At 56.5% G+C, this 56,658-nt stretch carries 55 protein-coding genes (1 of these 55 only partly in view); 20 read left to right on the top strand and 35 right to left on the bottom strand.

Translation table 11 applies throughout. The features are described from left to right. The 3 genes in view from ABLU87_RS12750 to tamA are tightly spaced (at most 2 nt apart) and all read right to left on the bottom strand, a layout consistent with a single transcriptional unit that may run on beyond the window. On the bottom strand, positions 1–299 hold the 5' portion of the coding sequence (locus tag ABLU87_RS12750; RefSeq protein WP_004098039.1) for a gamma-glutamylcyclotransferase. The gene continues 46 nt to the left of window position 1, outside the view; 299 of the gene's 345 nt are visible here — the first part of the coding sequence; the start codon lies at positions 297–299; its stop codon lies off the left edge, out of view. A gap of 2 nt (positions 300–301) precedes the next feature. After that, positions 302–4,078 carry an autotransporter assembly complex protein TamB gene (gene tamB, locus ABLU87_RS12745; protein ID WP_109240525.1) on the bottom strand — a complete coding sequence of 1,259 codons (3,777 nt, stop codon included), beginning with the start codon at positions 4,076–4,078 and terminating at the stop codon, positions 302–304. Continuing rightward, positions 4,075–5,808: an autotransporter assembly complex protein TamA gene (gene tamA / locus ABLU87_RS12740; protein ID WP_014227642.1), complete on the bottom strand. Its 1,734-nt coding sequence runs from the start codon at positions 5,806–5,808 to the stop codon at positions 4,075–4,077. Before tamA ends, tamB begins: the two co-directional genes overlap by 4 nt. A 209-nt stretch (positions 5,809–6,017) precedes the next feature. Here tamA and msrA point away from each other — a divergent pair, with 209 nt between their 5' ends. The 5 genes from msrA (at position 6,018) to araC (ending at position 12,544) form a co-directional block, all read left to right on the top strand. Then, positions 6,018–6,656, top strand: a complete 639-nt coding sequence (gene msrA / locus ABLU87_RS12735; RefSeq protein ID WP_014227641.1) for a peptide-methionine (S)-S-oxide reductase MsrA — start codon at positions 6,018–6,020, stop codon at positions 6,654–6,656. 184 nt (positions 6,657–6,840) lie between these two features. Beyond that, a complete protein-coding gene (locus tag ABLU87_RS12730; RefSeq protein ID WP_025107621.1) occupies positions 6,841–8,184 on the top strand; it encodes a hemolysin family protein in 1,344 nt (447 codons plus the stop codon). A 196-nt stretch (positions 8,185–8,380) separates the two neighbouring features. Continuing rightward, positions 8,381–9,613: an oligosaccharide MFS transporter gene (locus ABLU87_RS12725; RefSeq protein ID WP_014227639.1), complete on the top strand. Its 1,233-nt coding sequence runs from the start codon at positions 8,381–8,383 to the stop codon at positions 9,611–9,613. Between the two features lie 18 nt (positions 9,614–9,631). Next, a complete protein-coding gene (locus ABLU87_RS12720) occupies positions 9,632–11,641 on the top strand; it encodes a beta-galactosidase (protein ID WP_046876863.1) in 2,010 nt (669 codons plus the stop codon). 30 nt (positions 11,642–11,671) lie between these two features. Beyond that, positions 11,672–12,544: an arabinose operon transcriptional regulator AraC gene (gene araC, locus ABLU87_RS12715; RefSeq protein ID WP_004098024.1), complete on the top strand. Its 873-nt coding sequence runs from the start codon at positions 11,672–11,674 to the stop codon at positions 12,542–12,544. Positions 12,545–12,611: 67 nt separating this feature from the next. Here the strand turns inward: araC and ABLU87_RS12710 are convergent, their stop codons facing one another. Next, a complete protein-coding gene (locus ABLU87_RS12710; RefSeq protein WP_004098023.1) occupies positions 12,612–12,818 on the bottom strand; it encodes a DUF1107 domain-containing protein in 207 nt (68 codons plus the stop codon). 322 nt (positions 12,819–13,140) lie between these two features. Here ABLU87_RS12710 and ABLU87_RS12705 point away from each other — a divergent pair, with 322 nt between their 5' ends. Beyond that, positions 13,141–13,698, top strand: a complete 558-nt coding sequence (locus ABLU87_RS12705; protein WP_032747643.1) for a YtfJ family protein — start codon at positions 13,141–13,143, stop codon at positions 13,696–13,698. On the opposite strand, the gene cysQ is transcribed toward ABLU87_RS12705, so the two are convergent. Next, on the bottom strand, positions 13,688–14,431 hold the full coding sequence (cysQ, locus tag ABLU87_RS12700) for a 3'(2'),5'-bisphosphate nucleotidase CysQ (RefSeq protein WP_004098019.1): 744 nt from the start codon (positions 14,429–14,431) through the stop codon (positions 13,688–13,690). The two genes, ABLU87_RS12705 and cysQ, sit on opposite strands and share 11 nt — an antisense overlap. A 191-nt stretch (positions 14,432–14,622) precedes the next feature. Here cysQ and ABLU87_RS12695 point away from each other — a divergent pair, with 191 nt between their 5' ends. Then, complete coding sequence (locus ABLU87_RS12695) at positions 14,623–16,566, top strand: bifunctional 2',3'-cyclic-nucleotide 2'-phosphodiesterase/3'-nucleotidase (protein WP_064377789.1); 1,944 nt, start codon at positions 14,623–14,625, stop codon at positions 16,564–16,566. A 52-nt stretch (positions 16,567–16,618) separates the two neighbouring features. Here ABLU87_RS12695 and ABLU87_RS12690 read toward each other — a convergent pair whose 3' ends face one another. Beyond that, on the bottom strand, positions 16,619–16,996 hold the full coding sequence (locus ABLU87_RS12690) for a helix-turn-helix domain-containing protein (protein ID WP_004098015.1): 378 nt from the start codon (positions 16,994–16,996) through the stop codon (positions 16,619–16,621). Positions 16,997–17,086: 90 nt separating this feature from the next. Between ABLU87_RS12690 and ABLU87_RS12685 the strand changes: the two genes are divergently transcribed. The 4 genes from ABLU87_RS12685 to ytfE all read left to right on the top strand — a co-directional run bounded on the left by ABLU87_RS12685 (position 17,087) and on the right by ytfE (position 20,632). Then, positions 17,087–17,935 (top strand): SDR family oxidoreductase, encoded by an 849-nt coding sequence (locus tag ABLU87_RS12685; RefSeq protein WP_014227633.1) that lies wholly within the window; start codon positions 17,087–17,089, stop codon positions 17,933–17,935. Between the two features lie 80 nt (positions 17,936–18,015). Continuing rightward, on the top strand, positions 18,016–18,840 hold the full coding sequence (locus tag ABLU87_RS12680) for an AraC family transcriptional regulator (RefSeq protein WP_004098011.1): 825 nt from the start codon (positions 18,016–18,018) through the stop codon (positions 18,838–18,840). 75 nt (positions 18,841–18,915) lie between these two features. Beyond that, positions 18,916–19,887 (top strand): DMT family transporter, encoded by a 972-nt coding sequence (locus ABLU87_RS12675; protein ID WP_004098010.1) that lies wholly within the window; start codon positions 18,916–18,918, stop codon positions 19,885–19,887. 82 nt (positions 19,888–19,969) lie between these two features. Next, positions 19,970–20,632: an iron-sulfur cluster repair protein YtfE gene (ytfE, locus tag ABLU87_RS12670; RefSeq protein WP_014227630.1), complete on the top strand. Its 663-nt coding sequence runs from the start codon at positions 19,970–19,972 to the stop codon at positions 20,630–20,632. 114 nt (positions 20,633–20,746) lie between these two features. On the opposite strand, the gene cycA is transcribed toward ytfE, so the two are convergent. Beyond that, a complete protein-coding gene (cycA, locus tag ABLU87_RS12665; RefSeq protein WP_004128150.1) occupies positions 20,747–22,150 on the bottom strand; it encodes a D-serine/D-alanine/glycine transporter in 1,404 nt (467 codons plus the stop codon). 306 nt (positions 22,151–22,456) lie between these two features. After that, on the bottom strand, positions 22,457–23,077 hold the full coding sequence (fklB, locus tag ABLU87_RS12660) for an FKBP-type peptidyl-prolyl cis-trans isomerase (RefSeq protein WP_004871077.1): 621 nt from the start codon (positions 23,075–23,077) through the stop codon (positions 22,457–22,459). A 451-nt stretch (positions 23,078–23,528) separates the two neighbouring features. On the opposite strand from fklB, the gene ABLU87_RS12655 reads away from it, so the two are divergent. Then, complete coding sequence (locus ABLU87_RS12655; protein WP_196942038.1) at positions 23,529–24,194, top strand: LysM-like peptidoglycan-binding domain-containing protein; 666 nt, start codon at positions 23,529–23,531, stop codon at positions 24,192–24,194. A gap of 19 nt (positions 24,195–24,213) precedes the next feature. Here ABLU87_RS12655 and ABLU87_RS12650 read toward each other — a convergent pair whose 3' ends face one another. From ABLU87_RS12650 to rpsF, 5 genes are all read right to left on the bottom strand, one after another. Further along, the gene (locus ABLU87_RS12650) at positions 24,214–25,164 is read right to left on the bottom strand and encodes a DMT family transporter (protein WP_122116894.1); all 951 of its coding nucleotides are present in this window, start codon (positions 25,162–25,164) and stop codon (positions 24,214–24,216) included. A 146-nt stretch (positions 25,165–25,310) separates the two neighbouring features. Beyond that, complete coding sequence (gene rplI, locus ABLU87_RS12645) at positions 25,311–25,760, bottom strand: 50S ribosomal protein L9 (protein WP_004098003.1); 450 nt, start codon at positions 25,758–25,760, stop codon at positions 25,311–25,313. 41 nt (positions 25,761–25,801) lie between these two features. Further along, positions 25,802–26,029, bottom strand: coding sequence for a 30S ribosomal protein S18 (rpsR, locus tag ABLU87_RS12640; RefSeq protein WP_000135199.1), 228 nt, complete (start codon positions 26,027–26,029; stop codon positions 25,802–25,804). A gap of 4 nt (positions 26,030–26,033) precedes the next feature. Beyond that, on the bottom strand, positions 26,034–26,348 hold the full coding sequence (priB, locus tag ABLU87_RS12635; protein WP_122116893.1) for a primosomal replication protein N: 315 nt from the start codon (positions 26,346–26,348) through the stop codon (positions 26,034–26,036). 5 nt (positions 26,349–26,353) lie between these two features. Further along, complete coding sequence (gene rpsF, locus ABLU87_RS12630) at positions 26,354–26,749, bottom strand: 30S ribosomal protein S6 (RefSeq protein ID WP_004098001.1); 396 nt, start codon at positions 26,747–26,749, stop codon at positions 26,354–26,356. A 336-nt stretch (positions 26,750–27,085) separates the two neighbouring features. Here rpsF and ABLU87_RS12625 point away from each other — a divergent pair, with 336 nt between their 5' ends. After that, complete coding sequence (locus tag ABLU87_RS12625; protein ID WP_004098000.1) at positions 27,086–27,361, top strand: DUF1471 domain-containing protein; 276 nt, start codon at positions 27,086–27,088, stop codon at positions 27,359–27,361. Positions 27,362–27,541: 180 nt separating this feature from the next. Beyond that, positions 27,542–28,735 (top strand): MFS transporter, encoded by a 1,194-nt coding sequence (locus ABLU87_RS12620; protein WP_025107629.1) that lies wholly within the window; start codon positions 27,542–27,544, stop codon positions 28,733–28,735. A 62-nt stretch (positions 28,736–28,797) separates the two neighbouring features. On the opposite strand, the gene ABLU87_RS12615 is transcribed toward ABLU87_RS12620, so the two are convergent. From ABLU87_RS12615 to ulaA, 6 genes are read right to left on the bottom strand one after another with little or no spacing between them, the layout of a single operon-like run. Then, positions 28,798–29,484, bottom strand: coding sequence for an L-ribulose-5-phosphate 4-epimerase (locus tag ABLU87_RS12615; protein WP_122116892.1), 687 nt, complete (start codon positions 29,482–29,484; stop codon positions 28,798–28,800). Beyond that, positions 29,484–30,338: an L-ribulose-5-phosphate 3-epimerase gene (locus ABLU87_RS12610; protein ID WP_014227628.1), complete on the bottom strand. Its 855-nt coding sequence runs from the start codon at positions 30,336–30,338 to the stop codon at positions 29,484–29,486. The genes ABLU87_RS12615 and ABLU87_RS12610 overlap by 1 nt, the downstream gene beginning before the upstream one ends. 9 nt (positions 30,339–30,347) lie before the next feature. Further along, a complete protein-coding gene (locus tag ABLU87_RS12605; RefSeq protein WP_122116891.1) occupies positions 30,348–30,998 on the bottom strand; it encodes a 3-keto-L-gulonate-6-phosphate decarboxylase UlaD in 651 nt (216 codons plus the stop codon). Between the two features lie 13 nt (positions 30,999–31,011). Further along, the gene (gene ulaC / locus ABLU87_RS12600; RefSeq protein WP_004097995.1) at positions 31,012–31,479 is read right to left on the bottom strand and encodes a PTS ascorbate transporter subunit IIA; all 468 of its coding nucleotides are present in this window, start codon (positions 31,477–31,479) and stop codon (positions 31,012–31,014) included. 9 nt (positions 31,480–31,488) lie between these two features. Next, on the bottom strand, positions 31,489–31,794 hold the full coding sequence (gene ulaB, locus ABLU87_RS12595; protein WP_004109091.1) for a PTS ascorbate transporter subunit IIB: 306 nt from the start codon (positions 31,792–31,794) through the stop codon (positions 31,489–31,491). 12 nt (positions 31,795–31,806) lie between these two features. After that, positions 31,807–33,207, bottom strand: coding sequence for a PTS ascorbate transporter subunit IIC (gene ulaA / locus ABLU87_RS12590; protein ID WP_004097992.1), 1,401 nt, complete (start codon positions 33,205–33,207; stop codon positions 31,807–31,809). Between the two features lie 364 nt (positions 33,208–33,571). On the opposite strand from ulaA, the gene ulaG reads away from it, so the two are divergent. Together ulaG and ulaR are read left to right on the top strand one after the other, a co-directional pair. Then, positions 33,572–34,636, top strand: a complete 1,065-nt coding sequence (gene ulaG / locus ABLU87_RS12585; RefSeq protein WP_122116890.1) for an L-ascorbate 6-phosphate lactonase — start codon at positions 33,572–33,574, stop codon at positions 34,634–34,636. Positions 34,637–34,742: 106 nt separating this feature from the next. Then, the gene (ulaR, locus tag ABLU87_RS12580) at positions 34,743–35,498 is read left to right on the top strand and encodes an HTH-type transcriptional regulator UlaR (protein ID WP_004097990.1); all 756 of its coding nucleotides are present in this window, start codon (positions 34,743–34,745) and stop codon (positions 35,496–35,498) included. Here the strand turns inward: ulaR and yjfP are convergent. Next, positions 35,495–36,211, bottom strand: coding sequence for an esterase (gene yjfP, locus ABLU87_RS12575; RefSeq protein WP_122116889.1), 717 nt, complete (start codon positions 36,209–36,211; stop codon positions 35,495–35,497). The genes ulaR and yjfP overlap by 4 nt on opposite strands. Before the next feature lie 197 nt (positions 36,212–36,408). On the opposite strand from yjfP, the gene bsmA reads away from it, so the two are divergent. After that, positions 36,409–36,717, top strand: coding sequence for a biofilm peroxide resistance protein BsmA (gene bsmA / locus ABLU87_RS12570; RefSeq protein ID WP_004097988.1), 309 nt, complete (start codon positions 36,409–36,411; stop codon positions 36,715–36,717). 137 nt (positions 36,718–36,854) lie between these two features. Beyond that, positions 36,855–37,130, top strand: coding sequence for a DUF1471 family protease activator YjfN (gene yjfN, locus ABLU87_RS12565; RefSeq protein WP_014227626.1), 276 nt, complete (start codon positions 36,855–36,857; stop codon positions 37,128–37,130). Here the strand turns inward: yjfN and ABLU87_RS12560 are convergent. After that, positions 37,121–38,758, bottom strand: coding sequence for an isovaleryl-CoA dehydrogenase (locus tag ABLU87_RS12560; protein ID WP_049069023.1), 1,638 nt, complete (start codon positions 38,756–38,758; stop codon positions 37,121–37,123). The genes yjfN and ABLU87_RS12560 overlap by 10 nt on opposite strands. 105 nt (positions 38,759–38,863) lie before the next feature. Here ABLU87_RS12560 and ABLU87_RS12555 point away from each other — a divergent pair, with 105 nt between their 5' ends. Next, positions 38,864–39,217 (top strand): hypothetical protein, encoded by a 354-nt coding sequence (locus ABLU87_RS12555; RefSeq protein ID WP_122116888.1) that lies wholly within the window; start codon positions 38,864–38,866, stop codon positions 39,215–39,217. 45 nt (positions 39,218–39,262) lie between these two features. Here the strand turns inward: ABLU87_RS12555 and rlmB are convergent, their stop codons facing one another. The 14 genes from rlmB to nnr all read right to left on the bottom strand — a co-directional run bounded on the left by rlmB (position 39,263) and on the right by nnr (position 55,183). Further along, complete coding sequence (gene rlmB, locus ABLU87_RS12550; protein WP_004109129.1) at positions 39,263–39,994, bottom strand: 23S rRNA (guanosine(2251)-2'-O)-methyltransferase RlmB; 732 nt, start codon at positions 39,992–39,994, stop codon at positions 39,263–39,265. Positions 39,995–40,081: 87 nt separating this feature from the next. Then, positions 40,082–42,532: a ribonuclease R gene (rnr, locus tag ABLU87_RS12545; RefSeq protein ID WP_004097981.1), complete on the bottom strand. Its 2,451-nt coding sequence runs from the start codon at positions 42,530–42,532 to the stop codon at positions 40,082–40,084. A 37-nt stretch (positions 42,533–42,569) separates the two neighbouring features. Continuing rightward, the gene (gene nsrR / locus ABLU87_RS12540; RefSeq protein ID WP_004097980.1) at positions 42,570–42,995 is read right to left on the bottom strand and encodes a nitric oxide-sensing transcriptional repressor NsrR; all 426 of its coding nucleotides are present in this window, start codon (positions 42,993–42,995) and stop codon (positions 42,570–42,572) included. Positions 42,996–43,144: 149 nt separating this feature from the next. Beyond that, positions 43,145–44,443, bottom strand: a complete 1,299-nt coding sequence (locus ABLU87_RS12535) for an adenylosuccinate synthase (protein ID WP_004097979.1) — start codon at positions 44,441–44,443, stop codon at positions 43,145–43,147. A gap of 102 nt (positions 44,444–44,545) precedes the next feature. After that, entirely contained in the window at positions 44,546–44,743 is a 198-nt protein-coding gene (locus tag ABLU87_RS12530) for a DUF2065 domain-containing protein (protein WP_004097978.1), read from the bottom strand. A 197-nt stretch (positions 44,744–44,940) separates the two neighbouring features. Continuing rightward, on the bottom strand, positions 44,941–45,945 hold the full coding sequence (hflC, locus tag ABLU87_RS12525; RefSeq protein ID WP_004097977.1) for a protease modulator HflC: 1,005 nt from the start codon (positions 45,943–45,945) through the stop codon (positions 44,941–44,943). Between the two features lie 2 nt (positions 45,946–45,947). Further along, the gene (gene hflK, locus ABLU87_RS12520) at positions 45,948–47,204 is read right to left on the bottom strand and encodes an FtsH protease activity modulator HflK (protein ID WP_014227623.1); all 1,257 of its coding nucleotides are present in this window, start codon (positions 47,202–47,204) and stop codon (positions 45,948–45,950) included. 65 nt (positions 47,205–47,269) lie between these two features. Further along, positions 47,270–48,550 (bottom strand): ribosome rescue GTPase HflX, encoded by a 1,281-nt coding sequence (gene hflX / locus ABLU87_RS12515; protein ID WP_004097973.1) that lies wholly within the window; start codon positions 48,548–48,550, stop codon positions 47,270–47,272. Between the two features lie 75 nt (positions 48,551–48,625). Further along, entirely contained in the window at positions 48,626–48,934 is a 309-nt protein-coding gene (hfq, locus tag ABLU87_RS12510; RefSeq protein WP_004097968.1) for an RNA chaperone Hfq, read from the bottom strand. Between the two features lie 92 nt (positions 48,935–49,026). Further along, positions 49,027–49,977, bottom strand: a complete 951-nt coding sequence (gene miaA, locus ABLU87_RS12505; RefSeq protein ID WP_048262015.1) for a tRNA (adenosine(37)-N6)-dimethylallyltransferase MiaA — start codon at positions 49,975–49,977, stop codon at positions 49,027–49,029. Further along, the gene (mutL, locus tag ABLU87_RS12500) at positions 49,970–51,859 is read right to left on the bottom strand and encodes a DNA mismatch repair endonuclease MutL (protein ID WP_049103790.1); all 1,890 of its coding nucleotides are present in this window, start codon (positions 51,857–51,859) and stop codon (positions 49,970–49,972) included. The genes miaA and mutL overlap by 8 nt, the downstream gene beginning before the upstream one ends. 10 nt (positions 51,860–51,869) lie before the next feature. Continuing rightward, entirely contained in the window at positions 51,870–53,201 is a 1,332-nt protein-coding gene (amiB, locus tag ABLU87_RS12495; RefSeq protein ID WP_048262017.1) for an N-acetylmuramoyl-L-alanine amidase AmiB, read from the bottom strand. 16 nt (positions 53,202–53,217) lie between these two features. Then, entirely contained in the window at positions 53,218–53,679 is a 462-nt protein-coding gene (gene tsaE / locus ABLU87_RS12490; protein WP_014227619.1) for a tRNA (adenosine(37)-N6)-threonylcarbamoyltransferase complex ATPase subunit type 1 TsaE, read from the bottom strand. Next, positions 53,672–55,183, bottom strand: a complete 1,512-nt coding sequence (nnr, locus tag ABLU87_RS12485; RefSeq protein WP_025107635.1) for a bifunctional ADP-dependent NAD(P)H-hydrate dehydratase/NAD(P)H-hydrate epimerase — start codon at positions 55,181–55,183, stop codon at positions 53,672–53,674. The genes tsaE and nnr overlap by 8 nt, the downstream gene beginning before the upstream one ends. A gap of 13 nt (positions 55,184–55,196) precedes the next feature. On the opposite strand from nnr, the gene queG reads away from it, so the two are divergent. Beyond that, the gene (gene queG, locus ABLU87_RS12480; RefSeq protein ID WP_122116887.1) at positions 55,197–56,336 is read left to right on the top strand and encodes a tRNA epoxyqueuosine(34) reductase QueG; all 1,140 of its coding nucleotides are present in this window, start codon (positions 55,197–55,199) and stop codon (positions 56,334–56,336) included. Positions 56,337–56,658: the final 322 nt, after the last annotated feature.

Genomic DNA, 56,658 nt, shown 5'->3' with positions numbered 1-56,658 from the left:
AAGCCCTCAACGGGGCGCTGATAGACATACATCCAGGCGCTACCGTAGGGCGTCTGGATCAGGTGACGAGCGTACTCGCCGCCTTTGGTACGCAGCGCATCCAATTCAGCCAGCGTCGATGCGTCAATACGATAGACCTCACCATGTACCGTGCCATCGCCGGGCACCGCGCCTGGATAGTGGCCCAGGCTGTACAGTTGATAATCATTGACACTATGATCGCCCAGCCACTGAGCGTTGGTCATCCAGTGGCTGTTGCCTTGTTTGCGTCGTAAACTGCCGTAAACAAATATTCGCATTGCTAAAACTCAAACTGATAGAGCAAATCGAGAGCCTGGTCTACGCCAGACACAGCTTCCATATATAGCTTAGGCATCAGGCGATAGCGTAACGTCAACGTCGCCAGGGAGTCAAAGATCCCTACCCCATATTTTACCTGCAGACCCGGCAGTACATAGCCGCTGACCACCACCTGGGAGGAGTCGCCCACTCCCTCGGTATCCAGCGCCAGATTGCTTACGCCAAACGTCTCGCCGATTTTACCCACAACCTGACCACTTTGTGCAACCCCCATACCAATAAGCATTGAAGTCATGGCTGCGCTATCGCTCTGTCCGCTGCCTAAACCCTGCCCGCGTAGCAGGTAAGAGAGCGCTTCCTGCTGCGACATCGCCGGATCGGAGAAAATCTCCGCTTTCGGCTGATCGGCCGAGCCGGTCACGCGAACGCCGGCGATAACGTCGTCCTCGGTGGCGTCCGGATTACGAATGGCTTCGATATTCAGCAGCGGCTGATCCGGCGGACCAGAGAACAGCAGCTCGCCTTTACGCACGATCAGATCCTGGCCGTAGGCATGGAAACGCCCTTCCGGGATGTTGATCTGCCCGTTGAGCCCCAGCCCCTGTTTGTCCTGCGCCACTTTCAAATCGCCGGTCAGACGCGCTTTCAGACCAAAGGCGTCGAGACGAACGTTGTTGCCCACGTGAATCGTCAGATTGCTGTTGATAGGGATACCGGCGCTCTGCTGCTTAATCGGCTGCAGATTTTTATCCAGCATCACTTCGTCAGATGAGACCCCAACGGCGCTTTCCGGCACTTCGTTGACGACGATACGCGCCCAGGGTACGTCAACGCTGCCATCCAGGTTAAACAGGCTTGGCGTGGCGGTAAAGACCACGTCCGGCGACACATCCAGGCGCACCATCGGCGGCACGGTTATCCGCACCCGGCTGCCCTTCGCCGCAATCTGCGCGCGCCAGTTGTCAATCTGCGTCCAGTCGGCGTTGCCGCTGAGCGCAATCTGTCCCTGGCGAGTGTTCACCGTCCCCTGCAGGGTCGAACGGGTACCGGTAAAATTCATCGCCAGCTGGCTCGGCTGCATATCAAACGGCATAAAGTTACCGTCAATATCCACGCCGTTCAGCTGCATCTGACCGAAAAGCTGCGGGCTCTGGACGTTACCGCCCAGCGTCAGACGCGCGTTCAGTCTCCCTTCCGCCTTTTCACCGCGCGAGAAGATAGGGTTGATCATCGCCAGCGAGAAGTTGCTGATATTGACGTTACCGCCCAGATTGCGTCGGCCCTGGGGATCGGTGACCTGCACCTGTCCGTCCAGCTGGCCATTGTTGGTCAGGCGAATCAGCCAGCCCAGCTGGGCGCGGTTATTGTGCAGATCGGCCGTGAGGTTCAGGGTATCGAAAGCCACCGGCAGCGGCGCGTCGTTGACCGTCTGCGTCACCTTCACGTTACGCCCGCTCAGGGTGACCTTACCCTGCGGCAGCCCCTCTTTGGTGGTGTCCCAGCTCACATCGGCATTACCGCTAAACACGCCGCTGGCCTGGGTCGCTTCCGGCATAAAGGGCTTGAGCATCGCGAGATCGAAACGGTTGAGGTTCACCACCGCGCGCCCGCTCGCGCCGGCGTCGATGGTCTGCGGTACGCACAGCTCGGCGTTCGGGTTAGTCCAGCAGTGCGGGCCGATGCTGATTTTCTGCTCAAGGTTGCGGTAATCCAGCGCGATATCACGCGTCAGCGCCACCGGCCCCACCGGGGTCTGGAAACGGGTATTGCTCAGCGTGCCTTTCCAGCGCTCCGCTTTGCGGTCAAAGCTCCCCGCCAGCGAGAGCTGCCCGGAGACCGGATCGCCCTGCACCCGCAGCTGCAGGTCGTGCTGCTTCTCATTGCCCTTCGCATTGAGCTGCACCAGGCTGATATTCACGCCCGGCTGGCTAATACGGTCAACGCGTACGTCAAGGTTACCGCCAATCTGGTCGGTGGATTTCACATCGCCCTTCACGTTCACCTGAGCCACCGACAGATCCTGCCAGCGCAGCGCCCGGGCGGTGATATCCGCCAGCAGCTGCGGCGCGTCGACGGTGCCGCGAACCTTCACCAGCCCTTTCGCCGTCCCGCCCAGGCCCGGCAGGGCGTTATCGAGATGCGGCGCGTCAATGGTGGCGTCGAGGTTAAGGTCTTTGACCCCCAGCTCGCCTTTCACGTCGGCGCTGTTAGGGCCTAAAGCCAGATGCAGGCCGGGGATTTTCCACTGCATATAGCTGTTGCCCTGCAGCGATCCGCTTACATCGACTTTGTTTTGCTTCACGTTACCGGTAATTTTCAGCTCCGGCACCGACATCTGCCAGCTGCCGCCGTACAGGCTACCCTGGGTCTTAATCAAACCGTTGAGCTTCGACGGCCAGTCCGGGACCTCTTTAGCGGTGTTGATACCGTCAAGCGTCAGTTCGCCGCGCCAGCTGATCGCCTGCTGCCAGTCGAGCAGCGCCTTCAGTTCGGTTTTCCCTTCGAGGGCGGCGACGGTGAGCTTATCGAGATTCACCTGCTGCTCGTTGCCCTTCGCGTTCAGGTTAATCTTCGCTGGCGGCAGCGACTGCCCTTTCACCGCGGTGCTAAAGGCCAGGGTGTAGTCGGTCATCTTGCCGTTAAATTTCAGCAGAAGATCGTCAGCCTGATACGCTTTCTCGCCGGTAAACGGCCAGTAGAGCTGCTTGCTTTTTATCTCCATATCCAGCGGCAGGCCGGCCTCCGCCAACTGCGTTTCGGCGCGCAGCGTCATCGCGACTGGCCCATTCAGATCCACGCCGACCGTGAGCTTTTTACGCACTTCGCCGCCCACTTTTAGCTGCACTTTCTCGCCCTTCAGGGGATCAATATTCAGCGTACCGTTGAGGGTGATATCGACCGGCCAGTTATCCTGCAACTGCGCGTTACCGGAAGCCGTGACTTTCCCCTGGTCGGAGTCCACGTCCAGCGCGTCCAGCTTCATCTGCCCATCGATGCTGCTGACTTTAAGCAGCAGATTGTAGATGGTTATATCGGTATCGCCGGTGAGACGCAGCTGCTCGCCGCGGAACGCCTGAATATTAAGATTCAACGGCAGATGGACGTCAGTCATTTCCGGCAGCACCGGTTTCGAGAACAGCTCTTTCATCGTCTCGCCGAGCGGCTTTTCTTCCGGCCGCGGGTTGTCAATTTTCGGCTCGACAACCTGCTCCTGAGCCACCTTCGCCACCTTTGGCAGCGCGATGAGCAACCCCTGCAGCGAGGTCGGCGTCAGGGTGAGGTTTTTCTCCTGCCAGTTAAGCCCCGTGGAAAAGTCGCGCACCGAGACGGCGGTATCGTCAATTTTTACGTTGACGTTATGCAGCGCCACCCGGCTCAGGGTAACGGGATAAGGCGTGGAGAGATTCAGCGGCCCGCTCTCTTCTTCTTCAACCGGCGCCGCTGGCGGCATCTTGCTGGTATCGATCGCCACATAGATATCGCGCAGAGAGATATCGTTGACGCACAGGCTGCTGTCCCACAGGCAGCGTAGCTTAACGCCCAGATGGAACTGGCCGGCGGTGACCGCCACGCCCGGCTGCTCAAAGCGCACGTTCTCCAGCGTCAGATCGCGCCAGCCGCCGGTGGCTTTACCGATTTCCAGCCCCGGGACCCAGCGATCGGCGGCTTTGATAACCAGATGCAGACCGGTCGTCGTCCCCACCAGGAATCCTACCGTCCCCAGCAGCAGCAGCAGAAAAATCAGTACGCCGAGGCTTATCTTCTTCCATAAACTCATAATTCAGGCCCCAGACCGATGTAAAACTGTAAACCGTGCTCTTCTTTGTCGCCGATCGGTCTGGCGATATCCAGCTTGATTGGCCCGACCGGAGACTGCCAGCGCACGCCGAGGCCGGCGCCGGTTTTAAAGTTGCTTTCGCGGATATCGCTTACCGCTTCGCCGCTATCGACGAACACCGCGCCCCACCACTTGCCGCTCACGTTGTACTGATACTCCAGCGAGCCGGTAGCCAGCTTCGAGGCCCCCATCAGTTTGCCGTCGTCATCTTTTGGCGAGATAGATTTGTATTTATAACCGCGAATGCTGCGGTCGCCGCCGGCGAAGAAACGCAGATCCGGCGGGACTTTGCTGAAGTTATCCGCCTCAATCCAGCCGAGGTTGCCGCGCACCACGAAGCGGTGGCGGTCATAAAGAGTGCGGATCCAGACGTCCTGCGCCTGCATCACAATAAAGTTAATATCCGAGCCCCACATGGTGTTGGAGTAGTCCACCGAATAGCGCTGCGAATCGCCCCAGGTCGGCATCAGGCCGCCGCGCGAACGGGTACGGTTCACCGACACGCCGGGATAGATCAGCATGGTGGTGTTGGTGACGTTGGCCTGGGTAAAGTGGTCAAGACTCCAGCGCAGGTTCAGCGCGCGCTGCCAGCCGCTCGACATCTCCCAGTAGCGCGAAACGGCCAGGGTGGTGGAGTCAGATTTGGTATCGTTGAGATCCGTACGTTTAAAGCCGCCCTGCATCAGGTAGTACTGCTCCAGGGGGCTTTTTAACAGCGGTACCTTGTAGCTGAAATCAAGCTGCTGTTCAGGGGCGGAAAGGCTGAGGCTGGAAGTGAGGCTGTGGCCGTAGGAGTTCATCCACGGCTTTCTCCAGGTGCCTTTGACGCGCGGCCCGACGTCGGTTGAGTAGCCAACCCCGGTTTCCACGGTGTTCTCTTTACGCGGAGAGACCACGCCCTGCAAAGGCAGCACTTTCGTCTGACGGGACTTGTCAAACTGCGGCGCCACCACGACGGAGCTAAACCAGCCGGTTGCCGCCAGGCGGCGGTTAAGTTCGGCTAAATCCTGCGAGGTGTAGTAGTCGCCCTGCTTAAACGGCACCAGGTTTTGCAGATATTCGTCGCGAATTTGCGAGCCTTCAAAAGTGACCGGGCCAAAGCGGTAGCGCTCGCCGCTGTTGTAGTCGATATCCCAGAAGGCCTGATGCCGGTCGAGGGAAACGCCAAGCTGGCTTTTATTAAACTCGCTGTCAAAGTAGCCCTTACGCAGCGCAACCCGGGTCAGAGAGCTTTTAAAACTGTCATAATCACCGTGATTGAGGACCGTGCCGATCGCCGGGCGCGTGTTTAGCAAATCCAGATAGTCGCGATCGGTTCGGGCGCCGCCGCGTAAAATCACGTCAGTGCCGCCAATGCGCACCGGTTCGCCGGGCGTGACTTTGGCGATCAGCACCTGACGCCCCCTCGCCGGCGGCGGACGTAAATCAAAATCAATCGTGGGCTCGTAGTAGCCCAGCGCTTTCAGTCCTTCGCGGATAGCATCATCAACGCGCGCGCGAAAGCGCCGGTCCGGCGTGACTTCATCGCTCTGGATCGTAGATAGTTGGGCGCGGACGTTTTTTTCCAGTTCCCCGGATAGTCCCTCAACCTGCAAACGCACGCTCGCTGCGCTGGCGACCCCGCTGACCAGCAAAACGCTGGCGATACATAACTGGCGGATTTGTAGCACTTTTTCTCCTGAATATCCTTGTTTCCCCCCGAAGGAAACGAAAGTGCCGCTCCACGGCTTAACAAAACCCTAACAACTAAGGGTTGAAAAATAGACGTTATCCCAAATAATTCTTATGTTTAAATCTAGACGTATTAAGCGCGTTTATTGTGTTCAAAGACACGCTTGGTTACAACCTTAACCACATTTTCTGTTTTGAGAGGCCCACCGTGAGTCTATTTGATAAAACGCATCTTGTCGCCCAAGCGGACGCGCTGCCGGGACGCAACACGCCGATGCCGGTGGCTACGCTCCACGCCGTCAATGGTCACTCGATGACCAACGTTCCCGCAGGAATGGAAGTCGCCCTGTTCGCCATGGGCTGCTTCTGGGGCGTTGAACGCCTGTTCTGGCAGCTGCCCGGCGTTTATAGCACCGCCGCTGGCTATACCGGCGGCTATACGCCCAACCCGACCTACCGCGAAGTCTGCAGCGGCGAGACTGGCCATGCTGAAGCCGTGCGCGTGGTCTACGATCCGCAGGTTATCAGCTATGAGCAGCTGCTCCAGGTATTCTGGGAAAATCACGACCCGGCGCAGGGCATGCAGCAGGGTAACGACCGCGGAACGCAGTATCGCTCCGCGATTTATCCGCTAACGCCTGAGCAGAGCGAGGCGGCGAAGGCCAGCCTGGCGCGTTTCCAGGCGGCAATGAATGAAGCCAACGACCCGCGCACTATCACCACCGAGATCGCGACGGCGAAGCCGTTCTACTATGCGGAAGACGATCATCAGCAGTATCTGCATAAAAATCCGTACGGATACTGCGGCATTGGCGGAATTGGGGTTTGTTTGCCGCCGCAGGCCTGATGCGGCTGCACCGTAGGGCAGGCCGCCGGATTGAATAATTTACGCTCTGGCGGCTTTACAGTACCTTACGCTATACTACGCCGTGCTATCGCCGGTCCAGAGCCTTCGGACCGGCTTTTTGTGAATTCCACTTAGCGTTATCCACTTCCCTTCCGAGGATCTGATCTCAACGGTCAGATAAGATATGTTAAACAGTATTTTAGTAATACTTTGTCTGATAGCCGTCAGTGCGTTCTTTTCGATATCGGAAATCTCGCTGGCCGCATCACGTAAAATCAAACTCAAGCTGCTGGCCGATGACGGCAACATCAACGCTCAACGCGTGCTGAAGATGCAGGAAAACCCCGGGATGTTCTTTACCGTGGTGCAAATCGGCCTCAACGCGGTAGCGATTCTCGGCGGTATCGTCGGCGATGCGGCATTTTCGCCGGCGTTTAATAGCCTCTTTAGCCGCTATATGTCCCCGGAGCTCTCCGAGCAGCTGAGCTTTATTATCTCCTTTACCCTGGTCACCAGCCTGTTCATTCTGTTTGCTGACCTGACTCCGAAACGCATCGGTATGATCGCGCCTGAAGCCGTCGCTTTACGCATCATCAACCCGATGCGCTTCTGCCTGTTTCTCTTCCGCCCGCTGGTGTGGTTGTTTAACGGCATGGCCAACAATATCTTCCGCCTGTTCAAAATTCCGATGGTGCGTAAAGACGACATTACCTCCGATGATATTTACGCCGTGGTGGAAGCCGGCGCGCTGGCAGGGGTGCTGCGTAAGCAGGAGCATGAGCTGATTGAGAACGTGTTCGAACTGGAATCGCGCACCGTGCCTTCATCGATGACCTCGCGTGAAAACGTCATCTGGTTCGATCTTCACGAAGATGAACAGAGCCTGAAGAATAAGGTCGCGGAGCATCCGCACTCCAAGTTCCTGGTCTGTAATGAAGACATCGACCACATCATCGGCTACGTTGACTCCAAAGACCTGCTGAACCGCGTGCTGGCAAACCAGAGTCTGGTGCTGACCGGCGGCGTGCAGATTCGCAATACGCTGATTGTCCCGGATACCCTGACGCTGTCTGAAGCGCTGGAAAGCTTTAAAACCGCCGGTGAAGACTTCGCCGTGATCATGAACGAATATGCGCTGGTGGTCGGGATTATCACCCTGAACGACGTGATGACCACCCTGATGGGCGACCTCGTCGGCCAGGGGCTGGAAGAGCAGATCGTCGCGCGCGATGAAAACTCCTGGCTCATTGACGGCGGAACGCCGATCGACGACGTGATGCGGGTGCTGGATATAGATGATTTCCCGCAGTCCGGCAATTACGAGACCATCGGCGGCTTTATGATGTTTATGCTGCGTAAAATTCCCAAGCGCACCGACGCGGTGAAATTCTCCGGCTATAAGTTTGAAGTGGTGGATATCGACAACTACCGCATCGATCAGCTGCTGGTGACCCGTATCGACAATAAGCCGACGGTGCTGGTGCCCAAGCTGCCGGATGCGGCCAACAGCGATAAAGAGTCAGCGTAAAACCGTTGACGAACCGACAAGGCGGATGAAAATCCGCCTTTTTTATTGTCCGAATGTGAGGCTGCTCACGCCCCTCGGGCAATAGCAGATTTTTACTGCTCCACAGCGAAACGTTCATGACTCCCCTCTGCGCAAAAAGGTAACTTTGCTCGCGTCTACACGATCATATTCCTGAATAAAGGAAGCGAGGGTTACCATGATAGAATCAAATAAAAACTACTATATAAGCTGTCTGTTCTTCCTGTTCTTCTTTATTGGCTGGGGATGCTGCTATCCTTATTTATCATTGTGGTTAACGGAAACCATCGGCATTAATTACACTGACGTCGGTCTGGTTTATTCCTTTACCGCGATTATTGCCGTTTGCGTTCAACCACTATTCGGTTTTATATCCGACAGGCTGGTCTATCGTAAAAACCTGATGTGGCTGCTGGCCATCATTATTACCCTCTTTGCCCCCTACTGGATCTACGTCTTTGCGCCATTATTAAAAGTTAACGTTTTTCTCGGGGCGCTGGCGGGCGGCATCTATATTGGCATGGCCTACGGCGCAGGCTGCGGTATTTGCGAAGCTTACATTGATAAAGTCAGCCGCGCTTCCGGTTTTGAGTTTGGTCGCGCCAGAATGTTTGGCGGCATTGGCGCGGCTATCGGCACCTTCGCGGCAGGCAAGCTCTACGGGATCGACCAGAACATGATTTTCTGGCTGGCCAGCGGTGCCGGCGTATGCCTGCTGGTCATTGTCTGGAAAATGCAGATTAGCGCGAATAAACAAGGTGCGATACACAGCAGTAAAGCCTCGCCGGTCACCCTGAGCGACGCCACCTCGCTGCTGAAAATGAAGAAATTCTGGTTCTTCGCGATCTACACGATCGGCGTCGGCGCGGTATATGAAACCTACGACCAGCAGTTCGCCATCTATTACAGCCACTTCTTTGAGAGCAAAGCGCGCGGCGCGGAAGTCTTCGGCTATTTAACCACAGGTCAGATTTTCCTTGATGCGGTAGTGATGTTTTTCGCCCCATGGTTCGTGAATAAAATCGGCCCGAAAAATGCTCTGCTGTACTGCGGAATGATTATGAGTCTGCGCATTATCGGCTCGGCCTGGGCTATCGGTCCGGTGTCCATTAGCCTGATTAAACTGCTGCACGGTTTTGAGAGCTCGGTATTACTCGTCGCCGCGCTGAAATATATTACTGCCAACTTCAACCCGCTGCTTTCGGCCACGGTTTATTTAATCGGCTTCCAGTTTTCGAAAAGCTTTAGCTCTATTTTCCTTTCTACCGGCATCGGTCACATGTACCAGAGCATGGGCTTTACCAGCAGCTATATCGTGCTCGGCGGTATCGCCCTGTGCTTTACCCTGATTTCATTTATTACGCTGGACAAAGCGCGCGCTTTTGCCCCGCAGCCGGCGCCCGCGCATTAATTTAAGGAGGTAACCTGTATGTCTGATTTATTTTATGGCGTGGCCTATTACGATGAATATATGCCGGAAGATCGGCTGGCGAAAGATATCGCCTTAATGCAGGAAACGGGCATTAACGTGGTGCGGATTGCCGAATCGACCTGGAGTACGCTGGAGCCCCGGGAGGGCGAATATAACTTCTACCATATCGACCGGGTGCTGAATGCCATGCATAAAGCGGGGATCGCGGTGATTATCGGCACGCCAACCTACGCCGTCCCGGCCTGGCTGGCGGCGAAGCACCCGGATATTCTGGTCACTACCGTCAACGGGCAGCAAAAATATGGCCCGCGCCAGATTATGGATATCGTCAACCCGACCTTTCGCCGCTATGCCGAAAAGATTATCCGTACGCTAATGGCGCACGTGCAGCACCATCCGGCGATTATTGGCTGGCAGCTGGATAACGAAACCAAGCATTACGATAATATCGGCCGCCATATGCAGGAGGGTTTTGTACGCAGCCTGCAGGAAAAATACCCCGACCTTGACCAGTTGAATAACGATTTTGGTCTGGACTACTGGAGCAACCGCATCGATAGCTGGCAGGATTTTCCGCCGGTCGAAAACACTATCAACGCCAGCCTCGCCTGCGCGTTCTCCCGCTACCAGCGCCAGCAGGTGACGGAGTATCTCGCCTGGCAGGCGGAGATCGTGCGCGAATATGCCCAGCCGCATCAGTTCGTCACCCACAACTTCGATTTTGAATGGCGCGGCTACTCCTACGGCGTGCAGCCGCGAGTTGACCATTTTGCGGCGGCGCAGACGCTGGATATTGCCGGAGTCGATATCTATCATCCGAGCCAGAAACACCTGACCGGGCGAGAAATCGCGTTTGGCGGCGCCATTACGCGTTCGCTAAAGCAGGGTAAGAATTACTTCGTGCTGGAAACCCAGGCGCAGGGCTTTGCCCAGTGGACACCTTATCCGGGCCAGCTGCGCCTGCAGGCTTTTAGCCACGTGGCCTCGGGGGCGGCAATGGTCTCTTACTGGCACTGGCATTCGATTCATAACGCGTTCGAGACCTACTGGAAGGGGCTGTTAAGCCACGACTTCTCGCGCAACGCGACCTGGCAGGAGGCCACCACTATCGGGGCTGACTTTGCCCGCCTGTCGCCCCAGCTGGCGGAGCTGAAGGCAGAAAACGACGTCGCGCTGCTGATAAGCAATGAGGCGATGGACGCCCTTAACCAGTTCCGTCCCGGCGACGCGCAGGGCAATATTTATAACGATATTTTCCGCCGCTTCCACGATGCGCTGTACGACCACAATATCAGCCTCGATATTATCCACGACGTTAACGAGGAAACCGCGCGCTACCGCGCGCTGATCGTACCCGGACTCTACGCCGCCGATGATGGCCTGCTGACGCGCATCAACCGCTATATCGAGCAGGGCGGCAGAGCGCTGATCGGCTTTAAATCAGGCTTTAGCGATGAAAACGTGAAGGTGCGCAGCGGCGCGCAGCCGGGAATTTTGCGCGAGAGCTGCGGCGTGAGCTACAGTCAATTCACCCTGCCGGAAGAAACCACGGTAAGCGCCTGCAGCGCGGACATTGATTGCCGTCAAGACAATCAGGCCGAGCTGTGGATGGAGCTGCTGACGCCGGACGCCGGTACCCGTACGCTACTGCGCTATCAGCATCCGGCATGGGGCGACCATGCCGCCGCCACCGAGGCGGATTACGCTCAGGGTCGGGCGATTTACGTTGGCTTCCTGCCGCAGAAAACGCTGATTAGCCAGCTGTTCGATCGGCTGACCGCAGGACTGGAGCTGCGTTCACGTACATCGGCCTACCGCTATCCGCTGGTGGTCAAAAAGATGCGCAACCGCGACGGCAACAGCATCCACTTCCTGTTCAACTACTCCGGCGAACCGCAGGCGTTTATCAGCGAGACATCGGGCAACGCGCTGTTGAGCGGGGAAAAAGTTAGCTGCGGCCAGCCGTTGCGCCTCAAAGCATGGGAATTTACTATCATCGAAAGTTAAGCGGGCGGCGGCGCTCGGGCGGGAGAAACGATGGAACTGGATATCAATGAGCTACTGAACTTCTCGCCATTGATGAAGACCTTTACCTTCAACGCCTGGGTCGTCGCCGGCTTTACCCCCATCACCCGCGGCTCAAAGCTGGACTACTACATAAACCGCCCGCAGGGGATGAAAGGTTACATCATCAATCTGACGCTTCGCGGCCAGGCGCGCGCGAAAGCGGGAGACGGCTCCCTTCTGTGTCGTGAAAACGATCTGCTGCTCTTCCCGCCCGGCGTTCCGCACCATTACGGACGGGATGAACACAGCGAATACTGGGATCATTTATGGATCTACTTCATCCCCCGGCCCTACTGGATAGACTGGCTAAAATGGGATCAAACGACCCACGGCATTGGTAAAACCACGGTCAACGATCCTGAGCAGCTGCAGAGTCTGCGCGATCTGTTCTATGAAGTTATCCGCCACCACTCCGCTTCCGCCCCGCTGTCGGAGGCGCTGGCGATGAATGCGCTGGAGCGCCTGATCCTGAACTGCTTTCAGCGACAGCCGATCAGCAACCGCCACGCCCACGACCCGCGGATTAACGCCGTGTGCGACTATCTTAACGAACATATTGCCCAGGAGATGAAGATCGAGACCCTGGCGGCGATGGTTTTTCTCTCCCCTTCGCGGCTGGCGCATTTGTTCAAAAATGAGCTGGGGCAAACGGTTTACGCCTGGCGCGAGGCGCAGCGCATCAACCGCGCGAGGTGGCTGATCCAGAGCACCTCCCTGCCGCTTAACAAAATCGCCCTGTCGGTAGGTTACGGAGACCCGGTCTATTTCACGCGCATTTTCCGTAAACATAACGGCATTCCCCCGGGAGAGTACCGTAAACGCTATGCGGAAATGAAGGGATAGGTCCAGAAACATCAACGGCTCCCTTAGGGAGCCGCCTTTTTACCGTGTAGTCATACCTCTTTTCAGGTTATGCCATCTCTGTTTGCAGACGGCTCACCTGGCGGTTGACTTCAGACATCACTGACAAATGCAGCTTGTCTTTAACCTTCGGGATAAGGATTTTGCCCTTATCAAACTCAAAAGCGCCAACGTCCTTGATATACAAACGTCCACGGAACAGGATCTTCACGTACTTCGCTACTTGTAGCGGGTTGTAGCGTTGGAAAATTTTCATTGTTGTCTCCTGCCAGGGTTACGCTCCTGTGGTGCCACAGTTAGCCCACGTACCGGAATCGCAAATTTTAATGCCCTGAAACTATAGTCCAGAATCTGAGTGATACCCAGTTTGTATAAGTTTATTTACCTTATGATGACAATAATTCAGAGTTTTCGTTTCAGGCATCCGATGAAGGTAGTATAAGTCGCCGATTTTAGACGGAATTGTGCGTCAACACGCAAACTGGCACCATCATTGCGGGTAATGCCCATAAATCGCACTTATGATTAAAGCAGACCAAGTGGTCGGATCACCTGCACAGATAATAAAAGGAAACACTATGACCCTACGTAGATTACTGGCCGTTTCATGTCTTCTGTTCCCGCTGATGGCGTCGGCGCATAACTTTGTCGATGGTCAGCGCGTTGCGCCGGTCGGCGTCGCGGATCGGGGGGAGCTGGTACTGAATAACGATAAGTTTAGCTATAAAAGCTGGAATAGCGCGCAGCTGGTGGGGAAAGTGCGCGTCGTGCAGCATATTGCCGGGCGCTCGTCGGCAAAAGAAAAAAACGCGACCCTGATTGAAGCGATTAAAAGCGCGAAGCTCCCGCACGATCGCTATCAAACCACCACAATCGTCAATACCGATGACGCTATCCCGGGTTCAGGCATGTTTGTCCGCAGCAGTATTGAGAGCAACAAGCAGCTCTACCCCTGGTCGCAGTTTATCGTCGACAGCAACGGTGTGGTCCGCAAAGCGTGGCAGCTTAATGAAGAGAGTTCGGCCATCGTGGTGCTGGATAAAGATGGCCGCGTACAGTGGGCTAAAGACGGCGCGCTTAGTCAGGAAGAGGTGCAGCAGGTGGTTGCCCTGCTGCACAAGCTGCTCAATAAATAGAGACCCGGAAGCCGGGGTTGAGGAACGATTCACGCGGCGTGTAATCAAGGGTACGCCCCTGCCAGTCGTGAACGTGCGCCCCGGCGGCGCTGGCGACCGCATGACCGGCCGCGGTGTCCCAGGTGGAGGTCGGCCCGAAGCGCGGATAAAGCTGGGCCTGCCCTTCGGCGACCAGACAGAACTTCAGCGATGAACCGATTGAGGTGGTCTGGTGTTCGCCAAGCTGCTCCAGATACTCCTGCAACTCCGGGTCATTGCCGTGGGAGCGGCTAATCACCACCAGCGGCGGACGCGCATCGCGGACCTGAATCTGCTTGCGAACGCCGCACTCCTCTTTCCACGCTTTGCCCTTTTCCGCGCTGTACATCACCTTCATCACCGGCGCGTAGACCACGCCAAGGATCGGCTTCCCGTTTTCAATCAAGGCGATATTGACGGTAAACTCGCCGTTGCGCTTGATAAACTCTTTGGTGCCGTCCAGCGGGTCCACCAGCCAGTAGCGCTGCCAGTGCTGGCGCACCTCCCAGGCCGGCGGGTCCTCTTCCGACAGAACCGGAATATCGGGCGTCAGCGCCAGCAGGCCGCTGATAATCACTTTGTGTGCCGCAATATCCGCGGCCGTGACCGGAGAATCGTCCTTCTTGCTGGCAACGTCCATCGGCTGTTTTCCATCGTAAACTTCCATGATGGCATCGCCCGCGTTCCGTGCTAGCTGACATACTTGTTCTAACATTCTCCACCTCGTCTGGTTACAGTGGCGTTAACTCGTTGTTTTATTTATATCGCATCATTGTGAGTTCCGCTATCTGTGATAACGATGGCGGTTTCCTTCACCGCTTTTCTGGCATGATTCACATTTCTGTAAGCAACAGAATGTAAATACATTTTCTTCTGTGCCATTGCTCATAAAAAAGGACGCCACTGATGATTAAGTTTAGCGCAACGCTGCTGGCCACGCTGATCGCCGCCAGCGTAAATGCGGCGACGGTCGATTTGCGGATCATGGAAACCACCGATCTGCACAGTAATATGATGGACTTTGACTATTACAAAGACAGCGCCACGGAAAAATTTGGCCTGGTGCGCACCGCAACCCTGATTGAGAAAGCGCGCCAGGAAGCCAAAAACAGCGTGCTGGTCGATAACGGCGACGTTATTCAGGGCAGCCCGCTGGGCGACTATATGGCAGCGAAGGGACTGAAAGAAGGTGATGTTCACCCGGTCTACAAGGCGATGAATACCCTGGATTATGTCGTAGGTAACCTCGGCAACCACGAGTTTAACTACGGGCTCGACTTCCTGCACAAAGCGCTGGCCGGGGCAAAATTCCCCTACGTGAACGCCAATATTATTGACGCCAAAACCGGCCAACCGATGTTTACGCCTTATCTGATTCAGGATACCCAGGTACAGGATAGCGACGGCAAAACGCAGACCCTGCGCATTGGCTATATCGGCTTCGTACCGCCGCAGATTATGACCTGGGATAAAGCCAATCTCAGCGGCAAAGTCACCGTCAATGACATTACCGCTACCGCGCGCAAGTTTGTCCCGGAAATGCGTGAGAAAGGCGCGGACGTGGTGGTGGTCATTGCCCACTCCGGCCTTTCCGCCGACCCGTATCAGGCCATGGCGGAGAACTCCGTTTACTATTTAAGCCAGGTGCCTGGGGTCGATGCCATTATGTTCGGCCACGCGCACGCCGTCTTCCCGAGCAAAGATTTTGCCGGTATCAAAGGCGCAGATATCGCGAAAGGTACGCTGAACGGCGTACCGGCAGTGATGCCGGGCATGTGGGGCGATCACCTTGGGGTGGTCGATCTGGTTCTGAACAACGACAGCGGTAAATGGCAGGTCAGCGCAGCGAAAGCCGAAGCGCGGCCGATCTACGATGCGGTGGCGAAGAAATCGCTGGCGGCAGAAGACAGCAACATGGTGGCGGTACTAAAAGCCGACCATGACGCCACCCGCGAGTTTGTCGGCAAACCGATTGGTCAATCCTCGGACAATATGTACAGCTATCTGGCGCTGGTGCAGGACGATCCGACCGTGCAGGTGGTCAATATGGCCCAGAAGGCCTACGTTGAGCACTATATTCAGGGCGACCCGGATCTGGCGAAACTACCGGTACTCTCCGCCGCCGCGCCGTTTAAAGTCGGCGGACGCAAAAATGACCCCGCCAGCTTTGTTGAAGTGGAAAAAGGGCAGCTCACCTTCCGCAACGCCGCCGACCTCTACCTGTATCCCAACACCCTGGTGGTGATGAAAGTCAGCGGTAAAGAGGTTAAAGAGTGGCTGGAGTGCTCCGCCGGGCAGTTCAATCAGATTGACCCCGGCAGCAGCAAGCCGCAGTCGCTGATTAACTGGGACGGCTTTCGCACCTACAACTTCGATGTCATCGATGGCGTGAACTACCAGATCGATATCACCCAGCCGGCGCGCTATGACGGCGAATGTCAGCCCGTTAATCCGCAGGCCGAGCGAATTAAAAACCTGACCTTTAACGGCAAGCCAATCGATCCGAACGCCACTTTCCTCGTCGCCACCAATAACTACCGCGCTTACGGCGGTAAATTCCAGGGCACCGGTGAGGATCATATCGCGTTCGCCTCGCCGGATGAAAACCGCTCGGTGCTGGCGGCGTGGATTGGCGCGGAGTCGAAGAAAAACGGCGAGATCCATCCGGCGGCGGATAACAACTGGCGCCTGGCGCCGATCCACAGCACCGTACCGCTGGATATTCGCTTTGAAACCTCACCAGGCGATAAGGCCGCGGCGTTTATCAAAGAGAAAGCGCAATACCCGATGCGCCAGGTGGCTACCGACGATATCGGCTTTGCCATTTATCAGCTGGATTTGAGTAAATAATTGCCGGTTCCCCGGTTGTGCTGCGCTTACCGGGGCTATCCTGACATCATCCTCAGGCTACCTGTTCGTGGTTCGCCAGAACCGCGGGCAGGTTCAGCTCAATCCAGTCCGCCAGCGCCGCCACCTTCTCGCTCACCTGCTCACCGAGCGGAGTCAGACTATATTCAACGTGCGGCGGTACCACCGGGTACGACACGCGGTTAAGAAAGCCATCCTGCTCCAGCGCCTGGAGCGACTGGGCCAGCATCTTTTCGCTGACGCCGCCGATCTTACGCCGCAGATCGCTAAACCGATGGGTGCCATCGCGCAGGGACACCAAAATCAGTACGCCCCAGCGGCTGGTCACGTGCTTGAGCACTTCCCGCGAGGGGCACTGTTCGGCAAACAGGTTGCCGTTGCGTAGCTGCTCGCTCAGCGTCAGATTCGCCATATTCACACTTACCTTTTTGTACGTACTTACTAAAAGTTAGTTAAGGTGTTAGCTTACCACAACTGCCAATGAACACGAAGGAGAAGACCTATGATCGCAATTACCGGCGCAACCGGCCAGCTTGGCCAGCACGTCCTGGAAAATCTGTTAACTACCGTCCCCGCAGGCCAGGTTGTGGCTATCGTGCGCAACCCGGCGAAGGCTGAATCGCTGAGCCAAAAGGGCGTAGTGGTTCGTCAGGCCGACTACAGCGATGAAGCCGCGCTGACCGCCGCCCTGCAGGGCGTGGACAAACTGCTGCTGATCTCGTCCAGCGAAGTCGGCCAGCGCGCCGTCCAGCACCGCAACGTGATTAACGCGGCGAAAGCCGCCGGCGTGAAATTTATCGCCTACACCAGCCTGCTGCACGCCGATACCTCCCCGCTGGGGCTGGCGGATGAGCATATCGCCACCGAGAAAATGCTCGCCGACTCCGGCATTGCGTATGCCCTGCTGCGCAACGGCTGGTACACCGAAAACTACCTTGCCAGCGCGCCGCCGTCGATTGAACATGGCGTATTTATCGGCGCGGCCGGTAACGGCAAAATCGCCTCCGCCACCCGCGCGGACTACGCCGCCGCCGCCGCTCGCGTTATCGCCGAAGAGGGCCATGCCGGAAAAGTGTACGAGCTGGCGGGCGATGAAGCGTGGACCCTCAGCGAACTAGCCGCTGAGCTGAGCAAACAAAGCGGTAAAAACGTGGTGTATCAAAACCTCAGCGAAGCCGACTTCGCCGCCGCGCTGAAGGGCGTAGGCCTGCCCGCTGGCCTGGCTGACATGCTGGCGGATTCTGATACCGGCGCGTCCAAAGGCGGTCTGTTCGACGATAGCCGCACCCTGAGTAAGCTCATCGGTCGCCCAACCACGACGCTGGCAGAGAGCGTCAAAGGCATTCTGTAACTGTTACATAGTGGTTAATTTTTGTAGCATCCCGGCGGGCCATCCTCAATAATGCACGGATGTCCGTCGGGAGTTATCGCATGCAAGGCGTACCAGAACAGTTCAGTGATGAAAGAGACAGCGCGCGCTTTCGCCATCTGGCGCAGCTGCCCGGCGTTGAGCTGTACCATGCCCATATCTCCCGCTACGCCTTTGAACCGCACACCCATGAAGCTTTTGGTATCGGCGCGATCGAGCTTGGCGCCGAGCGTTTTCGCTATCGCGGCAGCCAGCACGTGGCTTCGGTTAACTCGATCGTCACCATGAACCCCGATGAGCTGCACACCGGCGAGGCGGAGACCGCCGACGGCTGGCGCTATCGGATGATTTATCTCGACCCGGATACGCTGGAAGAGGTGACCGGCGTGCGCCACTGGTGGTTCAGCGAGGTGGTGCGTCAGGATCCCCTGCGCTCCCGGCAAATCGGCAATCTCATCTACGGCCTGTGGCATACTGACGATCCGCTGGCGCAGCAGGGGCTGCTGCTGGATTTGATCGATACCTTCCGCCCGTTTGCCCATCACGCCGCTGCGCTGCCCGAAGCCCGCCACCGCTTCGAGCGGGTGCGCGACTATCTGCACGATAACTATATGCGTACGGTGACCCTTGATGAGCTGGCGCAGGTGGCGGCGCTGAGCCCATACCATTTCCAGCGCCAGTTCAAAGCGCACTTCCACGTTACGCCGCACCAGATGCTGATGGCGATTCGCCTGTGGCGCGCTAAAGCGTTTCTCACCCACGGCATGCCCGCCGCCGACGTCGCTCTCGCCGCCGGGCTGACCGACCAGTCGCACCTGACCCGCGCGTTCACCCGCCGCTACGGCATTACGCCGGTGCGTTATCAAAAGCAGGTTCTCCCGCGCTAATGCGCAACCTCATACAATATTCCCGCTTTTGCCTCGCCTACACTGTCGCCAACGAAAAGAGTAATGGAAGGCGTGATGATTAGTGGTGTGCTGTACGCCCTGCTGGCAGGGCTGATGTGGGGATTGATATTCGTGGGTCCTTTACTGGTGCCGGAATACCCGGCGGTTTTACAGTCGATGGGGCGCTATCTGGCGCTGGGGCTGATCGCCCTGCCGCTGGCCTGGCTGGGCCGCGCGCGGCTGCGCCAGCTCACCGGGAAAGACTGGTGGACGGCGCTGGGGCTGACCATGATGGGCAACTTAATCTATTACGTCTGCCTGGCCAGCGCGATTCAGCGTACCGGCGCGCCGGTATCGACGATGATTATCGGCACCCTGCCGGTCGTGCTGCCGGTTTTCGCCAACCTGCTCTATAGCCAGCGCGACGGCAAGCTGCCGTGGCGACGCCTGTTCCCGGCGCTGGTCTGTATTGCCCTCGGCCTGGCGTGCGTCAATATCGCCGAGCTGCATCAGGGCTTACCCGATTTCAGCCCGTGGCGCTACGGCTCCGGTATCGCGCTGGCGCTGATCTCGGTGGTGTGCTGGGCCTGGTACGCGCTGCGCAACGCCCGCTGGCTGCGGGAAAATCCGGATAAACCGCCGATGATGTGGGCCACCGCGCAGGCGCTGGTGACCCTGCCGGTATCCCTGGCCGGATACCTTATCGCCTGCGGGTGGCTGCACGGCCAGCACGCGGACTTTCCGCTCCCCTTCGGCCCGCGCCCGGCGGTGTTTGTCACCCTGATGCTGGCGATCGCTATCTTCTGTTCATGGGTCGGCGCGTGGTGCTGGAACGTTGCCAGCCAGCGTCTGCCAACGGTGATCCTCGGGCCGCTGATCGTCTTCGAAACCCTTGCCGGACTGCTGTATACCTTTATTCTGCGCCAGAGCCTGCCCCCGCTTCTCACCTTCAGCGGTATCCTGCTGCTGGTGCTCGGCGTGGTGTCCGCCGTGCGTGCCCGCCCGGAAAAGCCCGCGCTGCAGGAGCTGGTCAGCGAGAAAAAATAGCCTGGTATCCTAAAGGGGTATTCCCAGGAATATAAGATGCATTTAAAATACAACTTATATTCTTGATGACGAGGTAACTGCTATGGCTTTCCGTGACCAACCTTTAGGCGAGCTGGCGCTGACGATTCCGCGCGCCTCCGCGCTGTTCCGTCAATACGATATGGACTACTGCTGCGGCGGCAAACAGACGCTGGAGCGCGCGGCGTCGCGCAAAGAGCTGGACGTCGCGGTGATTGAAGCCGAGCTGGCCAAACTGGCGGAAGAGCCGGTAGAGCGCGACTGGCGGGCTGCGCCCTATGCGGAAATCATCGATCACATTATCGTTCGCTATCACGACCGGCATCGCGAGCAGCTGCCGGAGCTGATTTTACAGGCCACTAAAGTCGAGCGCGTTCACGCCGACAAACCCAACGTTCCGAAAGGCTTAACCAAGTATCTGACCATGCTGCACCAGGAGCTTTCCAGCCATATGATGAAAGAGGAGCAGATTCTGTTCCCGATGATCAAACAGGGCATGGGAACGCAGGCCGGCGGTCCTATCAGCGTCATGGAAAGCGAGCATGATGAAGCGGGCGAGCTGCTGGAGGTGATTAAGCACATCACGCAGAACGTGACGCCGCCGGCGGAAGCCTGCACTACCTGGAAAGCGATGTACAACGGCATCAACGAGCTGATTGATGACCTGATGGAGCACATCAGCCTTGAAAATAACGTACTGTTCCCGCGTGCCCTCGCCGGAAAGTAAATAAAAAGGCGCCCGCAGGCGCCCTCGACATTGTCAGTCTTATTGGCCACCCCGGGTGGCCTTTTTTATGACGGACCGTTGCAAGCAACGTTAAAAACCGCTGCCGAAGATTTTTTATTTCGCCAGGCGCTTCTTGCCGGCAAACAGCCAGCCCGCGCCGAGCAGCACAAACCACAGCGGGGTCACCATCAGCGCTTCGCGGGTATCGGCTTCCAGCGTCAGCAGGACCAGCACAAAGACGAAGAATGCCATGCACACCCAGCACATCAGTTTGCCCAGCGGCATCTTATATTTGGACTGCTCATGCAGCTGCGGACGCTTTCTGCGGTAGGCCAGATACGAGCACAGGATAATCGTCCAGACGAACATAAACAGGATCGCCGACACCGTGGTAATCATGGTAAACGCCGCGATCACGCTTGGATTGACCATCAGCATGACTACGCCGCCCAGCAGACACATACAGGAGAAGGTCAGGCCTTTCGCCGGTACCGCGCGCTTCGACAGCTTGGCGAACATTTTCGGCGCCTGTCCGTCCTGCGCCAGACCGAACAGCATACGGCTGGTGGAGAACACGCCGCTGTTAGCGGAAGAGGCCGCCGAGGTCAGCACCACGAAGTTGATCAGGCTTGCCGCCGCCGGCAGCCCGACCAGCACAAACAGCTCAACGAACGGGCTCTTTGACGGCACTACGGAGCTCCACGGCGTCACTGACATAATCACGATCAGCGCAAAGACGTAGAACATAATGATGCGGATTGGAATTGAGTTAATCGCCCGCGGCAGGGATTTCTCAGGATCTTTGGTTTCCGCCGCCGTGGTTCCCACCAGTTCGATGCCCACAAAGGCGAAGACCGCTATCTGGAAGCCGGCAAAGAATCCGCTGATGCCTTTCGGGAACCAGCCGCCGTCATTCCACAGATGGGCGAAAGAGGCCTCTACGCCGGTCGGTGACTGGAAGTGCATCATCACCATCACCAGGCCGACGACAATCAGCGCCACGATAGCGACGATTTTGATCATCGCAAACCAGAACTCCATCTCGCCGAACATCTTCACGGTGGCGAGGTTAAGGCCCAGCAGCAGCAGGATGACCGCCAGCGAGGCGACCCAGTCGGAGAGTCCCGGGAACCAGAACTGCGCGTAGGCGGTGATCGCCACCACGTCCGCCATCCCGGTTACCACCCAGCAGAACCAGTAGGTCCAGCCGGTAAAATAGCCTGCCCAGGGGCCCAGCAGGTCGGCGGCAAAATCGCTGAACGACTTGTATTCGAGATTCGACAGCAGCAGTTCGCCCATGGCGCGCATGACGAAAAACAGCATAAAGCCGATGATCATATAAACAAAAATAATTGACGGCCCGGCAAGGCTGATGGTTTTGCCTGAGCCCATAAACAGCCCGGTGCCAATCGCACCACCGATAGCAATAAGCTGAATATGCCGGTTAGTGAGATTTCGCCGCAGCGATTGTTCAGTCGGAGCCTGTTCGTCGGCAGCGACTTTTACCTGATCTACCATGTGATTTTTTCCTGTTGTACCTGTCTGTGTTGTTCGGGCTCTACTGGCCCTTCATTCGTATTAACCCCGGAACGAGGGTTTATCGATATTAGGTAAGAATCGGAGGGATGAATACTATGATTTAGATATAATGTTAATTTTATGTTTAAAGTGAGTGTTATATCACTCCGGTTACGCGAAACAGCTCACAAAAATACACCCATTAAGCAGATATGCAATATAAAGCTCCACCAAACGCTCAACTTAAGGGTTTTACACTATTTAAAGCGGCTCCCTCCCCCATACGGGAGAGGAAGCACCTGCTGTTTAGATAATATCCAGCAGTTCAACTTCAAAAATCAGGGTGCTGAACGGAGGAATGGATGCGCCCGCGCCGCGCTCGCCGTAGGCCAGGCTGTGCGGAATCGTCAGTTCCCATTTGGAACCCACCGGCATCAGGGTCAGCGCTTCAATCCAGCCGCCGATCACCCCGGTCACCGGGAATTCAGCCGGTTCGCCGCGCGCAACGGAGCTATCGAAGACGGTGCCGTCGATCAGCTTGCCGGTGTAGTGAACGCGAACGCGATCAGTACGCGCCGGGATCGGGCCTTCGCCCTGGGTCAGAACGCGGAACTGCAGGCCAGACTCGGTGCTGTTCACGCCTTCGCGCTCGCGGTTTTCTTCCAGGTATTTCTCGCCATCCGCGGCCATTTCCTGGAAACGCTCGCGACGCACGGCGTCAGCGCGTTCGTGGATTTCGCGCAGCGCGCGGTGAACGGCTTCCACCGGCACCTGCGGCTGTTGACCTTCCAGCGCGTCAGCAATACCCGCGACCAGCGCTTCCGGCAGCAGCCCCTGCAGGCCAGATTCGCTCAGCTGTTGTCCAACCTGCAAGCCGATACCGTAACTTGCCTGTGCTTCGATCGTGTCAAAAGTTGGGGTTGCCATCTTTGTTCCTTTTTTGGTGGGGATTCTCATGCTCCCGGGCCTTCAAATTGCGAAAGGCGGCGAGCGGAGAAAAGAGGTGGGAAGCATATCAGCCATAGCACGACGGGTAAAACTTTGTCGCCTGGATGATGACAAATCTAAGGGAAACAGAAACAATAGAGAGATAAGGTTAACCTCACGAAACATAGCTTTGTCTCGTCCTTCAGGAAGTTAGCCATCTATACCCGTCATACTTTAAGTTGCAGGAGCGTTGGCTTCGCCAGCGCGCCCCAGTCACATAGTTATCTATGCTCCTGGGAACTTACTGGCTTGCCGCGTTACTCTGCCTGCGGCCTCGCCCCTACGGGGCCAGCGCAAGCGCTGTTCAAGGCAAACCTTGTCCTGCGACTTAAATTATTTAGGGTATATACTTTATTTACAGGATAAAAATATGCGGAGCAGGAGGAAAGCCATGCCCGGGCGCTTTGAACTGACATCTACCCTGGCGAAGATCTGGCACGCCCCGGATCATTTTCGCCTCATGGATCCGCTACCGCCGATGCACCGCCGCGGCATCATTGCCGGGGCGCTGCTGGTAATTATCGGCGTTCTGCTCCCTTCCGAGGATAACAGCAGCCCGGTTCAGGCCAGCCGCGAGGCGAATCTCAACCTGCAATCCCAGTCGCAGCCCTCTTCCGGCAATCAGGCGGTCCCGCTGCCGCCCATCACCAACACGCCGCCGGTCAACGATGCCGATCAGGTGGCGCCGGTCGCACCGGAGCCGATTCAGGATGAGCAGCCGGATCAGCAGCAGCAGCAGCAGCAGACCGCATCTCAGCCTTATCAGGAGCCGCAGTCGACTCCCGGCATCGAGCAGCAGTGGCGGACCTACCGTATTGAATCGGGGAAAACTCTCGCGCAGCTGTTCCGCGACCACAACCTGCCGCCGACCGACGTTTACGCCATGGCCCAGGTGGAAGGCGCCGGTAAACCGCTAAGCTCACTGCAGACCGGGCAGACGGTCCAGATCCGTCAGAACGCCAGCGGCGTGGTCACCGGGCTGACTATCGATACCGGCGGCGGCCAGCAGGTGCTATTTACCCGCCAGTCGAACGGCAGCTTTATTCGCGTCCGTTAAGGCCTCACGGCCGGGTAGCTTACCCGGCCTGCTGTGGCGATTTCCCGGATGTTGTCCCCGGCTTATTCACCCACCAGATCCCGGCGCACACCAGCGCCAGCGCAATCGCATATTTCAGTTCAAGAATATTCTCGCCGAGGAAGATGGCCGACAGTACGGTGCCGGCGACCGGGACCACAAAGTTGAACGGCGCAATCATGCTCACCCGGTTATGCTTGAGCAGCACGCTCCATAGCGCAAAAGCGATGGAAGAGAGCAGCGTCAAATAAGCCAGAACCAGCGCAGCAGCGGCGCTGTGAACCTCAAGGGTGCCGCCGGTCAGATAGCCGCCGCCGACCAGTACCAGGCCGCCAAACGCCAGCTGCCAGCCGGTCATCACCGTCGGGTCAACCGTCTGCGAAATGCGCTTCCCGTACAGCGTCGCCGCCGACAGGATAAACGCCGCCAGCACCACAAAGCCGTCACCCTGCCAGACAAAGCTAAAATCGCTCAATGAACGATTAACGTTGACCAGCATCACGCCGGCAAAGCCGACAATACAGCCGATGGCTTTGTTGTAGCTCAGCCGGTCATTCTGATAGATAAAGTGCGCCAGCAGAACGCTGAAGAAGGTACCGGTGGCGTTCATAATCGATCCCTTCACGCCGGTGGTAAACGCCAGGCCAACGTAGAAGAAAACGTACTGGATAGAGGTTTGCGTGACGCCCAGTATCGCCAGTTGCCCGCACTGACGGGGATTCAAGCGGGCAATCGGCTTACGCTGCGCCAGCGCGAAGAGCAGCAGCAGCGCGCCGGCAAACAGAAAGCGATAGCCAGCAAAGACGATTTTAGACGGCACATCATCAGTGGCAATCTGAAACAGTTCATAGCCGCTTTTAATCGCCGGATAGGAGCTTCCCCACAGCAGACAGCAGAGGGTTGCGCAGGCATAAGCCACTTTCTTGCGGGAAAAAATCGAGGGTGCGTCCATTCACTTCACCAGAAATAAAATAGTGTTTTATTTTATTATCCAGAAAGTTGCTAAGAATAGCCACCATACCAGGAAAAGATTCGACAAAGACAGAAAAGCAAAACGCCGGCACAAGGCCGGCGTCTCGACGTGAGTTGAGTAAAAAATTACTCAGCTACAACGTTAACAACCAGTTTAGCGAAAACTTCGCTGTGAACCTGGAAGTCCACTTCGTGCTCACCGGTGGTGCGCAGAACGCCGTTCGGCAGACGAACTTCGCTCTTAGCAACGGCAACGCCAGCTGCAGTTACAGCGTCAGCGATGTCGCGAGTACCGATGGAACCGAACAGTTTACCTTCGTCGCCAGATTTAGACGCGATGGTAACGGTGCCCAGTGCGTTGATTGCTTCAGCACGTGCGTTAGCAGCGCCCAGAACTTCGGCCAGTTTGGCTTCCAGTTCAGCACGGCGTGCTTCGAAGAATTCAACGTTTTTCTTGGTAGCAGGAACAGCTTTACCCTGTGGTACCAGGAAGTTACGAGCATAGCCCGCTTTAACGTTAACCTGATCACCCAGGCTACCCAGGTTTGCTACTTTATCAAGCAGAATAACTTGCATTACCTTATCCTCTCAAAGTCGTATTAATGGACCGTGACCGATTACTGATGACGATCAGTGTACGGCAGCAGGGACAGGTAGCGAGCGCGTTTGATAGCGCGTGCCAGCTGACGCTGATATTTTGCACGGGTACCGGTGATACGGCTCGGGACAATCTTACCGCTTTCGGTGATGTAGTTTTTCAGCGTAGCGATATCTTTATAGTCGATCTCTTGAACGCCTTCCGCGGTGAAACGGCAGAACTTGCGACGACGGAAATAACGTGCCATATGGCTAGTCTCCAGAATCTATCAATTCAATCTGCTCGGCATGCAGAACCATTTTGCTCAAGCCGTTCTTTGCCTTGTGGCAAGAGATGAACCCTCGAACGATTACTGCGCTACCGACCGTTATACTGTGAGTAATGGCCTGGCTCTGGTGTCCGCTGATTATCACGGGCATCTGGCACCATGCCTGCCGGTGAAAACCGGCTTCCTCCTGCACTGAACGATGCTCAAGCACGAACTGGCAGTGTGGAATTCCTGACGGGCTGACCTTACGAAGTGGAGTCCTGCATACAATGCCGGACAGCTCCAGACGGTTGGTCATCAGGATTACTCTTCAGAATCCCCAGCTTCAGAATCATCTGCGGTTTCGTTGGCGAAATCTTCGCGACGCTCACGGCGCTCGTCTTTCGCTTTAACCATCGGAGATGCTTCGGTAACAGCGTGCTTAGTACGCATTACCATGCTGCGGATAACGGCGTCGTTGAAGCGGAAGTTAGTTTCCAGCTCATCGATCGCTTCCTGCGGCGCTTCAACGTTCAGCAGAACGTAGTGAGCTTTGTGCAGTTTGTTGATCGGATAAGCCAGCTGACGGCGGCCCCAGTCTTCCAGACGGTGGATCGTACCTTCTGCTGCAGTGATTGCACCAGTGTAACGTTCGATCATGCCCGGAACCTGTTCGCTCTGGTCAGGATGGACCATAAAAACGATTTCGTAATGACGCATCGAATTGCTCCTTACGGATTATTCAGCCTCCTGTCTGGGTCAGCCGCGGCCCATGGAGGCAAGGAACGTGTTAAAGGGCGGCTGAAAAATTGACGCGTCATAATACGGGCGAGCGGGGTTTAAGACAAGTGAATTGTGCAAATAATTCGCACTAAGCGCGAAGTGGCCTTAAGCCGGTGATTTAAAATTAATCAACGGGGGAAGCGACAATTTTTTGAACAACTGCATCAGAAATGGTCGCGATACGCCAGACAGGCAGAGATTACACTTAGATCAGAAGCAATCCATACCCCAGGGAAGCGGGTGAACGTCAGGAGCGTCATAAGGAGGTAGGTGATGAAATACATCCTCATAACCATGATGGCAGCGCTTTTGTTGAGCGCCAACGCGCTGGCTGCTATTAAAATCGATGCCCGCCAGGCCCGCAACATGGACGATGTGCAGAGCCTCGGCGTTATCTATATCAACCACAACATCGCCACCGAGCAGGAAGCCGACCAGGCGCTTAGCCAGCAGAGCGATGCTCAGGGAGCGAAGTACTTCCAGCCGATCCTCATTCATGAACCGGGAAGCGACGGCGCCATTCACGCCAGTGCCGCCATTTACCGCTAGTTTTCCCGGATCGTTGGCTTCTTCCCGTTGCAGGGGGAAGCCAGCGATGGCATTGCCCGGCGGTCATACCCGCACAAGCGCGCCTTAATGCAATTGAGAATTATTTTTTCTCGTGACTTATCAGCGCCAGCGTAACCTGATTTAATCACTCTTTAACCGCATGATTATCCGGAGTGCTTCATGGTTCCGCGTTTTGCCACGCTAAGCCGTATCCCAAAAGGGGTTTGGGTTCTTGGCGGCGTTAGCCTGCTGATGGATGTTTCCTCGGAAATGATCCACAGCCTGCTCCCTCTATTTATGGCCACCACGCTGGGAGCCAGCGTCATTATTATCGGCATTATCGAAGGCGTCGCGGAAGCCACCGCGCTGATACTGAAGGTGTTTTCCGGCGTCATCAGCGATTATGTCGGCAAGCGTAAAGGGCTGGCGCTGCTCGGCTATGGCCTGGGTGCGCTGAGCAAGCCTCTTTTCGCCATCGCGCCCACCTCAGGCGTGGTGTTTAGCGCCCGGATGATCGACCGCGTGGGCAAAGGGATACGCGGCGCGCCGCGGGATGCGCTGGTCGCCGACGTCACCCCGCCGGAAATTCGCGGAGCCGCCTACGGGCTGCGCCAGTCGCTGGATACCATCGGCGCTTTTCTGGGGCCGCTGCTTGCCGTCGCGCTGATGTTTCTCTGGGATAACGATTTCCAGTCTATTTTTTGGGTCGCGGCGATCCCCGCCGTTCTCTCTATCGCTTTACTGGGCTTTGGATTAAAAGAGCCCAGGACGGCGGTCGTCCAGAAACGCACTAACCCCCTGCGCCGCGAGAATCTCAAGAAGCTTTCCGCCGCCTACTGGTGGGTGGTGGCTATCGGCTCGATTTTTACCCTTGCCCGCTTCAGCGAAGCCTTTCTGGTCCTGCGCGCCCAGCAGATGGCGATCCCGCTGTTCGCTATTCCGCTGGTGATGGTCGCCATGAATCTGGTTTACAGCCTGACCGCCTATCCATTCGGGAAACTATCGGACAGCATGAGCCACAGCAGAATGCTGCAGTGGGGCCTGCTGGTGCTGATCGCCGCCGATATCGTGCTGGCGCTCAGCAGCCACTGGAGCACGCTTTTAGCCGGCGTCGCGCTGTGGGGTATTCATATGGGCATGACGCAGGGTCTGCTGGCGGCGATGGTGGCGCACACCGCCCCGCCTGAACTGCGCGGAACAGCGTTCGGGATGTTCAACCTGATGAGCGGCATCGCCCTGCTGCTGGCCAGCGCCGGTGCGGGCGTGCTGTGGGAAGTTCTGGGCGCCGCCTCGACGTTTTACGCCGGCGCGATAATCTGCGTTGTGACGCTGGTTGGCATGCGCTGCATGCCGTCGGCTTATCAGCAAAACTAAAAATGGCTCCGGAGCAGACCGGTTGATTCATCATAAAGATGAAATGCTCCGGAGCACCTGTTTCACTTTTGCCCGTAATAGGCATCTGGCCCGTGCTTGCGCATAAAATGCTTGTCCATCAGCCAGCTATCGATGGGCTTCAGCTGCGGGTTGATCGCGCGAGCAATCCACGCCATCCGCGCCACCTCTTCCATCACCACCGCGTTATGCACCGCATCGTGCGCATCCTTGCCCCAGGCAAAAGGCCCGTGCTGATAGACCACGATGCCCGGCGTATGCAGCGGCTCAACGTCACCCAGCGTTTCGATAATCACGTGGCCCGTGTTCAGCTCATAAGCCTCCGCCACTTCCTGCGCGCTTAACGCCCGGGTGCAGGGAATGTCGCCAAAGAAGTAGTCCGCGTGGGTCGTCCCCAGAGCGGGAATAGCCAGACCCGCCTGCGCCCAGGCCGTCGCGTGCGTCGAGTGGGTATGCACCACGCCGCCAAGGCTCAGATAGCGGCGATACAGCGCCAGATGCGTGGCGGTATCGGAAGAAGGACGATAGCGTCCTTCCACCACGTTCCCTTCGAGATCCACGACCACCATATCGTCCGCTTTCATGGTCTCGTAGGCGACGCCGCTGGGCTTAATCGCCACCAGCCCCCGTTCGCGGTCGATAGCGCTGACGTTACCCCAGGTAAAAGTGACCAGGCCGTAGCGCGGTAAATCCATATTGGCGTCGAAAACCTGCCGTTTCAGCGTTTGCATTATGCCACCTCCAGCAGACCGGCGCTGGCCATCCGCGCCTTCACCCAATCGCGCGCTTTCGCGACCTCGGCGGCGGGATCGTCGGTCGTTTCGCTCCACATTTCAATTAGATACGGGCCGCAGTAGCCCGTCTGCTTGAGCGTTTCGAAACAACGTTCAAAATCGACGACGCCTTCGCCGAACGGCACGTTTTTAAATACGCCGGGTTTCGTGTCTTTTATGTGCACCGCCACGATATGCCCCATCCCGGCCTGAAGCTCCATCTGTACGTCGTTATCCCAGGCGGAAAGGTTGCCGATGTCCGGATAGAGCTGGAACCACGGATTATTCAGGTAGTGGGCGTAGCCCAGCGCCTTGCTGATCGAGTTCATCAGCGGGTAGTCCATAATTTCCATCGCCAGCGTTACCTGCGCGCGGCTGGCCATTTCAACGCTCTCTTTTAGCCCATCGCGGAAACGACGACGCGTCTCGTTATTGGCTTCCTGGTAGTAGACGTCGTAGCCCGCCAGCTGGATTACGCGAATCCCCACATCCTGCGCCAGCCGAATCGCTTTGCGCATAATCTCCAGGCCCTGCGCCCGTACCGCGTCGTCTTCGCTACCGAGCGGGAAGCGCCGATGGGCGCTCAGGCACATTGAGGGCACGCGCACCCCGGTTTCCGCAATCGCGTTAACCAGCGCGAAGCGCTGCTCCCGGCTCCAGTCGAGCCGGGCCAGGCGGTCATCAGTTTCATCGACCGACATTTCGACGAAATCAAAACCGAGCGCCTTAGCCAGCCGCAGACGTTCCAGCCAGCACTCCCCGGCGGGGAGCGCTTTTTCATAGATGCCGAGCGGAATAGGTTTCGACAGCATAGCCGCTCCTTAGCCCCACAGCTGGGCGATCGAACGTTTAAACTGCCGCGCGGCTTCCACCGGGGAAGCGGCGTCGCGAATGCTGCGACCGGCGATAAAGACGTGGATCGGAATCCCCTGGAACAGCGGCAAATCCTCCAGCGCCAGGCCGCCGGTGACGGTGACTTTAAAACCCATATCGGACAAACCTTTGATCGCGCTGATATCCGCCTCGCCCCACGCTACGCCGGCGGCCTGGGCATCGCGGCTGCGGTGATAAACCACCTGCTGAACGCCCGCTTCGCGCCACTCCTGCGCCTGCTCCCAGGTCCAGTAGCCGGTCAGTTCGATCTGGACGTCGCCCTTGAACTCTTTCGCCACGTCCAGTGCGCCTTTGGTGGTGTTGATGTCCGCGCAGCAGATCACGGTGACCCAGTCGGCGTTGGCTTCAAAGCACATGCGGGAGAGAATTTTACCAGCATCGGCGATTTTGGCGTCCGCCAGCACGATTTTGTTGGGATAGAGCGCCTTCAGGTCGCGAACGGCGCGTACGCCCTCAGCCACGCAGAGAATGGTACCGACTTCAATAATGTCCACTTCATCGGCTATCAGGCGCGTCGTTTCATACGCGGAAGACATAGATTGGTTATCGAGCGCAACCTGCAACATAGGTAATGACATTTTGGTGTTCCTTTTAAACGGCCGCTGCCGTAGCGTTATCAATTAATTCCAGGACTTCCTGCGCGGAGCGGCAGGCGCGTAAACGGTCAAAATTGGCTTCATCTTCAAACAGGTTGACGATCTGCATGATGCCGACTTCCTGATGGGTATTGGCATCCACGGCCGCCATGGTGATCAGGATGTCGACCGGGTCGTTATCCTCGTGATTGAAAACCAGCGGCGTTTTCAGCGTAACCAGCGCAAAGCCCGTTTTCTTCACCCCCTCTTCCGGCCGGCCGTGCGGCATCGCCAGACCGGGAGCAATCACAAAATAAGGGCCGTGCTGAGCAACGCCATCCAGAATGGCCTGGTAGTAGCGCGGCTCCACGACATCCGCCTTCACCAGTAAATCAACGCTCAGCTTGACGGCTTCCTGCCAGGTGCTGGCGTCAGCCTGTAAAAGGATGGAGTTGTTCTCCACCAGCGAATCACGTAATTTCATTTGGCGTCCTTACTTCACATCCTGCGGGAAGTGCGCTTTGATCACCTCCAGCAGTTTTGGGCCAAAATCCGCAGGCGAGAGCATGTTGCGCACGCCAACCACGTATTTGTTGCCGGAGACGCTAATCTCACCGGCGATATGGGTGGAGGCGATGATAATGTCCGCGCCGTTGAGTTCACTTTTGTATTCCCCCACCGCGCAGCTGTTTACCGTGTGATCGATATTTGACTGGGTCAAAAACTGGTCCACCTTCATCTTCATGATCATGGAACTGCCTTGCCCGTTGCCACATACAGCCAGAATACGTACGGTCATAGTCAAAACTCCTTATTGAGCAGAAGCATCTGCCAGTTGTTTTTCCGCGTCCTCTTCAGCGCGCAGCGTGCGCCCTGCGAAGAACATATAAGCCAGTGCGATAATGATAATGACGGCCATAAACGCGATACCGATGGAGGCGAAGCCCTGCATCATCGGCGGCGCCAGAATTGACCAGTCCGCCATGCCCATCCAGGCGCTCATGCCGGTCAGCTTCACCGCCCAGACGCAGCCAAAGATTTCGATCATGCCCATCACCAGACAAATCTTGAGCGCCGCGCGCCAGCCGCCAAAGTGGTTAGCAAAGACGCCGATGGTGGCGTTCGAGAAAAACATCGGGATAAAGCCCGGAATAATCAGAATGGAAGAGCCGAAGCCGACCAGAATACCGACGGCGATCAGCTGGCCGATGGTGCCCCACATAAAGCCCCAGACGACGGCGTTTGGCGCAAAGCTATAGATCGCCGCACAGTCAATGGCCAGTACGGCGCCGGGAATCAGGCGCTGGGAGATGCCGTTGAACGCCTCGGAAAGTTCGGCGACGAACATGCGCACGCCCTGGGTGATAATGAAAATCGCGACGGCGAACGAGAAGCCCGTTTGCAGGATATAGACCGTCCAGTGGGTGTTACCCGCCATCGCCTGTACGGTGTCGATGCCGAAGGAGAGCAGAATCGCGCCGAAGAAAATGGTCATCACGATGGCCGTGGAGACAATGTTGTCGTGAAAGATGTTCAGCCAGCCCGGCAGCTTAAGATCCTCAACGCTCTCCTCTTTTTTGCCCAGATACGGGGCGACCTTGTAAGCAATCCATGAAGCGAACTGCTGCTGGTGTCCGATGGAGAAGCCGCAGCCGTCGGTCACTTCCTGAGTCGGCTTATACATCATGTTCGAGGTAATGCCCCAATAGAGCGACACCAGTACCGCCGTACAGATGATGGTCGTCCACATCGGGTAGCCGAAGATGTAAAAAGAGACGGCGATCAGCCCCGCCTGCTGGAACATGATGTGCCCGGTCAGCATGATGGTGCGAATACCGGTAATACGCCGCAGCAGGACATAACAGATATTCAGCGCCAGGGCTAACAGCACGGCATAGCCCACCCAGCTGTAGGCGTCGCCCATGCGTTCGATCGTGGCCATCATTGACGCGTAGGTATCGGAGATAGCGCCGTTAATGCCGTAAACCTCAGACATTTTCGCCACGACCGGCTTAAACGTGCTGGTCAGAATGCCGGAGCCGGCCTGCAGCAGCATAAAACCGATAATGGTTTTAATCGTCCCTTTAACAATAACGCTGGCGCTTTTGCGCAGCAGGATATAGCCCAGGCAGGTCACAATACCCAGCAGCAGCGGGGCGTTGGTCATAACCTGGTTAAAGAACACGGTAAAGATGTGGTAGAGAATCTCCATAACACACTCCAGAAGGTGGACGCTCTGAACGCACGCTACGCCCAGGTTGGTTGTTGCGATCACTCTAATAATCAAGAATAATCACAACAAGATTATATTTGATTAAATGTGACGCACGCCGCAAATAATCACACAATCCGCCATCGTATTAATTCTCATTTCTACAAAATGTAAAATAGTATATTTAAATCAATGAAATAAAACCTAACTCATGTCATAACGTCAGCCTGCCCCTCTTTTTACTCTCCACGATTCCCCTCATGAAGGGCAAATTTCAGGATTGCAATCTTGAACAAACGGTGCCAGTATTCGTCAAAACAAATCACATCGTGATTATTTTTGATAATATGTGAGGGAAAAACAAATGAGTAAAGTACAAACCATCACCCGCGAATCATGGATCCTGAACACTTTTCCGGAGTGGGGTAGCTGGCTGAACGAAGAAATTGAACAAGAGCAGGTTGCGCCGGGCACCTTTGCCATGTGGTGGTTGGGCTGTACGGGCATCTGGCTGAAATCCGAAGGCGGAGCCAATATCTGCGTCGATTTCTGGTGCGGTACCGGCAAGCAAAGCCACGGGAACCCGCTGATGAAAACGGGCCACCAGATGCAGCGTATGGCCGGCGTGAAGAAGCTCCAGCCAAACCTGCGCACCACTCCGTTTGTTCTCGATCCGTTCGCTATTCGCCAGATCGACGCCGTACTGTCCACTCACGATCATAACGATCATATTGATGTGAACGTGGCCGCCGCGGTCATGCAGAACTGCGCCGAGGACGTGCCGTTCATCGGCCCGCAAACCTGCGTCGACCTGTGGATGGGCTGGGGCGTTCCAAAAGAGCGCTGTATCGTGATGAAACCAGGGGATGTGGTTAAAATAAAGGATGTTGAAATCCACGCGCTTGACGCTTTTGACCGTACGGCCCTGATCACCTTACCCGCGGATCAAAAAGCCGCAGGCGTCCTGCCGGACGGAATGGATCAGCGCGCGGTGAACTATTTGTTCAAAACGCCGGGCGGCAACCTGTATCACAGCGGCGATTCCCACTACTCCAACTACTACGCGAAGCACGGTAACGAACACCAGATCGACGTGGCGCTGGGCTCCTATGGCGAGAACCCGCGCGGTATCACCGACAAAATGACCAGCGCCGATATCCTGCGCATGGCCGAGTCGCTGAATGCTAAAGTGGTAATCCCGTTCCATCACGATATCTGGTCAAACTTCCAGGCCGATCCGCAGGAAATCCGCGTTTTGTGGGAGATGAAAAAACATCGTCTGCAGTATGGCTTTAAGCCTTTCATCTGGCAGGTGGGCGGAAAATTCACCTGGCCGCTGGATAAAGACAACTTCGAATACCATTATCCGCGCGGATTCGACGATTGCTTCACGATGGAACCGGACCTGCCCTTTAAGTCGTTCCTGTAAGGCTTCTCCGGCGGGACCGCCCGCCGGAAATTATCCCCGTCAGCATTAGTATTTTCACCTGATTTCAAATATCATCTTTGCTTATCACTTTTAATCGGATTTGCTCATGACGGAAGCGCAAAGACATCAAATTTTACTGGATTTGCTGGCACAAACGGGATTTGTCACCGTGGAGCAGGTGATTTCCCGGCTGGGAATTTCTCCGGCGACGGCACGACGCGATATCAACAAACTCGACGAAAGCGGCAGGCTGAAAAAAGTCCGCAACGGCGCGGAAGCCATCAGCGAGCAGCGCCCGCGCTGGTCGCCAATGAATATTCACCAGGCGCAAAACCACGATGAGAAGGTACGGATTGCGCGTGCGGCTTCGCAGCTGGTCAACCCTGGCGAAAGCATCGTCATTAACTGCGGCTCTACCGCATTCCTGCTTGGGCAGGAGCTGTGCGGCAAACCGGTACAGATCATCACCAACTATTTGCCGCTGGCCAACTATCTGATCGATCAGGAACACGACAGCGTCATCATTATGGGCGGGCAGTATAACCGCAGCCACTCTATCACCCTGAGCCCGCAGGGCAGCGAAAACAGCCTGTATGCCGGGCACTGGATGTTCACCAGCGGCAAAGGGTTGACCGCCGAAGGGCTGTATAAAACCGATATGCTGACGGCGATGGCGGAGCAAAAAATGCTTAACGTCGTCGGCAAACTCGCGGTCCTGGTCGACAGCAGCAAAGTCGGCGAACGCGCCGGAATGCTCTTTAGCCAGGCCGGGCAAATCGACCTGGTGATTACCGGTAAACAGGCGGATGAGGCGATCCTCAAGCAGCTTGAGGATCAGGGCGTACAGGTGATTCGCGTTTAAAGGTGACGTTGAAAAAAGTCCACCGTCGCGGCTAACGCTTCCGGCGTAATGCGGTGGCGGACGCCTTTCTGCCAGAGGCAGGTTAAATTGTCGGCCAGCGCGTTTTGCTGCAGCGCCTGCTGCAGGCGGAAGGTTTCCCCCGGCGGCACGACATCATCTTCATCGCCGTGCCAGAGCAGCAGCGGACGGCTGGCCAGGGTCGCCAGCTGCTGGCTGACGTCCCACGCCACCAGCTGTTCTGCATCGAACGAAGGCGAAGGGAAAAGCGCCTGCGAGAGCGAACTGAAATAGCCTGACCCCATCAGGCAGGCTACGCTTTTCAGCTCCGGGTGGTGGGTCATAATCCCTAATGCCGTCATTCCGCCCATTGATGCGCCTGCCACCGCCAGCCTGTCGTCAGCAAGCCATCCCCGATCCCGAATCGCCTCCTGTAGTGCCGGAAATTCAATAAAATTGTTCATCAGAATCGGCCAGAAGCGCTGCATCCGCCCCTGCTCGTCTCCCCGGTAGCGCGCGCCGTGTTCCGCTGCATCAGGCATAATCACCCGAAACCCCGCCTCTGCAAGCGCAACGGCAAAATAGCTGTAGACCAGCTTAGAAGAGGTAAAACCATGATAAAAGACAATGCAAGGCAGCGCCGTATCCACGGCGCCCTGCGGGTATGCATGGAGAACCTCCCCACCCGCAAGGTTACGCATTTCTAATGCAATCATTTACCGTCTCCTTTCTCTCAAGTGATGTTATGTTATTACTCAAGTCGCTCGTTCGCACATGATTCATAATCTTGAGAACCAGATTACGCTTTCACGATATTTTCATTCGAAAATCGCGTACGGGATAACAATTTGGGAACATTCCCCGGAAATGACATTCAGGCTACCACTACACTATGACTAACAGGAAACGAGATATGGTTATGCGTAGGTTTGCACCGTGGTTAATGGCAATCGCTTTAACCGGCTGTAGCGCCCTACAGGGGACGCCAAAGGCGCCGCCGCCGGCAACCGACCATCCACAAGAGATCCAGCGTAATCAGACGGCGGGTCTGCAGAAGATGGGGACGGTGAGCGTATTAATGTACGGCTCACCGATGGATGTCGAGGCTGCGCTAAAGGTCAAAGCTGAGGCGGCTAAAGCGGATTACTACGTCATCATAATGATTGATGACACCATGGTTCCGGGCCAGTGGTATTCGCAGGCAATTTTGTACCGTAAATAGCGGTCAACCTTTAAGCCAGCTTTACACTGCTTTGCATCCATTCACGTTCTCCTGTGCATAATAACGTTCGGCCAGCTGTAACCTGGCAGAACGTTAGCAACGGACTGCCCTCAGGACTATGTGAAATGGAGCTGACGATGAAACGAACTTTTACCCTACCCAGCCTGATGTTGACCACCGTCACGGCCAATACTTCCGCGCAGTCAGCGGAGTTTGCCAGCGCTGACTGCGTAACGGGCCTGAACGAAATTGGCCTGATTTGCGTTAACAACATCTCGGGCAGCCAGCAGGATGTTGAACACGCTATCGCCGTGCAGGCCGATGAGCAGGGCGCCTCCTGGTATCGCATCGTCCAGATGTACGAGGAGCAGCAGCCGGACAACTGGCGGGTACAGGCCATTCTTTATGCCTGAGGCGCCTGTCGTCCACGCCCCGTTGCCCGTAACAGTAAGTCATCCAGCGTCTGCTCATCCAGCCGCATGCCGCCGCGCGCGTCGAGCATCATACGGCACCAGGCCTCTGCCAGCGGCGGTGACGCGAAGCGTAATAGCTGCGCCCCAACGCCCAGCATATAGACCAGCCGGGTAATCTCCCGCCCCTGCTCTTCCAGAGGCCGCCGTAGCCACTGCTGCAGCTGCCGCCACGTCCGATCGAAATGACGATTTTGCCCTTTCACTTCCGCGCACTCCGCCGCCAGAAGTTCGAGCGCCGCCGGCTGCTTCATCAGAACCCGCATCACGTCCAGACACATAATATTACCGGAACCTTCCCAGATGCTGTTTACCGGCATTTCACGGTACAAACGCGGTAATTCACTCTCTTCACAATAGCCTGAACCGCCCAGTACCTCCATCGCCTCGGCGACGAACGCGATCCCGGATTTGCAGACAGCAAATTTCGCGGCGGGCGTGAACAGCCTTGCCCATAGCGCTTCCTGCACATCGTCGCGCCTGTCCCAGGCCCTCGCCAGGCGGAACAGAAAGGCGGTTTGCCCTTCCAGCCGCAGCGCCATCTGCCCCAGAACCTGACGCATTATCGGCTGATCGACCAGATTTTTACCAAATGCCTGACGCTGCAGAGCATGGTATAGCGCTACCGAATAGGCCCGGCGCATCAGCGCATGGCTACCCAGCGCGCAGTCAAAACGGGTCAGGCCGCCCATTTTGAGAATTTGCCGGACGCCATCGCCCTCTTCTCCGACCAGCCAGCCGCAGGCATTGAAAAACTCGACTTCGCTGCTGGCGTTCGCGCGGTTACCTAATTTATCTTTCAGCCTTTCCAGATGTACACCGTTACGCTGGCCATCCGGCAACAGGCGCGGAACAAAAAAGCAGGAGAGGCCCGCCGGCGCCTGAGCCAGCACCAGATGAGCATCGCTCTGCGGTACCGAGAAAAACCATTTATGTCCGATCAGATGATAAAAGCCTTCTGCGCTTTTCTCCGCTCGCGTCGTGTTGCTCAGGACATCGGACCCGCCCTGCTTTTCCGTCATCCCCATCCCGATAAGCAGCCCGCGTTTCTGATTACCCGGCACAAGGTGCGGATCGTAGCGATCGCTTAATAGCGGCGATAGCCAGTCGCTAAAAGTCTCGGGTAAGGAGCGCTGCAGCAATGGAATCGCGGCAAAGGTCATGGTGGTGGGACACAGGGTGCCCGCCTCGACCTGCGCATGCAGCATAAAGCGGGCAGCGCGGGCAACGAAGGCGCCTTCACGAGCCTCTTCCTGCCAGGCAAGATTATGTACCCGGTTAGCGCACAGCCCCTGCATCAGTAAATGCCAGGCGGGGTGGAAACGAACATCGTCAAGACGCGATCCCGTTGCGTCATAGCGCAGCAGTTCCGGCGGATTGCTGTTGGCCAGGCGCCCCAGCTCCAGCGATTCGGCCGTCCCCAGCTGTTGGCCAATGCTCGCCAGCAGATCGCCATCCCAGCCCGCGCCTTCGCGGACGACGGCTTCACGCAGGGCGGTATCGGACAGGAATAAGTTACTGTTACATAGCGGCGAGGGTTGATTAAATACGGTATGAGTTTGCCAGTGCATTATGTTTCCCTCCTTCAATGGCTCTATCCATAAGTATGGACAACGGCGCACTTTCCGTCAGAGAACTCTGTTATAAAGTTCTCTCACAATCAGAAAGGGAATTTCATGATTCATTTAATTATTGAAGATCGGCAAAATGCGCCGAACTATATTCCGCTTATCCACCGCCATCTTCCTCATCTCGCGATGAGCGCTATCAAACAGAACCTGAACGCTTCCGGTTACGTCACCTCATTTGATGAAAACAAAATCTGCGATGACATTCTGGAAGAGCAGAATCCTATTGGAAATTTTCTTAATCTCATCAAAGTATTAAAGAATCGAGGCGCGCAGCTTAAATTCCTCGAGCAAACGGGAGATGAACCGGGAGAGGAATTACCCTTGAGCCAGGTCCTGAACTATGTTGAAAGAGGTCTCGACATTGCCCGTCGGATAGAGCGAGAAGGCGGTCAGAACTGAAGAAGATAAGCCATTCCAGAGAATGGCTTATTTGGAAAGAAGAGATTAGCTGCGCTGGCGTACCGCTTCAAACAGGCAAATACCGGTGGCGACCGATACGTTCAGCGACGACACGCTACCGGCCATCGGGATGCTGATCAACTCGTCGCAGTGCTCCCGGGTCAGGCGGCGCATGCCTTCGCCTTCCGCCCCCATGACCAGCGCCAGCGATCCGGTCATTTTGCTCTGGAACAGCGTATGATCGGCCTCGCCGGCGGTACCGACGATCCAGACGTTCTCTTCCTGCAGCAGACGCATGGTACGCGCCAGGTTGGTGACGCGGATCAGCGGGACGTTTTCCGCCGCGCCGCAGGCCACTTTTTTCGCCGTGGCATTCAGCTGCGCAGAACGGTCTTTGGGGACAATCACCGCATGCACGCCAGCGGCGTCAGCGCTACGTAAACAGGCGCCGAGGTTGTGCGGATCGGTCACGCCGTCAAGGATCAAAAAGAACGGCTGATCGAGAGAGGCGATCAGATCCGGCAGATCGTTCTCCTGATACTGACGTCCGGGCTTCACGCGGGCAATAATTCCCTGATGAACGGCGCCTTCGCTTTTCTCATCCAGAAACTGGCGGCTGGCGACCTGAATCACCACGCCCTGCGCTTCCAGGGCATGGATCAGCGGCATAAGGCGCTTATCCTCACGGCCTTTCAGAATAAAGACTTCCTGAAAACGTTCAGGAGCGCGCTCCAGCAGTGCCTGCACCGCGTGGATGCCGTAAATCATTTCACTCATTTATCTACTCGTTTAGGTTCTGTTATCCGTTCCCTTCCCCCCGCCCCGCCACGATGTCGGGAGGCGCGGGGGGGAAAGGGAATCGCACTACTCAGCGATATTCTTTTTCTTCGCCGCGCGCTTGGCTTTGGTCGCTGCGGCTATCTTCTGGGTTTTCTCCGACGGCTTCTTCGCTTTCTTCTCGCCTTTTGGCTGAGCGGCTTTCGGCTGAGACTGACCTTTCTGTTTGCGGAATGCGCTATCCGGCTCGAAGTTTACCTGCTTGCCCGCCTGACGGCGACGTCCGGAAGATTTACCTGCGCCGCCCTTCTTCGCTTTTTCACGCTCGGTCTTACCGACGTTGCGCGGCGCGCGCTCGCTGGAGATAAGCGAGAAGTCAATTTTACGCTCGTCCATGTTGACCGCTTCAACGCGCACTTCCACGCGATCGCCCAGTCGATAGGTCTGGCCGCCGGATTCACCAATCAGACGCTGCCCGACCTGATCGAAGCGGTAGTAGTCGTTATCGAGGGAAGAGACGTGCACCAGACCATCAATAAACAGCTCATCCAGACGGACGAAGAAACCAAAGCCGGTCACGCTGGCAATCACGCCCTTAAAGACGTTACCCACCTGATCCAGCATGAAATCACACTTCAGCCAGTCCGAAACATCGCGCGTCGCTTCATCAGCACGACGCTCGGTCATCGAACAGTGCGCCCCCAGCTGCAGCATCTCGTCCATGCTGTAGTGCCAGCCGCCGGTCTCGGTGCTATTGCCTTTATGTCCCTGCTCTTTCGCCAGTAAATACTTGATTGCGCGATGCAGCGAAAGGTCAGGATAGCGGCGAATCGGCGAGGTGAAGTGGGCATAGGATTGCAGCGCCAGACCAAAGTGGCCGCGGTTTTCCGGGTCGTATATCGCCTGTTTCATCGACCGCAGCAGCATGGTTTGCAGCATCTCTGCATCCGGACGATCGGCGATAGAGGTCAGTAATTCCGCATAGTCGCGCGGCTCCGGCTTGTTGCCGCCAGGCAGTTCAAGCCCCAGCTCCGCGAGCACCGAACGGAATGCGGTAATCGCTTCCGTACTCGGTTTGTCATGGATACGGAACAGCGCCGGTTCCTCGGCCTTCTCAACGAAGCGCGCAGCGGAGATGTTCGCCAGGATCATGCACTCTTCAATCAGCTTGTGCGCGTCGTTACGCTGAGTCTGCTCAATACGTTCAATGCGGCGTTCAGCATTAAAGATGAATTTAGCTTCTTCACTCTCAAATGAGATACCGCCGCGCTCTTCACGCGCGCCGTCCAGCACTTTGTAGAGGTTATGCAGCTCTTCAATATGCTTAACCAGCGGCGCGTACTGCTCACGCAGATCCTGGTCGCCCTGCAGCATATGCCAGACTTTGGTATAGGTCAGACGGGCATGGGAGCTCATCACCGCTTCGTAGAATTTGAAGCCGGTCAGACGCCCCTTGGCCGAAATCGTCATTTCACAAACCATACAGAGCCTGTCGACCTGAGGATTCAGTGAACACAGGCCGTTAGAGAGCACTTCAGGCAGCATCGGAACCACCTGAGACGGGAAGTAGACCGACGTGCCGCGGCTGCGCGCTTCGCCATCCAGCGGCGTACCCGGGCGCACGTAGTAGCTCACATCGGCGATCGCCACCCACAGACGCCAGCCACCGCCGCGTTTCTTCTCGCAGTACACGGCATCATCAAAGTCACGGGCGTCTTCGCCATCAATGGTGACCAGCGGCAGGCTGCGTAAATCAACGCGCCCTTGTTTCGCCTCTTCCGGTACCTGTTCTTTCAGGCCGGCGACCTGTTTTTCGACCGCTGGCGGCCAGACGTAGGGAATTTCATGGGTGCGCAGGGCCATATCGACCGCCATGCCGGTACCCATATTGTCGCCGAGGACCTCAACGATCTTGCCGACCGCTTTGGTGCGGCGGGTTGGGCGCTGGGTCAGCTCAACCACCACCACAAACCCCATTCGCGCGCCCATGATCTGTTCCGGGGGGATCAGGATATCGAAGCTCAGGCGGCTGTCATCCGGCACCACGAAGCCAACGCCCGCATCGGTAAAGTAGCGACCCACAATCTGGCCCGTTTTTGGCACCAGTACGCGGACAATACGCGCTTCGCGACGGCCTTTACGGTCGGCGCCCAGCGGCTGCGCCAGCACCTGATCGCCGTGAATACAGGTTTTCATCTGCTCGGACGACAGATACAGGTCATCTTTACGGCCTTCAACGCGCAGGAAGCCATAACCATCGCGATGACCGATAACGGTCCCTTTCAGCAGGTCAAGACGTTCCGGCAGCGCATAGCACTGACGACGCGTAAAGACCAGTTGACCATCGCGTTCCATTGCGCGCAGTCTGCGGCGCAATGCTTCTTGTTGTTCTTCGCCTTCAATATTCAGCTCTATTGCCAGCTCATCTCGGCTAGCCGGTTTTTCGCGTTTTGCTAAATGATCGAGGATAAATTCCCGGCTCGGGATTGGATTAGCGTATTTTTCAGATTCGCGGTCCAGGAAAGGATCTTGTGACATGTCGGTTCCTCCGTTGTCATCTCCAGTGAAGTTTACGTCACTCCACCAGCAATAATTTATAAAGCGGTTGATTCTTTTCAACCAAATCGGCCAGCGTGTAGTTATCCAGTTCCTTGAGAAAACTTTGCGCGGCTTCAGCAAGCGCCTGTTTCAGACGACAGGCGGGCGTAATATGGCAAAATTCGCTGCTGCAGTTGACCAACGAGAGCGGCTCCAGATCGCGAACAACATCACCCACGCGAATCATATTTGCCGGTTTCCCCAGACGAATTCCCCCGTTTTTTCCCCGTACCGCCGTCACGTACCCCACGCGACTTAGCTGATTGATTATTTTAACCATATGATTACGGGAAACGCCGTAAACCTCCGTCACTTCGGAGATGCTGGTCATTCTTCCATCCGGTAGCGACGCCATATAAATCAGCGCGCGTAATCCGTAATCAGTGAAACTCGTTAACTGCACAATCAACCTCAGGGAAAAGAAAAACAGAGTGCGTCGGTAGACAATTACTATTGATGATAAACCAGCCAGCGCTCAGGCCGCTAATTTATTTAAATGGGGCGGGCGAACAGCAAAAACAAGAGGCGCCTTAACGGCGCCCCTGGAGATCGTTATGCGTCGAACGGATCGCGCAAAATCATCGTCTCGGTACGGTCAGGACCGGTAGAGATAATATCAACCGGTACGCCGGTCAGCTCTTCAATGCGTGCGATGTAGTTCAGCGCTGCCTGCGGCAGACCGCTGCGCTCTTTCACGCCAAAGGTGGTTTCAGACCAGCCCGGCATGGTTTCGTAAATCGGCTCGATGCCTTCCCAGTTGTCAGCAGCCAGCGGAGTGGTCGTCACTTCGCGGCCATCCGGCATCCGGTAGGCTACGCAGATTTTAACTTCTTTCAGGCCGTCCAGGACGTCCAGCTTAGTCAGGCAGAAACCGGACAGGGAGTTAATCTGCACCGCGCGGCGCACCGCTACGGCATCCAGCCAGCCGGTACGACGACGACGGCCGGTGGTAGCGCCAAACTCGTTACCCTGCTTGCACAGGAACTCGCCGGTTTCATCAAACAGCTCAGTCGGGAACGGACCCGCACCTACGCGAGTGGAGTAGGCTTTGATGATACCCAGAACGTAGTCTACATAACGCGGACCCAGACCGGAGCCGGTCGCCACGCCACCTGCGGTGGTGTTGGAAGAGGTTACGTACGGATAGGTACCGTGATCGATATCGAGCAGCGTACCCTGTGCGCCTTCAAACATGACGAAATCGCCACGCTTGCGCGCCTGGTCAAGCAGATCGGAAACGTCAACAACCATCGCGGTCAGGATGTCGGCAATCGCCATGACGTCATCGAGAACTTTCTGGTAGTCAACCGCTTCAGCTTTGTAGAAATTCACCAGCTGGAAGTTGTGATATTCCATCACTTCTTTCAGTTTCTCAGCGAAGGTGGCTTTATCAAACAGATCGCCAACGCGCAGACCGCGGCGAGCCACTTTATCTTCGTAAGCCGGGCCGATACCGCGACCGGTCGTACCGATAGCTTTCGCGCCGCGCGCTTTTTCACGCGCGACATCCAGCGCAACGTGATATTCGAGGATAAGCGGGCACGCTTCAGAAAGCAGCAGACGCTCGCGGACAGGGATACCACGGTCTTCCAGACCTTTCATCTCTTTCATCAGCGCAGCCGGAGAAAGCACGACACCGTTACCGATGATGCTGGTGACATTCTCGCGAAGAATACCTGATGGAATGAGATGGAGGACGGTTTTTTCACCGTTGATTACGAGAGTATGGCCGGCGTTGTGACCGCCCTGATAGCGCACAACATATTTAGCCCGTTCAGTCAGGAGATCGACGATCTTCCCTTTACCTTCGTCACCCCATTGGGTGCCCAGTACGACGACGTTGTTACCCATTTTTCAAAATCACCGTTTGCTTAAAAATGGATTCTACCATCGCTTTTTCAGAGTTACAGCACTTTTTGCACTCAAAAGGCGGGAAATTAGTCTACTTTACGCTCAGCCAATCGTTTTCCTCAACATGTAGTAGATGACGATACCGGCAACCACAAGACCTCCGCCAAACCGGCGTAATAAATTATCCGGTAATTGGCTCATCGTGGCGACCATTCGACGCCACGCGCGCGGATAAAGCAACGGCCCAAGCCCTTCAAGTACTAAAACCAGCGCCAGTGCCAGCCAAATTGTAGAGTTCATTATTCACCTTTATTTAAGTACAGCCACCGTCGCTCACCCCTGTGAGTCGTTGCTCAATTCATATTCTCCGGTATTTCATCATTGTTATGAACCGGCTTTATGAAACAAAATACATAACCCATTGGCGAACCCAAATCCGCTGCGAACATTGTAAAAAAGGCGCCTCAACGGGCGCCTTTTTGCTTACTCATTGCTTATCAGCGGGTCGCTGACGTGGGTGATTTCATATAGCGGAAGAAATCGCTGTCCGGGCTGAGAACCATTACATCCTGATTGCTCTGGAAGCTGTTCTCATACGCACGCAGGCTACGGATAAAGGCATAGAAGCCTGGATCCTGGCTGAATGCATCAGCAAACAGTTTCGCCGATTCAGCATCGCCTTCACCGCGCAGAATACGACCCTGACGCTCGGCTTCCGCCAGCGTTTTGGTCACTTCATAATCCGCGGTCGCGCGCAGTTTTTCAGCTTCTTCCTGACCCTGTGAACGGTGACGACGCGCTACCGCTTCACGCTCGGCGCGCATACGGTTGTAGATCGCTTCAGACACTTCGGCAGGCAGGTTGATCTGTTTAATACGCACGTCGACGACTTCAATACCCAGCGCCGCCATACTGTTCGGGTTGATCACCTGAACCTTACCGTTCGTTTCTGCTTCAACACGCTCCGCCGCTTTAGCAATCGCGTCATCGGCAGCCGGCGTACTGACTTCATCTTCTGTGCCCGCAGAACCTGAGTTCAGCGCATCGCGGACTTCCAGGGTCAGACGGCCGCGGGAGTCGGTCACGATGTCTTTCACATCCAGACGGCCAATTTCAGAACGTAGACGGTCAGAGAATTTACGCTTCAGCAGCACCTCGGCCTGGGAAACGTCACCGCCGCCGGTTGCCAGGTAGTAACGGCTAAAGTCGCTGATGCGCCACTTGATGTAAGAGTCAACAATCAGGTCCTTCTTCTCTTTGGTAACAAAGCGGTCGGCCTGGTTGTCCATCGTCTGGATACGCGCATCAAGCATCTTCACGGATTCAATAAAAGGAATCTTGAAGTGAAGGCCAGGCGCGTACACCAGCGGTTTGTTTTCATCGTCGCGCAGAACTTTACCAAAACGCAGCGTAATGCCGCGCTCGCCCTCTTTGACCACAAAGATGGACATGTAGAGCACCACCAGCACGATGACAATTATCGCGATAACAGATTTACGCATCGTTATTCCCCCTGACGCTGGTAGTCGTTACGCTGCGCGTTGGCGCGGCGTTGGTCCATAATGGTGCCTCCCGTAGAGGTAGAAGCGTTACTGGCGCTGTTTGAGCTGGCTGCAGGCGGCAGACGCAGCAGATCGCTTGCGCCACTGCTATCGCTCTTTGCCGCCGGCGCGCCGGCGCCTTTCAGCATCTGATCCAGAGGCAGAACCATCAGGTTGCTCCCCTTATCGTTAACCAGCACTTTGCGCGTATGGCTCAGCACTTTTTCCATGGTTTCGATATACAGACGCTCGCGGGTAATTTCCGGAGCCGCTTTATACTCAGGCAGAATTTTTGCAAAACGAGCCACTTCACCCTGCGCTTCAAGAACGGTCTGGGTCTTATAGGCGCGAGCCTCTTCAAGGATACGCTGCGCCTGACCGTTAGCCCGCGGCTGGACTTCGTTGGTGTAAGCTTCCGCTTCACGAATGTACTGCTGTTCGTTTTCACGCGCGGCAATCGCATCATCAAACGCGGCTTTTACTTCCTCCGGCGGACGCGCCGTCTGGAAGTTGACGTCGAGCAGGGTGATACCCATGTTGTACGGACGAATGGTCTCTTCCAGCTCGCGCTGGGTATCGCTACGAATGACGGTACGTCCTTCGGTCAGGATACGGTCCATGGTGTATTTACCGATCACGCCACGCAGGGCGCTGTCGGTGGCCTGACGCAGGCTGTCGTCCGCGCTGGTGACGCTAAACAGATAGCGTTCCGGATCGGTCACGCGGTACTGCACGTTCATCTCAACGCGCACGACGTTTTCGTCAGACGTCAGCATGACGCCGGAAGCCGCCAGTTCGCGGACCGACTCAACGTTAACCGCCTGAACGTTATCAATGAAAGTAGGTTTCCAGTTAAGGCCAGGCTCAACCAGATGGCTAAATTTACCAAAGCGAGTGACGACGCCACGTTCAGCTTCTTTAATGGTATAGAAACCGCTGGCTGCCCAGATAATAACCGCAGCGGCGGCAACGATGCCGACGATACGTCCGCCCATTGGCCCGCGAGGTCCCTGAGAGCCGCTACCGCCGCCCAGTCCACCTTTTCCGCCACCCAGGCCGCCAAGTTTTTTACTTAGCTTACGGAAGATATCATCCAGATCGGGAGGTCCCTGCTCGCGACCGCCTTTGTTGCCATTTCCCCCAGAGTTGCCGCCTTGGTTATTGCTGCTTCCCCACGGGTCGCGGTCCTGTCCGTTATTACCGGGCTGATTCCACGCCATGTATATGCTCCATATTTGTTTTTGATATCCCCACAGGGGTCAATATCTTCAGGCAAGCTGCAAGGTCAAATCACGTATTCAACCAGCGCTGGCTCTTGTTTACAGAGGCGACGCCAGTCAACGATCGGCATGCGCACCTGCAGACCAACGCTACCGTCATCCTCCATCCACTCTTTCTCTATCGCCTGAAGCTGATAGAACCGGCTTCTCAACCGACCTTCCTGCGGTGGCAGGCGCAGCGTGTGCTGGGCCACTTCACCAGAAAGCCGTTCCGTCAAAGCCTGAAAAAGCAGCGGTACGCCAACCCCGGTCTGGGCGGAAAGCCAGACCCGAATCGGTTTATTTTCTTCATCCCGATCGATACGCGGCTCAAAATCATCCAGCATGTCGATTTTATTCATGACCAGCAGCGCCGGGATCTCATCAGCTTCGATTTCCGCGAGCACCGTATTCACTGCGTCAATATTTTCCTGCACGCGCACATCGGCAGCATCAATGATATGCAGCAACAGCGTCGCCTGGCGCGTCTCCTGGAGCGTCGCTTTAAACGCGGCCACCAGATCGTGCGGCAGGTGGCGAATAAAGCCTACGGTATCCGCCAGGACGGTTTCGCCGACATCAGGGACATCAATCCGGCGCAGCGTTGGGTCCAGAGTGGCGAACAGCTGGTTCGCAGCATAGACCTCGGCTTCGGTTATCTGATTGAACAACGTGGATTTACCGGCGTTGGTATAACCGACCAGCGACACGGTTGGAATATCGGCTTTGGCGCGTGACCGCCGTCCCTGCTCACGCTGTTTTTCAACTTTTTCCAGTCGCGCCAGGATCTGCATAATACGGTTACGCAGCAAGCGGCGGTCAGTTTCGAGCTGGGTTTCCCCCGGGCCGCGCAAACCAATCCCGCCTTTCTGTCTTTCAAGGTGGGTCCAGCCGCGAACGAGGCGAGTCGCCATGTGGCGCAGCTGCGCCAGCTCGACCTGCAGTTTCCCTTCGTGGGTACGCGCTCGCTGGGCAAAAATATCTAAAATCAAGCCGGTACGATCGATAACCCGACATTCGCATAAGCGCTCCAGGTTTCGTTCCTGTGCCGGACTCAGGGCATGATCGAAGAGCACGACCGATGCACCGGTCGCTTTTACGGCTTCCGCAATTTCGACTGCTTTACCTTCACCAACAAAATACTTCGGGTGCGGTGCTTTACGGCTACCGGTAATCACCTGCATTGCTTCGACACCGGCGGAAGAGGCCAGAGTTTCAAACTCCTGGAGATCTTCCATATCTTTGTCTTGCGAAAAATAGATGTGTACCAGTACCGCCTGCTCACCGGCATCATAACGGTCAAACAAGCGTAAACCCCTTATAAAATACCAGCGGGGAACGCAGAAAACCTGGCTCCCCGACGTGGAAAAACAGCATCTGCCTTATTCGGCGTCTTCGCTGTCTTGCTGCGGCGCAGAAGAACCCTGCGCACCACCACCGTGGTGATAGTTGTTTGTACCGCCGCCAGCATTGTTGCTGTGGTGTGACACCGGGCGAGACGGGACAACAGTAGAAATTGCGTGCTTATAGACCATCTGGCTGACCGTGTTTTTCAACAGGATCACGAACTGATCGAAAGACTCAATTTGCCCTTGCAGCTTAATACCATTCACCAAATAAATAGAAACCGGAACACGTTCCCGACGCAAAGCGTTCAGGAACGGATCTTGTAAAGATTGCCCCTTAGCCATTCTCTCTTTTCCTTATATGTATGCTTGTTTTGTACTCAGAACCTTACGATTCTTAAAAAAATTACGCACGATACCCGTTCAATTGTACACGTTCAGTCCAGGCTAGCACCAACAACCTGTAATACTTTGTTGAACGCTTGTTCAGGTTGTTCACTGTCTAACCAGTGGATACCTTCCCAACCGCGCAGCCAGGTCACCTGACGTTTAGCTAACTGTCTCGTGGCGCAAACACCTCGATAAACCATTTCATCATACGGGATCTCGCCATTTAGGTAAGACCACATCTGGCGATATCCGACACAACGAATGGAAGGCATATCCGTATGCAAATCTCCCCGGGCAAAAAGCGCCCGCACTTCTGCTTCAAAACCTGAAGCCAACATCTGATGAAAACGCTGTTCTATGCGCTGATGGAGCAGTTCACGGCTCGCCGGGGCGATGGCGAACTGGTGCACCTTATACGGCAGAGCATCACCTGACGTTTGCGTCAGCTCCGTTAAAGTTTTACCCGAAATGAAAAAAACTTCCAGTGCTCGGGAAAGTCTTTGCGGATCATTTGGATGAATACGCGCGGCGGCAACCGGATCAATTTCCTGTAGCTGCTGGTGTAACGCGTTCCATCCCTGCTCTGCGGCCTGTTGCTCGATCCTGGCTCTGACCTCAGGGTCAGCCGAGGGTAGAGGCGACAATCCTTCCAACAACGCCTTGAAATACAACATCGTTCCGCCAACCAGTAGCGGAATTCGCCCGGCAGCGACGATATTGGCCATCTCTGCCAGCGCATCGCGGCGGAAATCCGCCGCGGAATAAGCCTCGGCCGGGTCAAGAATATCCAGCAGACGATGCGGCGCAGCGCTCAGCTCCGCGGCATCGGGCTTGGCCGTGCCTATGTCCATTCCTCGATAGATGAGGGCTGAATCAACGCTAATCAACTCTACTGGCAAAACTTTACGTAAGGCGATAGCCAATGCGGTTTTACCAGAGGCCGTCGGGCCCATTAAAAATATTGCCTTAGGCAGGCTTGCCTCAGTTACATCACTCATCTTTCAGGGCATTCATCGCCGAATGTAAATCAACAGGTTGTAACAGACCACCCGGCGGCGCTTTAACCAGCTGCGGACATAAGCGTTCTATATCCGCCAGGACGGCAATCGCCTGCGCCATGTTCCACTGCGCATGTTCGCTCGCCAGATTACGCGCCATCCACTGAGCAATATTGCCGACGTCGACGGTTTTTTGCTGCGCCAGGTAGCCTATCAGTTCAGGAATCAAGATTTGTAAATTTTGTTGTCTTAAGGGTAAAGGCACTGCGCGGACCGTCACGTGGTGCGCATCGGACTGGAGTTCAATCCCGACCTCAGCCAGCGCCGACTGCGCCTGCTTGAGCGCGTCTTTTTCCTCGTCGGACACTTTTATCCGCAGCGGGATAAGCAGCGGTTGGGCGCAAACCGCCTCTGCGCCCGGCGTTAGCTGCGCCTGGCGCAGCCAGCGCTCAGCAACCGGCAGAGCCAGCAGCGCTAACTTACCGCCGCGCTCCAGCAGCGCGCAGTCGCTATCGATAATCGTCAGTACGCGGCCAAAGCTTTGGCTATGGCCCGACAGGCCTTCCGCTGCCGGTGCGGGAGCCAGGGGTTTGCGCTCCGTGGCCGGCGTATCCAGCAGTTGGCGATAAAGCGCACCCTGCTGTTTTTGATAGCCTGGCTGCGCGTGCGGCCAGGCGGCTCCGCCAGATGAACCCGAGGCGGCGGACTCTCGCGAACCTCCGGTATTAAAACGCGGCGCGGCGGGCTCATCCCGGTAACGGGGAGCGGCGCTTTCACGCGCGACCGCTGGCTGGGCAAAATGATTGCCGCCCGCCGCAATGCGGTTTTCCGGCACCTGCCGCGGCGCGGGCTCATCGCCCTCTTCCGCCAACGGCACCTCCAGCTGCTGCTGCAGGACGCTCAGCACGCCCTGATAGATAAAGTCATGCACCAGGCGCGACTGATGAAAACGCACTTCATGTTTGGCCGGATGGACGTTCACATCCACCTGATGCGGATCTATCTTCAGATACAGCACAAAGGCAGGCTGCTGGTCGGCGCCCAGTTTGTCTTCACAGGCCTGGCGAATCGCGTGATTAATCAGGCGATCGCGCATCATCCGCCCATTGACGTAGCAATACTGAATCTCCGCCAGCGTCGGATTGGTATGTAGCGGATCGGCCACCCAGCCGCTGAGGGTCAGGTCGCCGTGCTGCCACTCAATCGCCAACGCGTGTTCGAGAAATGGCAGACCGCAGATCGCGCCCAGACGCCGCTCACGCTGGCCGTCCTGCGATACCGCCCGGTACTGGCGCACGGCCTTGCCGTTGTGGCTGAGGTTGATGGTCACGTCGAAGCGCGCCAGCGCAATGCGCCGCACGATCTCGTCGATATGGCCAAACTCGGTTTTCTCGGTGCGCATAAATTTGCGCCGGGCGGGGGTGTTATAAAACAGATCCAGCACTTCCAGCGTTGTTCCCACCGGATGCGCCGCCGGCTTCACGGTGACCGCCTGATCGCGCCCTTCGGCATAGGCCTGCCAGGCCTCCTGCTGATCTTCGGTACGCGAGGTCAACGTCAGGCGAGCCACTGAGCTAATACTGGCCAGAGCTTCGCCGCGAAAGCCGAGGCTAATGATCGCCTCAAGGTCATCCAGCGAAGCAATTTTACTGGTGGCGTGACGAGCCAGCGCCAGCGCCAGCTCGTCTTTTTTGATGCCGCAGCCGTTATCGCGAATGCGGATTAACTTCGCCCCGCCGCGCTCAATATCAATGTCGATGCGCGTCGCCCCGGCATCGAGGCTATTTTCCACCAGCTCTTTGACCACCGACGCCGGACGTTCCACCACTTCACCTGCGGCAATCTGGTTGGCGAGCTGCGGCGGTAGAACCTGAATCGGCATGGCCGTCTCCTTAATTTAACAACGTCCCGTCTGACGAACCTGCGCTGGCAGTCTGCGCGGCTGCCCCGCGCGGCGCGGATTGCAGAGGATGCTGCATAAAGTAGTTACGCAGGCCGTTATAAATCGCCTCTGCGACCTGCTGCTGATAAGCATCGCTACCCAGCAGCCGCTCTTCGCCGGTATTACTGATAAAACCCGTTTCCACCAGGATCGACGGGATATCCGGCGAACGCAGTACGCCGAGGCTGGCATGCTCAGGGCGACGCTTATGTAAATCGCCGATCCGCTGCAGCTGGCTCAGCACATTGGTCGCCACATCATACCCGACGCGCTGGGAATGGCCGAACTGTAAATCCAGCACCGCCTGGCTCAGGTAAGGGTCCGACTGGCTGTTGGCCAGTACATCGCCCGCGCCGCCCAGCAGTTCTGACTGTTTCTCATGCTGCTCGAGCCAGCCGGCCATTTCGCTGTTCGCGCGGCGGTTGGAAAGCACCCAAACCGAGGCCCCGGTAGCATCGCGATTCGGCGCAGCGTCGGCGTGAATCGAGACAAGGAAATTGGCGTTTTGCTTACGTGCGACGTCAGAACGCCCCATGACGGAAATGAAATAATCGCCGTCGCGCGTTAGCACGGGCCTGAACTGCGGATCGGCATTCAGCAGCGCGCGGAGCTTACGCGCAATCGCTATGGTCACATTCTTTTCTTTCGTGCCGTTCGGACCAATGGCTCCCGGATCCTGGCCGCCGTGGCCGGCGTCAATGGCGATAATCACTTTATCGTCGCCGGAAACGGTACGCGCCGCAGGACGCGTTACGCTACTGGTGTTGGTCACCGCGGTAAGCCGGTCGTTATCGGCTTTAAACGGGTTGCGCGCGGGTTCGCTCGGACGCACGGGCTGCGCCACGGGCCTTTCCGCCTGTCTAACCACCACTGGCTGAGGTGGAGGCGGAGGCGGCGCGTCGGCGTTAATCGTAAACACCACGGTGTAGTTAGAGCCGTTCTGCTGTTTCACCGCGCGGGTTTTGCCATCGGCGGTGAGATCCACCAGCAGGCGCAGCGACTGCGTATCCTGCGGCGTCCCGGAACGAATGCTTTTTACCAGATTATTGCCGCTAAACTGCAGCGGTAGCCCCTGGAGTACGCCAGTCTGTTTAATATCCAGCGCCACGATGCGTTTGCCCTGGGGGCTAAACGAATATTCAGGTTCGCCGATAAAGCTAATGGTAATGCGGGCCTGCCGATCGCCATTTGAGACCTGGATATCGGATAAACTTGCCGCAGTGGCCTGAATGCTGAACAGCATCAGTGCGGCGGCCAGCCAACTGGTTAAGCGATACATCATCCCGTCGTCCTTCAGGCTAATTAGCCAAACGCGCCAATAAAGACTCACCCAATGAGGAGACCGCGGTTACGCGCGCCTCACGCCCTTGTGCCTGATACTCAAGGTGAATTTCAACATCCGGGTCCGGAAGTACTCCCGTGCCCTGCTGAGGCCATTCCACCAGGCAGATAGCATCGTCAGTAAAATAATCGCGGATCCCCATAAACTCGAGTTCCTCAGGATCCGCCAGGCGATAAAGATCGAAGTGATAGACCATCAAATTATCGAGACTGTATGGCTCGACGAGGGTGTAGGTTGGGCTTTTAACGTTGCCACGGTGACCGAGAGCCTGAAGGAAACCGCGGCTAAAGGTGGTCTTACCCGCCCCTAAATCGCCATACAAATAGATGACCGTCGCGCCAGCGCATGCCTGCGCGACGCGGTTGCCAAGGCTTAAAGTCGCCTGCTCATCGGGTAAAGGAATCACTCGGTTAATCATGGTCTACGTCAATCACATCCGGGTTAACAACACGCCTGAGCGTGAAAAAAAGATCGGTCGCCAGCATTCCGCGGGTGCCGTGTCTCGCCGCCAGCCGATCGGCGGCTTCGCCATGAGCAACGCATCCGGCGCAGGCAGCATCATACGGCGTCAGGCGCTGGCCTAACAACGCAGCGATAATACCGGTCAGCACATCGCCCATCCCGCCGCTGGCCATCCCAGCGTTACCGGCGTCGATAATAGCCATTTCGCCCGTTTCGCTCGCCACGATCGTACCTGCACCTTTCAGCACCACGATGCCACCATAACGTTTTACCAGACGTTGTGCAGAATGTAAGCGATCGCTTTCAATTTCTGCCACACTCACGTTCAGCAGGCGGGCGGCTTCGCCGGGATGCGGCGTCAGCACGCGATTGTGACGTTTATCGGGATTGATTGCCAGCAGGTTCAGCGCATCCGCATCCCAGACCATTGGTTTGCGAAAATTCTCCGCCTGGCGTAGCGCATTTTTACCCCACTCGCCCTGCCCCAGACCCGGCCCAATCGCAATGACATCCGCCCAGTGCAGACTCTCTTCGAGAGAACGGGACGTCAGCTCATGGACCATCAGCTCCGGCCTGGCGGTCAGAATGGGGGCAATGTTGTCCCGGTGAGTCAGTACTCGCACCAGCCCGGCGCCCGCGCGCAGCGCCGCTTCACCGCTCATTCGTATGGCGCCCGCCGTCCCCGGTTCGCCGCCAATAATCACCAGCTTACCGTGGTCGCCTTTGTGCGAGGTTGGACGCCGCGGCGGCAGCCAGCCGGGGAGCTGCGAGGCATCGAAGCGACTGAGCGCCGTCGTTTGGCCTGCCAGCCAACCCTCAAGCCCCAGGGCGTGGTGATGCAAACGGCCAACGACATCGCGGGCTTTTCCGGTCAGCAGCCCCGGCTTAAGCGCGATAAAGGTGATGGTATGAGCGGCATGGATAACCGCGCCCGGCGTCGTCCCCGTTTGCGCATTCAGGCCGGAGGGGATATCCAGCGCCACAACCGCAGCCGGATGGGCGTTTGCCCGCGCGATCAGCGCCGCAACGTTTTCCCGGGGCGCGCTCTGTAACCCGGTACCGAGCAGGCCGTCAATAATCAGCGTGATATCTTCCGGCCAGGGGATGCTGGCGGCATGAATCGTGCCGCCGGCGTTGAGCCACTCCTCACGCGCGAGGCTGGCCTCTTCCGGCAGCGGCTTCTCGCTCTCCAGCGCCAGCAGCGTGACCTGAATGCCTCGCGACTGTGCCAGGCGAGCCACCACGTAGCCGTCGCCGCCGTTATTACCGTGGCCGCAGAGAATCAGCCAGTGCTGGCTTTCAGGATACTGGACGCGCGCAAGCTCAAAAGCCGCTTCGCCCGCACGACGCATCAGTTCATACAACGTCAGCCCAAGGGCATCCGCCGCCTCTTTTTCCGCTCGCCGTAGCGCCTCCGCCGACCAGATGATATGTGGTATACTCCCGGTGTTTTTCGTCATCGTATGGTCCATCATGTCACAGCCCCTCGATCTCAATCAGTTAGCGCAGCAAATCAAACAATGGGGCACAGAGTTGGGGTTCCAGCAGGTCGGTATTACCGATACCGATCTCAGCGCCAGCGAACCTAAACTGCAGGCGTGGCTGGATAAACAATACCACGGCGAAATGGCGTGGATGGCGCGTCATGGCATGATGCGCGCGCGCCCCCATGAGCTCCAGCCCGGTACCCTGCGCGTAATTAGCGTGAGAATGAACTATCTGCCCGCTAATGCCGCTTTCGCCCGTACCCTGAAAGACCCCGCCGTGGGTTACGTTAGCCGTTACGCCCTCGGACGGGACTATCACAAGCTATTACGTCATCGCCTGAAAAAATTAGGTGAGATGATTCAGGGACAGTGTGCTTCGCTCAATTTTAGACCTTTTGTCGATTCCGCGCCGATTCTTGAACGCCCTTTAGCCGAAAAAGCGGGGCTGGGATGGACAGGTAAGCACTCGCTCATCCTTAGCCGCGATGCCGGCTCGTTCTTTTTCCTCGGTGAATTGCTTATCGATCTCCCTCTTCCCATTGACCAGCCCGTCAAGGAAGAGTGCGGCCGCTGCGTTGCCTGCATGACCATCTGCCCAACCGGCGCCATCGTCGAGCCCTATACCGTCGATGCCCGGCGCTGTATTTCCTATCTGACTATCGAACTGGAAGGCGCTATTCCGGAAGAGTTTCGTCCGCTGATCGGCAACCGCATATACGGCTGCGATGACTGCCAGCTGATTTGCCCGTGGAACCGCTTCGCGCAGCTCACCGATGAAGAGGATTTCATCCCGCGCAAGGCGCTACACGCCCCGGCGCTTATTGAGCTGTTCGCCTGGAGCGAACCCTGGTTTTTAAAAGTGACGGAAGGTTCGGCCATTCGCCGTATTGGTCATCTGCGCTGGCTGCGTAATATCGCCGTCGCGTTGGGCAACGCGCCCTGGGATGAAGCGAACCTGAAGGCGCTGGAAAGCCGCAGGGGTGAGCACCCGCTTCTCGACGAACATATCGAGTGGGCGATGGCGCAGCAAATTGAAAAGAGAAATGCCAATGTGGTTGAGGTGCAGTTACCCAAAAAGCTGCGTCTGGTCAGGGTGGTTGAAAAAGGGCTACCGCGCGACGCCTGATTCATTCACAGGGTGTGAATAAAAATAAAAACACATTGCGTTTCAAGGGGCAGACGTTCGTCAAGTGATCGGATTAACACTTTGAAATGAAATTTAACTGTTACATTTCAATTAGATATAAGAATACTATTTACATGGTGAAGTAATTTTCTGAGAGAGGACGAAAGGTTAAGCTGTGGATAACTCTGTTCACAGTATTTTCAGGGCCGCGCGAAAATCATCACCGGCGCGTGCTTGCGCTGTGGATAAACTGGGTATGAGAAGAAATTTGGAGCGGGAAACGAGACTCGAACTCGCGACCCCGACCTTGGCAAGGTCGTGC

Origin of the sequence: Klebsiella sp. CB_Kp196, assembly GCF_040061575.1 — a bacterium.
Taxonomy (GTDB): domain Bacteria; phylum Pseudomonadota; class Gammaproteobacteria; order Enterobacterales; family Enterobacteriaceae; genus Klebsiella; species Klebsiella michiganensis.
This window is presented reverse-complemented; position numbering and strand designations above follow the sequence as displayed.

Coding starts and splice junctions, on each gene's coding strand:
- tamB (WP_109240525.1), bottom strand. CDS start 4,078: ATGAGTTTATGGAAGAAGATAAGCCTCGGCGTACTGATTTTTCTGCTG.
- ABLU87_RS12730 (WP_025107621.1), top strand. CDS start 6,841: ATGTTAAACAGTATTTTAGTAATACTTTGTCTGATAGCCGTCAGTGCG.
- ABLU87_RS12725 (WP_014227639.1), top strand. CDS start 8,381: ATGATAGAATCAAATAAAAACTACTATATAAGCTGTCTGTTCTTCCTG.
- ABLU87_RS12720 (WP_046876863.1), top strand. CDS start 9,632: ATGTCTGATTTATTTTATGGCGTGGCCTATTACGATGAATATATGCCG.
- araC (WP_004098024.1), top strand. CDS start 11,672: ATGGAACTGGATATCAATGAGCTACTGAACTTCTCGCCATTGATGAAG.
- ABLU87_RS12710 (WP_004098023.1), bottom strand. CDS start 12,818: ATGAAAATTTTCCAACGCTACAACCCGCTACAAGTAGCGAAGTACGTG.
- ABLU87_RS12705 (WP_032747643.1), top strand. CDS start 13,141: ATGACCCTACGTAGATTACTGGCCGTTTCATGTCTTCTGTTCCCGCTG.
- cysQ (WP_004098019.1), bottom strand. CDS start 14,431: ATGTTAGAACAAGTATGTCAGCTAGCACGGAACGCGGGCGATGCCATC.
- ABLU87_RS12695 (WP_064377789.1), top strand. CDS start 14,623: ATGATTAAGTTTAGCGCAACGCTGCTGGCCACGCTGATCGCCGCCAGC.
- ABLU87_RS12690 (WP_004098015.1), bottom strand. CDS start 16,996: ATGGCGAATCTGACGCTGAGCGAGCAGCTACGCAACGGCAACCTGTTT.
- ABLU87_RS12685 (WP_014227633.1), top strand. CDS start 17,087: ATGATCGCAATTACCGGCGCAACCGGCCAGCTTGGCCAGCACGTCCTG.
- ABLU87_RS12680 (WP_004098011.1), top strand. CDS start 18,016: ATGCAAGGCGTACCAGAACAGTTCAGTGATGAAAGAGACAGCGCGCGC.
- ABLU87_RS12675 (WP_004098010.1), top strand. CDS start 18,916: ATGATTAGTGGTGTGCTGTACGCCCTGCTGGCAGGGCTGATGTGGGGA.
- ytfE (WP_014227630.1), top strand. CDS start 19,970: ATGGCTTTCCGTGACCAACCTTTAGGCGAGCTGGCGCTGACGATTCCG.
- cycA (WP_004128150.1), bottom strand. CDS start 22,150: ATGGTAGATCAGGTAAAAGTCGCTGCCGACGAACAGGCTCCGACTGAA.
- fklB (WP_004871077.1), bottom strand. CDS start 23,077: ATGGCAACCCCAACTTTTGACACGATCGAAGCACAGGCAAGTTACGGT.
- ABLU87_RS12655 (WP_196942038.1), top strand. CDS start 23,529: ATGCCCGGGCGCTTTGAACTGACATCTACCCTGGCGAAGATCTGGCAC.
- ABLU87_RS12650 (WP_122116894.1), bottom strand. CDS start 25,164: ATGGACGCACCCTCGATTTTTTCCCGCAAGAAAGTGGCTTATGCCTGC.
- rplI (WP_004098003.1), bottom strand. CDS start 25,760: ATGCAAGTTATTCTGCTTGATAAAGTAGCAAACCTGGGTAGCCTGGGT.
- rpsR (WP_000135199.1), bottom strand. CDS start 26,029: ATGGCACGTTATTTCCGTCGTCGCAAGTTCTGCCGTTTCACCGCGGAA.
- priB (WP_122116893.1), bottom strand. CDS start 26,348: ATGACCAACCGTCTGGAGCTGTCCGGCATTGTATGCAGGACTCCACTT.
- rpsF (WP_004098001.1), bottom strand. CDS start 26,749: ATGCGTCATTACGAAATCGTTTTTATGGTCCATCCTGACCAGAGCGAA.
- ABLU87_RS12625 (WP_004098000.1), top strand. CDS start 27,086: ATGAAATACATCCTCATAACCATGATGGCAGCGCTTTTGTTGAGCGCC.
- ABLU87_RS12620 (WP_025107629.1), top strand. CDS start 27,542: ATGGTTCCGCGTTTTGCCACGCTAAGCCGTATCCCAAAAGGGGTTTGG.
- ABLU87_RS12615 (WP_122116892.1), bottom strand. CDS start 29,484: ATGCAAACGCTGAAACGGCAGGTTTTCGACGCCAATATGGATTTACCG.
- ABLU87_RS12610 (WP_014227628.1), bottom strand. CDS start 30,338: ATGCTGTCGAAACCTATTCCGCTCGGCATCTATGAAAAAGCGCTCCCC.
- ABLU87_RS12605 (WP_122116891.1), bottom strand. CDS start 30,998: ATGTCATTACCTATGTTGCAGGTTGCGCTCGATAACCAATCTATGTCT.
- ulaC (WP_004097995.1), bottom strand. CDS start 31,479: ATGAAATTACGTGATTCGCTGGTGGAGAACAACTCCATCCTTTTACAG.
- ulaB (WP_004109091.1), bottom strand. CDS start 31,794: ATGACCGTACGTATTCTGGCTGTATGTGGCAACGGGCAAGGCAGTTCC.
- ulaA (WP_004097992.1), bottom strand. CDS start 33,207: ATGGAGATTCTCTACCACATCTTTACCGTGTTCTTTAACCAGGTTATG.
- ulaG (WP_122116890.1), top strand. CDS start 33,572: ATGAGTAAAGTACAAACCATCACCCGCGAATCATGGATCCTGAACACT.
- ulaR (WP_004097990.1), top strand. CDS start 34,743: ATGACGGAAGCGCAAAGACATCAAATTTTACTGGATTTGCTGGCACAA.
- yjfP (WP_122116889.1), bottom strand. CDS start 36,211: ATGATTGCATTAGAAATGCGTAACCTTGCGGGTGGGGAGGTTCTCCAT.
- bsmA (WP_004097988.1), top strand. CDS start 36,409: ATGGTTATGCGTAGGTTTGCACCGTGGTTAATGGCAATCGCTTTAACC.
- yjfN (WP_014227626.1), top strand. CDS start 36,855: ATGAAACGAACTTTTACCCTACCCAGCCTGATGTTGACCACCGTCACG.
- ABLU87_RS12560 (WP_049069023.1), bottom strand. CDS start 38,758: ATGCACTGGCAAACTCATACCGTATTTAATCAACCCTCGCCGCTATGT.
- ABLU87_RS12555 (WP_122116888.1), top strand. CDS start 38,864: ATGATTCATTTAATTATTGAAGATCGGCAAAATGCGCCGAACTATATT.
- rlmB (WP_004109129.1), bottom strand. CDS start 39,994: ATGAGTGAAATGATTTACGGCATCCACGCGGTGCAGGCACTGCTGGAG.
- rnr (WP_004097981.1), bottom strand. CDS start 42,532: ATGTCACAAGATCCTTTCCTGGACCGCGAATCTGAAAAATACGCTAAT.
- ABLU87_RS12535 (WP_004097979.1), bottom strand. CDS start 44,443: ATGGGTAACAACGTCGTCGTACTGGGCACCCAATGGGGTGACGAAGGT.
- ABLU87_RS12530 (WP_004097978.1), bottom strand. CDS start 44,743: ATGAACTCTACAATTTGGCTGGCACTGGCGCTGGTTTTAGTACTTGAA.
- hflC (WP_004097977.1), bottom strand. CDS start 45,945: ATGCGTAAATCTGTTATCGCGATAATTGTCATCGTGCTGGTGGTGCTC.
- hflK (WP_014227623.1), bottom strand. CDS start 47,204: ATGGCGTGGAATCAGCCCGGTAATAACGGACAGGACCGCGACCCGTGG.
- hfq (WP_004097968.1), bottom strand. CDS start 48,934: ATGGCTAAGGGGCAATCTTTACAAGATCCGTTCCTGAACGCTTTGCGT.
- miaA (WP_048262015.1), bottom strand. CDS start 49,977: ATGAGTGATGTAACTGAGGCAAGCCTGCCTAAGGCAATATTTTTAATG.
- mutL (WP_049103790.1), bottom strand. CDS start 51,859: ATGCCGATTCAGGTTCTACCGCCGCAGCTCGCCAACCAGATTGCCGCA.
- amiB (WP_048262017.1), bottom strand. CDS start 53,201: ATGATGTATCGCTTAACCAGTTGGCTGGCCGCCGCACTGATGCTGTTC.
- tsaE (WP_014227619.1), bottom strand. CDS start 53,679: ATGATTAACCGAGTGATTCCTTTACCCGATGAGCAGGCGACTTTAAGC.
- nnr (WP_025107635.1), bottom strand. CDS start 55,183: ATGACGAAAAACACCGGGAGTATACCACATATCATCTGGTCGGCGGAG.
- queG (WP_122116887.1), top strand. CDS start 55,197: ATGTCACAGCCCCTCGATCTCAATCAGTTAGCGCAGCAAATCAAACAA.